The sequence below is a fragment of the Agromyces sp. NSFZ genome (assembly GCF_056156205.1).
Window position 1 is genome coordinate 1906508 of record NZ_CM149585.1, and the last position, 56995, is coordinate 1963502.

General features: G+C 70.8%; 54 protein-coding genes (2 of these 54 cut by a window edge). 42 read left to right on the top strand and 12 right to left on the bottom strand.

Annotation, left to right across the window (positions count from 1 at the left end; translation table 11 throughout):
- The 4 genes in view from crtI to idi are tightly spaced (at most 5 nt apart) and all read right to left on the bottom strand, a layout consistent with a single transcriptional unit that may run on beyond the window.
- Window positions 1–529, bottom strand: the start of a protein-coding gene (gene crtI / locus ACVFI9_RS09085) for a phytoene desaturase family protein (RefSeq protein WP_474765912.1). Its footprint begins 1073 nt before the window's first position; the window shows 529 of its 1602 coding nt (coding positions 1–529); its start codon is at window positions 527–529; its stop codon lies beyond the left edge, outside the window.
- A gap of 5 nt (window positions 530–534) precedes the next feature.
- Window positions 535–1440, bottom strand: a complete 906-nt coding sequence (locus tag ACVFI9_RS09090) for a phytoene/squalene synthase family protein (RefSeq protein WP_474765914.1) — start codon at window positions 1438–1440, stop codon at window positions 535–537.
- Window positions 1437–2483 (bottom strand): polyprenyl synthetase family protein, encoded by a 1047-nt coding sequence (locus ACVFI9_RS09095; RefSeq protein WP_474765915.1) that lies wholly within the window; start codon window positions 2481–2483, stop codon window positions 1437–1439. The genes ACVFI9_RS09090 and ACVFI9_RS09095 overlap by 4 nt, the downstream gene beginning before the upstream one ends.
- The gene (gene idi / locus ACVFI9_RS09100) at window positions 2476–3018 is read right to left on the bottom strand and encodes an isopentenyl-diphosphate Delta-isomerase (RefSeq protein WP_474765916.1); all 543 of its coding nucleotides are present in this window, start codon (window positions 3016–3018) and stop codon (window positions 2476–2478) included. Before idi ends, ACVFI9_RS09095 begins: the two co-directional genes overlap by 8 nt.
- Before the next feature lie 60 nt (window positions 3019–3078).
- On the opposite strand from idi, the gene ACVFI9_RS09105 reads away from it, so the two are divergent.
- The 6 genes from ACVFI9_RS09105 (at window position 3079) to ACVFI9_RS09130 (ending at window position 6639) form a co-directional block, all read left to right on the top strand.
- Window positions 3079–3600, top strand: a complete 522-nt coding sequence (locus ACVFI9_RS09105; protein WP_474765918.1) for a MarR family winged helix-turn-helix transcriptional regulator — start codon at window positions 3079–3081, stop codon at window positions 3598–3600.
- Window positions 3601–3625: 25 nt separating this feature from the next.
- Window positions 3626–4075, top strand: a complete 450-nt coding sequence (locus ACVFI9_RS09110; RefSeq protein ID WP_474765920.1) for an NUDIX domain-containing protein — start codon at window positions 3626–3628, stop codon at window positions 4073–4075.
- A 68-nt stretch (window positions 4076–4143) separates the two neighbouring features.
- Window positions 4144–4767 carry a CDP-alcohol phosphatidyltransferase family protein gene (locus ACVFI9_RS09115; protein ID WP_474765922.1) on the top strand — a complete coding sequence of 208 codons (624 nt, stop codon included), beginning with the start codon at window positions 4144–4146 and terminating at the stop codon, window positions 4765–4767.
- Window positions 4768–4853: 86 nt separating this feature from the next.
- Window positions 4854–5282, top strand: coding sequence for an FHA domain-containing protein (locus ACVFI9_RS09120; RefSeq protein WP_474766214.1), 429 nt, complete (start codon window positions 4854–4856; stop codon window positions 5280–5282).
- Window positions 5282–5974 (top strand): transcriptional regulator FtsR, encoded by a 693-nt coding sequence (ftsR, locus tag ACVFI9_RS09125; protein ID WP_474765924.1) that lies wholly within the window; start codon window positions 5282–5284, stop codon window positions 5972–5974. Before ACVFI9_RS09120 ends, ftsR begins: the two co-directional genes overlap by 1 nt.
- Before the next feature lie 110 nt (window positions 5975–6084).
- Window positions 6085–6639: a MerR family transcriptional regulator gene (locus ACVFI9_RS09130; protein ID WP_474765925.1), complete on the top strand. Its 555-nt coding sequence runs from the start codon at window positions 6085–6087 to the stop codon at window positions 6637–6639.
- Between the two features lie 151 nt (window positions 6640–6790).
- On the opposite strand, the gene ACVFI9_RS09135 is transcribed toward ACVFI9_RS09130, so the two are convergent.
- Complete coding sequence (locus ACVFI9_RS09135; RefSeq protein ID WP_474765927.1) at window positions 6791–7624, bottom strand: ParA family protein; 834 nt, start codon at window positions 7622–7624, stop codon at window positions 6791–6793.
- A 75-nt stretch (window positions 7625–7699) separates the two neighbouring features.
- Here ACVFI9_RS09135 and ACVFI9_RS09140 point away from each other — a divergent pair, with 75 nt between their 5' ends.
- From ACVFI9_RS09140 to def, 3 genes are read left to right on the top strand one after another with little or no spacing between them, the layout of a single operon-like run.
- Complete coding sequence (locus tag ACVFI9_RS09140) at window positions 7700–11104, top strand: pyruvate carboxylase (RefSeq protein WP_474765929.1); 3405 nt, start codon at window positions 7700–7702, stop codon at window positions 11102–11104.
- A gap of 36 nt (window positions 11105–11140) precedes the next feature.
- The gene (locus ACVFI9_RS09145; protein ID WP_474765930.1) at window positions 11141–12538 is read left to right on the top strand and encodes a MinD/ParA family ATP-binding protein; all 1398 of its coding nucleotides are present in this window, start codon (window positions 11141–11143) and stop codon (window positions 12536–12538) included.
- Between the two features lie 12 nt (window positions 12539–12550).
- Window positions 12551–13042, top strand: a complete 492-nt coding sequence (gene def / locus ACVFI9_RS09150) for a peptide deformylase (protein WP_474765931.1) — start codon at window positions 12551–12553, stop codon at window positions 13040–13042.
- A gap of 98 nt (window positions 13043–13140) precedes the next feature.
- On the opposite strand, the gene ACVFI9_RS09155 is transcribed toward def, so the two are convergent.
- Window positions 13141–14976, bottom strand: coding sequence for an AMP-dependent synthetase/ligase (locus ACVFI9_RS09155; RefSeq protein ID WP_474765933.1), 1836 nt, complete (start codon window positions 14974–14976; stop codon window positions 13141–13143).
- 146 nt (window positions 14977–15122) lie between these two features.
- Here ACVFI9_RS09155 and ACVFI9_RS09160 point away from each other — a divergent pair, with 146 nt between their 5' ends.
- The 3 genes from ACVFI9_RS09160 to ACVFI9_RS09170 all read left to right on the top strand — a co-directional run bounded on the left by ACVFI9_RS09160 (window position 15123) and on the right by ACVFI9_RS09170 (window position 18264).
- Window positions 15123–16073, top strand: coding sequence for an ROK family glucokinase (locus tag ACVFI9_RS09160; RefSeq protein ID WP_474765935.1), 951 nt, complete (start codon window positions 15123–15125; stop codon window positions 16071–16073).
- Between the two features lie 51 nt (window positions 16074–16124).
- Window positions 16125–16814 carry a lysophospholipid acyltransferase family protein gene (locus tag ACVFI9_RS09165; RefSeq protein ID WP_474765937.1) on the top strand — a complete coding sequence of 230 codons (690 nt, stop codon included), beginning with the start codon at window positions 16125–16127 and terminating at the stop codon, window positions 16812–16814.
- 79 nt (window positions 16815–16893) lie between these two features.
- Window positions 16894–18264: a class II 3-deoxy-7-phosphoheptulonate synthase gene (locus ACVFI9_RS09170; RefSeq protein WP_474765939.1), complete on the top strand. Its 1371-nt coding sequence runs from the start codon at window positions 16894–16896 to the stop codon at window positions 18262–18264.
- A gap of 57 nt (window positions 18265–18321) precedes the next feature.
- Here ACVFI9_RS09170 and pknB read toward each other — a convergent pair whose 3' ends face one another.
- Together pknB and ACVFI9_RS09180 are read right to left on the bottom strand one after the other, a co-directional pair.
- Complete coding sequence (gene pknB, locus ACVFI9_RS09175; protein WP_474766216.1) at window positions 18322–20217, bottom strand: Stk1 family PASTA domain-containing Ser/Thr kinase; 1896 nt, start codon at window positions 20215–20217, stop codon at window positions 18322–18324.
- A gap of 129 nt (window positions 20218–20346) precedes the next feature.
- Window positions 20347–21609: a LysM peptidoglycan-binding domain-containing protein gene (locus tag ACVFI9_RS09180; protein WP_474765941.1), complete on the bottom strand. Its 1263-nt coding sequence runs from the start codon at window positions 21607–21609 to the stop codon at window positions 20347–20349.
- Window positions 21610–21775: 166 nt separating this feature from the next.
- Here ACVFI9_RS09180 and ACVFI9_RS09185 point away from each other — a divergent pair, with 166 nt between their 5' ends.
- Window positions 21776–22114 (top strand): Rv2175c family DNA-binding protein, encoded by a 339-nt coding sequence (locus ACVFI9_RS09185; RefSeq protein WP_474765942.1) that lies wholly within the window; start codon window positions 21776–21778, stop codon window positions 22112–22114.
- 10 nt (window positions 22115–22124) lie between these two features.
- On the opposite strand, the gene ACVFI9_RS09190 is transcribed toward ACVFI9_RS09185, so the two are convergent.
- The gene (locus ACVFI9_RS09190; protein WP_474765944.1) at window positions 22125–23234 is read right to left on the bottom strand and encodes a polyprenyl synthetase family protein; all 1110 of its coding nucleotides are present in this window, start codon (window positions 23232–23234) and stop codon (window positions 22125–22127) included.
- A gap of 74 nt (window positions 23235–23308) precedes the next feature.
- Here ACVFI9_RS09190 and ACVFI9_RS09195 point away from each other — a divergent pair, with 74 nt between their 5' ends.
- From ACVFI9_RS09195 to hisD, 22 genes are all read left to right on the top strand, one after another.
- Entirely contained in the window at window positions 23309–23692 is a 384-nt protein-coding gene (locus ACVFI9_RS09195) for a DUF3040 domain-containing protein (protein WP_474765946.1), read from the top strand.
- Between the two features lie 323 nt (window positions 23693–24015).
- The gene (gene mraZ / locus ACVFI9_RS09200) at window positions 24016–24447 is read left to right on the top strand and encodes a division/cell wall cluster transcriptional repressor MraZ (protein WP_474765947.1); all 432 of its coding nucleotides are present in this window, start codon (window positions 24016–24018) and stop codon (window positions 24445–24447) included.
- Between the two features lie 99 nt (window positions 24448–24546).
- Window positions 24547–25500, top strand: a complete 954-nt coding sequence (gene rsmH, locus ACVFI9_RS09205) for a 16S rRNA (cytosine(1402)-N(4))-methyltransferase RsmH (protein WP_474765948.1) — start codon at window positions 24547–24549, stop codon at window positions 25498–25500.
- Window positions 25497–26090, top strand: a complete 594-nt coding sequence (ftsL, locus tag ACVFI9_RS09210) for a cell division protein FtsL (RefSeq protein ID WP_474765950.1) — start codon at window positions 25497–25499, stop codon at window positions 26088–26090. Before rsmH ends, ftsL begins: the two co-directional genes overlap by 4 nt.
- Window positions 26091–26103: 13 nt before the next feature.
- Complete coding sequence (locus tag ACVFI9_RS09215) at window positions 26104–27906, top strand: peptidoglycan D,D-transpeptidase FtsI family protein (protein ID WP_474765952.1); 1803 nt, start codon at window positions 26104–26106, stop codon at window positions 27904–27906.
- 12 nt (window positions 27907–27918) lie between these two features.
- A complete protein-coding gene (locus tag ACVFI9_RS09220) occupies window positions 27919–29466 on the top strand; it encodes a Mur ligase family protein (protein WP_474765954.1) in 1548 nt (515 codons plus the stop codon).
- Window positions 29463–30875 carry a UDP-N-acetylmuramoyl-tripeptide--D-alanyl-D-alanine ligase gene (locus ACVFI9_RS09225; RefSeq protein ID WP_474765956.1) on the top strand — a complete coding sequence of 471 codons (1413 nt, stop codon included), beginning with the start codon at window positions 29463–29465 and terminating at the stop codon, window positions 30873–30875. Before ACVFI9_RS09220 ends, ACVFI9_RS09225 begins: the two co-directional genes overlap by 4 nt.
- A 58-nt stretch (window positions 30876–30933) precedes the next feature.
- Window positions 30934–32031, top strand: coding sequence for a phospho-N-acetylmuramoyl-pentapeptide-transferase (mraY, locus tag ACVFI9_RS09230; protein WP_474765957.1), 1098 nt, complete (start codon window positions 30934–30936; stop codon window positions 32029–32031).
- Window positions 32016–33572 (top strand): UDP-N-acetylmuramoyl-L-alanine--D-glutamate ligase, encoded by a 1557-nt coding sequence (murD, locus tag ACVFI9_RS09235; protein WP_474765958.1) that lies wholly within the window; start codon window positions 32016–32018, stop codon window positions 33570–33572. Before mraY ends, murD begins: the two co-directional genes overlap by 16 nt.
- Window positions 33532–34797 (top strand): putative lipid II flippase FtsW, encoded by a 1266-nt coding sequence (gene ftsW, locus ACVFI9_RS09240; RefSeq protein ID WP_474765959.1) that lies wholly within the window; start codon window positions 33532–33534, stop codon window positions 34795–34797. The genes murD and ftsW overlap by 41 nt, the downstream gene beginning before the upstream one ends.
- Window positions 34794–35894: an undecaprenyldiphospho-muramoylpentapeptide beta-N-acetylglucosaminyltransferase gene (gene murG, locus ACVFI9_RS09245; protein WP_474765961.1), complete on the top strand. Its 1101-nt coding sequence runs from the start codon at window positions 34794–34796 to the stop codon at window positions 35892–35894. Before ftsW ends, murG begins: the two co-directional genes overlap by 4 nt.
- An 88-nt stretch (window positions 35895–35982) precedes the next feature.
- Window positions 35983–37386 carry a UDP-N-acetylmuramate--L-alanine ligase gene (gene murC / locus ACVFI9_RS09250; protein ID WP_474765963.1) on the top strand — a complete coding sequence of 468 codons (1404 nt, stop codon included), beginning with the start codon at window positions 35983–35985 and terminating at the stop codon, window positions 37384–37386.
- A gap of 13 nt (window positions 37387–37399) precedes the next feature.
- Complete coding sequence (locus ACVFI9_RS09255) at window positions 37400–38482, top strand: cell division protein FtsQ/DivIB (protein ID WP_474765965.1); 1083 nt, start codon at window positions 37400–37402, stop codon at window positions 38480–38482.
- A 160-nt stretch (window positions 38483–38642) separates the two neighbouring features.
- Window positions 38643–39839 (top strand): cell division protein FtsZ, encoded by a 1197-nt coding sequence (gene ftsZ, locus ACVFI9_RS09260; protein ID WP_474765966.1) that lies wholly within the window; start codon window positions 38643–38645, stop codon window positions 39837–39839.
- A 31-nt stretch (window positions 39840–39870) separates the two neighbouring features.
- Window positions 39871–40542, top strand: coding sequence for a YggS family pyridoxal phosphate-dependent enzyme (locus tag ACVFI9_RS09265; RefSeq protein WP_474765967.1), 672 nt, complete (start codon window positions 39871–39873; stop codon window positions 40540–40542).
- 33 nt (window positions 40543–40575) lie between these two features.
- A complete protein-coding gene (locus ACVFI9_RS09270; protein WP_474765968.1) occupies window positions 40576–41049 on the top strand; it encodes a cell division protein SepF in 474 nt (157 codons plus the stop codon).
- Between the two features lie 5 nt (window positions 41050–41054).
- Window positions 41055–41372, top strand: a complete 318-nt coding sequence (locus tag ACVFI9_RS09275; RefSeq protein WP_474765969.1) for a YggT family protein — start codon at window positions 41055–41057, stop codon at window positions 41370–41372.
- 114 nt (window positions 41373–41486) lie between these two features.
- On the top strand, window positions 41487–42164 hold the full coding sequence (locus ACVFI9_RS09280; protein ID WP_474765971.1) for a DivIVA domain-containing protein: 678 nt from the start codon (window positions 41487–41489) through the stop codon (window positions 42162–42164).
- Window positions 42154–42813 carry a signal peptidase II gene (lspA, locus tag ACVFI9_RS09285; protein WP_474765972.1) on the top strand — a complete coding sequence of 220 codons (660 nt, stop codon included), beginning with the start codon at window positions 42154–42156 and terminating at the stop codon, window positions 42811–42813. The genes ACVFI9_RS09280 and lspA overlap by 11 nt, the downstream gene beginning before the upstream one ends.
- Before the next feature lie 2 nt (window positions 42814–42815).
- Window positions 42816–43736 carry an RluA family pseudouridine synthase gene (locus tag ACVFI9_RS09290; RefSeq protein WP_474765974.1) on the top strand — a complete coding sequence of 307 codons (921 nt, stop codon included), beginning with the start codon at window positions 42816–42818 and terminating at the stop codon, window positions 43734–43736.
- Window positions 43737–43851: 115 nt separating this feature from the next.
- Window positions 43852–47322, top strand: a complete 3471-nt coding sequence (gene dnaE, locus ACVFI9_RS09295; protein WP_474766218.1) for a DNA polymerase III subunit alpha — start codon at window positions 43852–43854, stop codon at window positions 47320–47322.
- A gap of 62 nt (window positions 47323–47384) precedes the next feature.
- Window positions 47385–48692 carry a histidinol dehydrogenase gene (hisD, locus tag ACVFI9_RS09300; RefSeq protein ID WP_474765976.1) on the top strand — a complete coding sequence of 436 codons (1308 nt, stop codon included), beginning with the start codon at window positions 47385–47387 and terminating at the stop codon, window positions 48690–48692.
- A gap of 34 nt (window positions 48693–48726) precedes the next feature.
- Here the strand turns inward: hisD and ACVFI9_RS09305 are convergent, their stop codons facing one another.
- Entirely contained in the window at window positions 48727–49767 is a 1041-nt protein-coding gene (locus tag ACVFI9_RS09305) for a 1-acyl-sn-glycerol-3-phosphate acyltransferase (protein WP_474765977.1), read from the bottom strand.
- Window positions 49767–50606 (bottom strand): patatin-like phospholipase family protein, encoded by an 840-nt coding sequence (locus tag ACVFI9_RS09310; protein ID WP_474765978.1) that lies wholly within the window; start codon window positions 50604–50606, stop codon window positions 49767–49769. Before ACVFI9_RS09310 ends, ACVFI9_RS09305 begins: the two co-directional genes overlap by 1 nt.
- A 112-nt stretch (window positions 50607–50718) precedes the next feature.
- On the opposite strand from ACVFI9_RS09310, the gene nrdR reads away from it, so the two are divergent.
- Window positions 50719–51192, top strand: coding sequence for a transcriptional regulator NrdR (gene nrdR, locus ACVFI9_RS09315; RefSeq protein ID WP_159602337.1), 474 nt, complete (start codon window positions 50719–50721; stop codon window positions 51190–51192).
- 60 nt (window positions 51193–51252) lie between these two features.
- Entirely contained in the window at window positions 51253–52317 is a 1065-nt protein-coding gene (locus ACVFI9_RS09320; RefSeq protein ID WP_474765979.1) for a quinone-dependent dihydroorotate dehydrogenase, read from the top strand.
- Here ACVFI9_RS09320 and ACVFI9_RS09325 read toward each other — a convergent pair.
- Window positions 52290–53345 carry an App1 family protein gene (locus ACVFI9_RS09325; protein WP_474765981.1) on the bottom strand — a complete coding sequence of 352 codons (1056 nt, stop codon included), beginning with the start codon at window positions 53343–53345 and terminating at the stop codon, window positions 52290–52292. The genes ACVFI9_RS09320 and ACVFI9_RS09325 overlap by 28 nt on opposite strands.
- Before the next feature lie 111 nt (window positions 53346–53456).
- Here ACVFI9_RS09325 and ACVFI9_RS09330 point away from each other — a divergent pair, with 111 nt between their 5' ends.
- The 5 genes from ACVFI9_RS09330 to ACVFI9_RS09350 all read left to right on the top strand — a co-directional run.
- Window positions 53457–54119: a TetR/AcrR family transcriptional regulator gene (locus ACVFI9_RS09330; RefSeq protein ID WP_474765983.1), complete on the top strand. Its 663-nt coding sequence runs from the start codon at window positions 53457–53459 to the stop codon at window positions 54117–54119.
- Window positions 54120–54216: 97 nt separating this feature from the next.
- On the top strand, window positions 54217–55029 hold the full coding sequence (locus ACVFI9_RS09335) for an ABC transporter ATP-binding protein (RefSeq protein ID WP_474765984.1): 813 nt from the start codon (window positions 54217–54219) through the stop codon (window positions 55027–55029).
- Window positions 55026–55715, top strand: coding sequence for an ABC transporter permease (locus ACVFI9_RS09340; protein WP_474765986.1), 690 nt, complete (start codon window positions 55026–55028; stop codon window positions 55713–55715). The genes ACVFI9_RS09335 and ACVFI9_RS09340 overlap by 4 nt, the downstream gene beginning before the upstream one ends.
- Window positions 55712–56428 carry an ABC transporter permease gene (locus tag ACVFI9_RS09345; protein WP_474765987.1) on the top strand — a complete coding sequence of 239 codons (717 nt, stop codon included), beginning with the start codon at window positions 55712–55714 and terminating at the stop codon, window positions 56426–56428. The genes ACVFI9_RS09340 and ACVFI9_RS09345 overlap by 4 nt, the downstream gene beginning before the upstream one ends.
- Window positions 56429–56451: 23 nt before the next feature.
- Window positions 56452–56995 carry the 5' portion of an ABC transporter substrate-binding protein gene (locus ACVFI9_RS09350; RefSeq protein ID WP_474765989.1) on the top strand. 383 nt of this gene lie beyond the right edge of the window, so the window shows 544 of its 927 coding nt (coding positions 1–544); its start codon is at window positions 56452–56454; its stop codon lies beyond the right edge, outside the window.

Here is a 56995-nt window from a genome sequence, read left to right on the forward strand (position 1 = left end):
CGAACCGGTCGAGGGGCGTGGTCAGCAGTCGCGCGAGCCGGCCGGCGCTGCCGAGCACCTCGGGCGCCGCGAACGACCACGGGTCGTCGAAGTTCGTGTACAGGAACCGGCGTCGAGCGACGTCGTAGGTGGATGCCGCGGAGTCGAGGTAGCGTTCGAGCGCCGCGCCCGCACCGGGCTCGATCGACTCGAAGAGCGCAACGTTCTCGGCACGCGACGCGCGCAGGTCGATCGGCTCGTCGTACCCGTCGGCGTACACGCGGTAGCCGGGTTCGAGCGTGACGAGGTCCAATTCCGCGTCGGCGCTGCTGCCGAAGAGGCGGAAGAAGTGGTCGAACACCTCGGGCATGAGGTACCACGAGGGCCCGGTGTCGAACCGGAACCCGCGCCGTTCCCACGTGCCGGCGCGTCCGCCGAGCGTCGGCAGCGCCTCGAGCAGGGTGACCCGGTGGCCATCCCGCGCAAGGAGCGCTGCCGACGCCAGCCCGGCGATCCCCCCGCCGATGACGACGATGCGTTCCCCCGACATCGCCGTCATCGGGTCCCCCCGCCGGCCGTGATCGCGGATCGGACCGCGATCACGAGTTTCTCCCCGTCGGGCACGCGGATGCGCGTCGCGATGAGCCGCTCGGCCGGCGTCGCACGGCAGCGTGCGGCGAGCTTGGCGAACAGGCCGTGCGCGGCGGCCACGGCGGTGCGTGCTCGCCGTGGGAGTTCCCGGATGCTCCGACCGGCGATCTCGAGGTCGCGGTCGATGTCGTCGAGGATGCGCGCCTTGTCGGCCTCGGTGAACGCGTCGGGGTCGAGCCACGGGAAGTAGTTGCGGCCGAGCTCGTGCCAGTCCACGGCCAGGTCCCGCAGGAAGTTGATCTTCTGGAACGCGGCGCCGAGGTGCACGGCGCCCTCCTCGAGCCGGGCTCGCCGCGCGGCATCCGCCGGCTGGTCCATGAGGAACACCGCGAGGCACATGAGCCCGACGACCTCGGCCGAACCGTGAATGTACGGGCCGACCTCGTCGACCCGGAGGGGCGACGCGTCGAGGTCGCGATGCATCGACGCGAAGAACGGACGCGTGAGACGTTCGTCGATGCCGGCCTCGCGAGCCGTCTTCGCGAAGGCGTGCACGACGAGATTGGCCGAATAGCCGCGTCGCATCGCCGTCTCGGTCTCCGTCTCGAGACCGTCGAGCACGGAACGCAGCTCGCCGTCTCCGAGGCCGGCGGCCTGTGCGCTGCCGTCGACGATCTCGTCGGCGACGCGCACGAGCGCGTAGATCGAGCGGATGCGTCGGCGCGTCGCCGGGTCGAGGAGTCTGGCTGCTGCGCCGAACGAGGTGGAATACCGTCCGATCACCACGGCAGCGCTCGCCTCGGCGGCGGCGTCGTACCGAGCGAGCGCGGCGTCGCCGGCGTCGGGGCCCACCCGAACCGACGGGCTCATCGGGCACGCTCCGCCGCGCGCTGGGCGAGCTCGCCGAGCTCGGCCTTGAGCGCAGCAGGGAGGTCGGCCGTGTCGAGCTCGAGCCGGGCGAGGGTGGCGTGCTCGTCGGCGAGTCGCCGGGCCGCCTCGAGGGCACCGCACTCGCGGAGCGCGACGCGCATCAGATGGGCGGCACCGTCGTCGAGGTCGGGATCGCCGAGCCGCGCCGAGATGTCGGGCCACGCGTCGGTCGTCGCGGCGTGCGCGGTGAGCGCGGTCTGCTTGCCTTCGCGCAGATCGGAGGCGACCGACTTGCCGGTGACGGCCGGGTCGCCGAAGACGCCGAGGATGTCGTCGGCGATCTGGAAGGCGACGCCCACGAGTCGTCCGAACCGCCCGAGGGCACCGACCGCCGCGTGGTCGGCGCCGGCGAGCACCGCACCGGCGGCGAGCGGGCACTCGAACGAGTAGACCGCGGTCTTCTGCTCGAGGGTGGCGAGCACGCGGTCGAGCCGTGGCGGCTCGGCGCCGCCCGCGTGCACGACGTCGGCCAACTCACCCGCGGCGGAGACGAACACCGCCCGGTCGAGGATCTCGAGGAGCGCGGCACGCCGGTCGGCGTCGATCGCGAGGGTCGCGATCTCCCGATGCGCCCGGCTCAGCGCGAGGTCGCCCGCGAGGATGGCGGCGGCCTCGCCCCAGGTCGCGGTGACGCGGTCGTCGGCGCCGTGGTCGCGGGCACGTCCGGCGAAGCGGGCCGCGACGTTCGGCTCGCCACGTCGCATGGTGTCGCGATCGATGACGTCGTCGTGGATGAGGAAGGCGGTGTGCAGCAGCTCGAACGAGACCGCGACCCGCGTGGCCGCCTCACGGTCGGCGCCGCCGAGTCCGAAGTACGCGGCGTTCACGAGCTGCGGCCTGATGCGCTTGCCGCCGGCGCTCTGCTGCTCGAGCGAGTCCCACAGCGCGGCGTAGTGCGGGCCGAACTCGCCGGCGCGCACGCGGGCGTCGGCGAAGACGGCACGCAGCGCGTCGTCGATGGCGGTGTCGAGCACGTCAGTCACGGAACAGCTCCAACTGCCGGGCCTGCAGCACGAGCCATGGACTGAACGCCCACGGCGCGGCGTTCACCGCGCTGCCGAGTTCTGCCGGGTCGACCCACCGGTACTCGGCGACCTCCCGCGGGTTCGGGTCGGGCTCGTCGGCGGTACGTGCGACGTAGACGGGGCAGATCTCGTTCTCGACCGTGCCGTCGGCGTCGACGGCACGGTAGCGGAACAGCGGCAGCGCGAGCTCGACGTCGTGGAGCTCGAGGCCGAGCTCGAACTCCGCACGCCGTCGCACGGCCGCGAGCAGCGACTCGGCGGGCTTCGGATGGCCGCAGAACGAGTTCGTCCAGACGCCCGGCCAGGCCTGCTTGGTGAGGGCGCGGCGGGTCACGAGGATCTCGCCGAGCGCGTTCACGACGTGGCACGAGAAGGCGAGGTGCAGCGCGGTGTCGGGGCCGTGCGCGGCGCTCTTCGGGGCGCGCCCGATGGGCGTGCCGGACTCGTCGAGGAGCACGACCTCGTCTTCGACGGCCTCCATGGTCTGTGGCATCGCCCCTCCAGATGTCTCAAGTCGCTAACCGGGTTAGTGATTTGACGATAGCATCGGGGCATGCCCGAGGGAACAACCGAAAGTTCGAGAAGCGACGGGTACTGGTACGACCGTTCCGATCCCTCCTCGCTCGACGTCCTCGAGGCCGTGCGGCGCCATCGCGACGCCGAAGCCCTGATGCGGCGGCGCATGCGCGACGACATGGACATGGGCGACACCGACGTCGCCGCGCTCCGCTGGATCATCCGCGAGGAGCGCGCCGGCCGCTTCGCCACGAGCGCGGCGCTCGCCCGCGAGCTCGCCATCACCACGGCCGCGGCGACGAAGCTCGTGGGTCGGCTCGTGGCATCCGGATATCTCGCGCGTTCGCGGCATCCGACCGACCGTCGCCTCGTGCTGCTCACCCCGCTGCCCGGCGCGCACGAGCGACTGCGGCGAGCCCTCGGTCCGATGCACGACCGGATGCTCCAGCTCGCCGTCTCGCTCACGCCGACCGAGCGGGCCGCGGTCGTCGACTTCCTCGACCGCCTCGCCGAGATCGTCGTCGACACCGGCGACCGGGCGGGCAGCGGTCCGGCGTGACCTGCGCGTGCGTCATGCTGGAGTGATGAGCGGAACGAGCGGGGACGCGTGGGTCGAAGGGCCCGACGGCGCGCGGTACTGGGGCAGGTTCGGCGCCGCGGGACTGCTCGTGATCAGCCCCGCCGCCGAGGTCCTCCTGCAGCACCGCGCCGCCTGGAGCCACTTCGGCGGAACGTGGGGGATGCCCGGCGGAGCCCGGCACGAGCACGAGGACGCGGTGCAGGCCGCCGTACGCGAGGCCGCCGAGGAGGCGGGCGTGCCGGCCGGCCTCCTCGCCGTGCGCTTCACGTCCGTGCTCGACCTCGGGTACTGGTCCTACACCACGGTCGTCGCCGACGCGAGCGAGCGCTTCGTGCCCGTGGTGAGCGATCCCGAGAGCATCGAACTGCGCTGGGTGGCCTTCGACGACGTGCTCGAGCTGCCATTGCATCCCGGGTTCGCGGCGTCGTGGCCGGCACTCCGGTCGAGGATCTGATTCCGCGCGCCATCGACACACGACCGGGGGAGCCACGGCGGGATTCCCGGGGTGGATAGGATCGCATCGTGGCTGGGGAGAGCACGGGGGCGGTCGGTACGCGGGTCTGGACGATCCCGAACGTGCTCAGCATGCTCCGGCTCGCCCTGGTGCCGGTGTTCCTCGTGCTCATCGTGGTCGGCGCCTACGTCGCGGCCCTCGTCGTGCTCGTCGTCGCGAGCCTCTCGGATCTCCTCGACGGGTACCTCGCGAGGCGACTGAAGCAGGTGACCCGCCTCGGGCAGCTGCTCGATCCCGCGGCCGACCGGCTCTACATCTTCGCCGCGCTCGTGGGGCTCGCGGCCAATGGCCTGGTCCCGTGGTGGATCGTGATGGTGATCGTCGCCCGGGACGTCTTCCTCCTCGTCCTCGCGGTCGTGCTCGCGAACCACGGCTACGGGCCGCTCCCCGTGCACCTGCTGGGCAAGACCGCGACCTTCGCCCTGTTCTTCGGCGTGCCCGTGATCATGCTCGGCCTCGCCTTCCCGGCGACGCAGCCGGTGAGCGAACCGATCGGCTGGGCGATCACCCTGTGGGGCGCCTTCCTGTACTGGTGGGCGGGCGTGATCTATGCGATCGAGACGGCCCGTGTCATCCGGATCCCTCGTGCGGCGGACGACCCCCGATCCGATACGCTGGAGCCAGGAGGTTAGTCGTGGCGGATATGGACAACACCCGGCCCAACGGCGAAGACGAGGGCGAGCCCCAGTCGACGTCGGCACGCGCCGGAGGCGACGGCATGGGCGACACGACCATCGGATTCAGTCGCGAGGCCGCCGCGCAGTTGGCCGCCCTCGATGCCGACATCTCCGGTGAGGAGCAGGAGGCGATCAACGCCCTTCCCTCGGGCTCGGCGCTGCTCATCGTCCGACGCGGTCCGAACGCGGGCGCACGGTTCCTCCTCGACGCCGACGTCACGACGGTCGGCCGTCATCCCGACGCCGACATCTTCCTCGACGACGTCACGGTCTCGCGTCGTCACGCCGAGTTCCTCCGTCACGGCACGGCGTTCGAGGTGAAGGACCTCTCGTCGCTGAACGGCACGTACTTCGACGGCGTGCGCATCGACACCGCCCTCCTGAGCGACGGCGCAGAGGTGCAGATCGGCAAGTACCGGCTCACCTTCTACGCCTCCCGACGCGACCTGGCGCCGCTGGCGACCGGATAGTGCCCGGCACCGCCGTCTCCTCCCACGCGAGCGGCCAGGCCCAACTCCTCGGAATCGGCCAGGTGCTCGCGCTCCTCCAGCCCGAGTTCCCAGAGCTCACCCCCTCGAAGCTGCGCTTCCTCGAGGAGCAGCGGCTCGTCGCTCCCGCGCGCACCGCGGCGGGCTACCGCAAGTTCTCGCAGGCCGACGTCGACCGCATCACGGTGGTGCTCTCGATGCAGCGCGATCACTACCTGCCGCTCAAGGTCATCCGCGCGCATCTCGAGGCGATCGACGCGGGTGAGACGCCCGCGCTGCCCGGCGCCACCGACCCGGCGACGTTCCTCGCAGGCGCACGGCGGTTCCGTCGTGACGAGCTGGTGGCGGCCGCCGGTGCCACCCGCGCGCTCCTCGACGACGCGATCTCGGCGTCGCTCCTGCCCGCTGCAGAGCACTACGGCGAGGACGCCGTCGCGGTCCTGCGGTCGCTGGCAGCGCTCCGAGGCGTCGGCATCGAGGCGCGTCACCTCCGTGGCGTGCGTGCCGCGGCGGAACGCGAGGCGGCACTCGTCGAGCGCGCCATCGCTCCCTCGCGGCGGTCGGACGCGGCCGACAAGGCCCGTGCGGCCGAGCACGCGCTGGAGCTCGCCGGGCACCTCGAGACCGTGCGCGCCAGCCTCCTGCGCGCGGCGCTCGCACGCCTCGCGCGATGAACCGCGACACGCCGTGACGTTCGGCCCGATGTGTTTGGCGCAACCCCTCCGCGTGGGTAGCGTGGAACTCGCGCCGTCGGGGTGCTGGCGTGAGAGTGAGGGGCGATCGCATGAGTGAGCTCGAGCGCAGTGAACGGGCTCGGTACGACCTCGGCCTGCTCTTCACGGATGGCATGCCGGAGCACGACGACGGCACCGGGTATCGGGGAGCGGTCGCCGCCCGCGCGGCCGGCATCAGCTATCGGCAACTCGACTACTGGGCCCGCACGCAGCTCGTCGAGCCCACGGTCCGCGGGGCGGCCGGGTCGGGTTCGCAGCGCCTCTACGGGTTCCGCGACATCCTCGTCCTGAAGCTCGTCAAGCGCCTGCTCGACACGGGGATCTCGCTGCAGCAGATCCGCACGGCGGTCCTGCAGTTGCGCGAGGCCGGCATCGAGGACCTCGCGCAGACGACCCTCATGAGCGACGGGGCCAGCGTGTACCTGTGCACGTCCGACGACGAGGTCATCGATCTCGTGAACCGGGGCCAGGGCGTGTTCGGCATCGCCGTCGGCAAGGTGCTTCGCGAGGTCGAGTCGACCCTGGTCGAACTCGACACCGAGCCGGCTCACCCCATGGACGAGCTCGCCGCACGCCGCGGCGCGCGGTCGCGCAAGATCTCCTGACGCGACCCGTCGGTCGCCGAGCCTGTCGGTCGCTGAGCCTGTCGAAGCGACGGGTTCGCTGAGCCTGTCGAAGCGGTCCCTCCGACGAGCTCCTTCGACGAGCTCAGGGAGCGGAGTTCCCTTCGACGAGCTCAGGCAGCGCAGTGTGACGTCAGATGACGGGCGACTCGAGCTCGAACGGAGTCGCCGCGTACTCGCCGATGCGGGCGGTGCGCAGCACGCGGTCGAGCAGCTGGTCGAAGTGCCGTGACATCTCCTCGGCGCTCTCACCGGGCCACATGTGGAGCGGCTTCGCGGCGCCCTGCGCCTGCTGCAGCGAGGTGCGCTCGGGCAGTTGCGGCGAGAGCACGAGCGGGCCGAACATGTCGCGCAGCTCCTTGATGCGGAACTGGTGCTCGAGCGACTGCACGCGCGCCCGGTTCACGATGATGCCGAGCGGCTGCAGCCGAGGCGAGAGTCCCCGTCGGATCTCCTCGATGGCGCGGAGCGCGCGGTCGGCGGCCGCGACCGAGAACAGCCCGGGCTCGGTCACCACCGCGACGCGGTCGCTCGCCGCCCACGCGGTGCGCGTGAGGGCGTTCAGCGAGGGCGCGCAGTCGATGAGCACGAGCTCGTAGTCGGCCTCGACGTTGGCGAGCGCCTCCTCGAGCTTCCAGATGTCGCGGATCGACGGGTGCGGGCCGTCGAAGTTGATGGCTGACGGGCTGCCGATCATGACGTCGATGGTCGACTGGGGGTTCGATCTCGCCCAGCCGCTCGGGGCGATCGCCGAGCGGACGATCTTCTCCTTGGGCGACGCGAGGACGTCGGCCACGTTGAGATGACCGGCCATCTGGATATCCATGCCGGTCGAGACATCGGACTGCGGATCGAGGTCGACGACGAGGGTTCGGACGCCGCGGGCGAAGGCCGCAGACGCCAGCCCGAGCGTCACGGTCGTCTTGCCGACACCGCCCTTGAGGGAGCTGACGCTGAGTACGTGCACGAACAGATACGTTACCTTTACTACTCGGGCGATACCTAAATGTTCGCTGTGCGGAAACCCGTCTGAAAGGCCTGCATGTTCACGAAGATCCTGGTTGCCAATCGTGGGGAGATCGCCATTCGGGCGTTCCGTGCGGCCGTCGAGCTCGGTGCGAAGACTGTGGCGGTGTATCCGGTCGAGGATCGCAATTCGTTGCATCGCCTGAAGGCGGACGAGGCGTACCAGATCGGTGAGCCGGGGCATCCGGTGCGTGCGTATCTGGATGTGTCGGAGATCATCCGGGTCGCGAGGGAGTCGGGGGCGGACGCGATCTATCCGGGGTACGGGTTCCTGTCGGAGAACCCGGAGTTGGCGCAGGCTGCGGCCGAGGCGGGGATCACGTTCATCGGGCCGTCGAAGGGCGTGCTCGAGATGGCGGGCAACAAGGTCACGGCGAAGGAGTACGCGATCGCGGCGGGGGTGCCGGTGCTGAAGTCGACGCCGCCGTCGCGCGATGTCGACGCGCTCGTGGCGCAGGCCGACGAGATCGGCTTCCCGATCTTCGCGAAGGCGGTGGCCGGTGGTGGTGGTCGTGGGATGCGCCGGGTGAACTCGCGTGATGAGTTGCGTCCGGCGCTCGAGGAGGCGATGCGGGAGGCGGACAGCGCGTTCGGGGATCCGACGATGTTCCTGGAGCAGGCGGTGCTGCGGCCCCGGCATATCGAGGTGCAGGTGCTCGCGGATGCGTCGGGCGAGACGGTGCATCTGTTCGAGCGGGACTGCTCGGTGCAGCGCCGGCATCAGAAGGTGATCGAGATCGCGCCGGCGCCGAACCTGTCCGACGAGGTCCGTCAGCGGCTGTACCGGGACGCCGTGGCGTTCGCGCGTTCGATCGGGTATGTGAACGCGGGCACGGTGGAGTTCCTGGTCGACACGGCGGGCGAGCGGGCCGGTCAGCATGTGTTCATCGAGATGAACCCGCGGATCCAGGTCGAGCACACGGTGACCGAGGAGGTCACCGACGTCGACCTGGTACAGTCGCAGATCCGGATCGCAGCGGGGGAGTCCCTCGCCGACCTCGGGCTCCTGCAGGACGCGATCAAGCTTCGTGGTGCGGCGTTGCAGTGCCGCATCACGACGGAGGACCCGACGGCGGGGTTCCGTCCGGACACGGGCCGGATCACGACGTACCGGTCGCCGGGCGGCGCCGGGATCCGCCTCGATGGCGGCACGGTGAATCCGGGTGCGCAGATCAGCCCGCACTTCGACTCGATGCTCGCGAAGCTCACCTGCCGTGGCCGGGATTATCCGGCGGCGGTGGCGCGGGCGCGGCGGGCGCTGGCGGAGTTCCGGATCCGGGGGGTGTCGACGAACATCTCGTTCCTGCAGGCGGTGCTGGAGGACCCGGCGTTCATCGCGGGCGACCTTAGCACGTCGTTCATCGATGAGCGGCCGAGCCTGGTGCGGGGCCGGGTGTCGAAGGACCGGGGCACGAAGATCCTGAACTGGCTGGCGGATGTCACGGTGAACCAGCCGAACGGGCCGGCGCCGACGACGGTGCATCCGGTCGAGAAGCTGCCCGAGCTGGATCTGGCCGCGCCGGCGCCGGATGGGGCGCGGCAGCGGCTGCTGGAGTTGGGGCCGGCCGGGTTCGCGGCGGCGTTGCGGGCGCAGACGCCGCTCGCGGTGACCGAGACCACGTTCCGGGACGCGCACCAGTCGTTGCTCGCGACCCGGGTCCGGACCCGTGACCTGGTCGCGGTGGCGCCGTACGTGGCGCGGATGACGCCGGGCCTGCTCTCGGTCGAGGCGTGGGGCGGCGCGACGTACGACGTCGCGTTGCGGTTCCTCGGCGAGGACCCGTGGGAGCGGCTCGCGGCGTTGCGTGAGGTGCTGCCGAACATCAACATCCAGATGCTGCTGCGTGGCCGGAACACGGTCGGGTACACGCCGTACCCGACCGAGGTGACCGACGCGTTCGTGCGTGAGGCCGCCGCGACCGGGGTGGACATCTTCCGGATCTTCGACGCGTTGAACGACGTGTCGCAGATGCGTCCGGCGATCGATTCGGTGCTCGCGACCGGGCACACGGTCGCGGAGGTCGCGGTCTGCTACACCGGGGACCTGCTCGACCCGGCCGAGGACCTGTACACCCTGGACTACTACCTGCGGCTGGCGGAGCAGATCGTCCAGGCCGGGGCGCACATCATCGCGATCAAGGACATGGCGGGCCTGTTGCGTCCGGCCGCGGCGGAGAAGCTGGTCGGCGCGTTGCGGGACCGGTTCGACCTGCCGGTGCACCTGCACACCCACGACACCGCGGGCGGGCAGCTCGCGACCCTGCTCGCGGCCGCCCGTGCCGGGGTGGACGCGGTCGACGTCGCGAGCGCGCCGATGGCGGGCACGACCAGCCAGCCGTCGGCGTCGGCGCTGGTCGCGGCGCTCGCGCACACCGAACGCGACACCGGCATCGGGTTGCAGGCGGTCGCGGACCTGGAGCCGTACTGGGAGGCGGTGCGTCGCATCTACCGGCCGTTCGAGTCGGGCCTGCCCGGCCCGACCGGCCGGGTGTACCACCACGAGATCCCGGGCGGGCAGTTGTCGAACCTGCGTCAGCAGGCGATCGCGTTGGGGCTGGCGGACGATTTCGAGCTCATCGAGGACATGTACGCCGCCGCGAACCGGATCCTCGGCCGGGTGCCGAAGGTCACGCCGTCGTCGAAGGTGGTCGGCGACCTCGCCCTGCACCTGGCCGCGGTCAAGGCCGACCCGGCCGATTTCGCCGCGAACCCCGACAAGTACGACGTGCCCGACTCGGTGATCGGGTTCATGGCCGGCGAGCTCGGCGACCTGCCCGGCGGCTGGCCCGAACCGTTCCGCAGCAAGGTGCTCGCCGGCAAGGACATCCGGGTCGGGGTCACCGAGCTCAGCACCGAGCAGCGCGAGGCCCTCGAGGCGGACAGCGTGACCCGCCGGTCGACCCTGAACGCGTTGCTGTTCCCGGCGCCGACCCGTCAGTTCGAGCAGATCCGGGAACTGTTCGGCGACCTCTCCGCGGTGGACACCTGCGACTACCTGTACGGGCTCCGGCAGGGCTCCGAGCACGTCGTCGAGATCGACAAGGGCGTGCGCCTGTACGCCGGCCTGGAAGCGATCGGCGAGGCCGACGACAAGGGCATGCGCACCGTGATGACGATCCTGAACGGGCAGCTCCGGCCGGTGTTCGTCCGGGACCGCAGCATCGTGGTCGAGTCCCGCACGGCCGAGAAGGCGGATGCCTCCCAGCCCGGCCAGATCGCCGCACCGTTCTCGGGCGTGGTCACCCTGGCCGTCGAGGCCGGCGCCGAAGTGACCGCCGGACAGGCCGTCGCATCCATCGAGGCCATGAAGATGGAAGCCGCGATCACCTCCCCGATCACCGGCATCGTCGAACGCGTCGCGATCCCCAAGACCCAGCAGGTCGAAGCCGGCGACCTCCTCGTCGCAGTACGCCCACGATAGGCTGTCGTCGTAGTGCACTGATGGGAGGGGATATCGGTGTCTGACGACAGAGGTGGAGAAGAGACCAGGAGGCGCCGGGCGACCGGCGTTCACACCGCGCCGCTCGATCGTGATGCGCTGCAGGAGGCGAGTGCGGCGCACGCGGCGGATGCGCTCCCCGAGAGCCCGAGCGTCCGGGTCGACCTTCCACCTGTGCCGCCACCCGAGATGCCCGAGGACGAGGTGGCCGTGGCCATCGACGACGTGGCGGTGAATCCGGGAACCGTGGTGGGCTCCGCACAGGGCACCACCTCGGTCGAGGTCATCACGCCGGCGCTTGCCGGCCCCGGGTACCGCGGCGGATCCCGACGCGACCCCTCGCCGTACAGCGCCCTGCTCGCCGCCGACGCCTCGAAGCTGCGTCGCGAACGCGTGACCACCGACACCGGCAGTCACGTGGCCATCGTCGACGTGCCGGGGGAGACGGTGCCCGGCGCCGAGCTCGAGGTGCCCGAGACCTCCGAATCGCTCACCGCCGACCGGCTGATCGACCTGAATCGCACCACCCGGCCGGCCCCGCAGGGCGGGCTCAACCGCTTCCTGTACGAGGCGTCGCTGCACCTCGTGAACCTCGGAGACTCCGCGAAGGTGCGCGCTCACAAGGCGATGAGCGCGCGCATCCAGAAGCGGTTCGAGGGCGGTGCCCGATTCGTGCCCGTGCTCACTCGCAAGGGTGGCGTGGGCAAGACGACCATCACCGCGCTCCTCGGCATGGCCTTGGCCGACGCCCGCGACGACCGCATCATCGCGATCGACGCGAACCCCGACCGTGGCACCCTGGCCGAGCGCGTCGACCGCCAGACTCGCGAGACCGTGCGAGACGTGGTCACGAAGGCGTCGTCGATCGGCGGGTACACCGACTTCTCACGCTTCGTGTCCCGCGATGAGACGAGGCTCGACATCCTCGCCTCCGACACCGACCCCACGCTCTCCGAGGCGTTCGACGACAACGACTACAACGTCGTCGCCGGGCTCGCCGCGCGTTACTACTCGCTGGTCCTCACCGACTGCGGCACGGGCATCGTGCACTCCGTCATGCGCGCGACGCTGCAGCGCGCCGACGCGATCGTCATCGTGTCCGGCGGCAGCGTCGACGAAGCCCGCCTCGCGTCTGAGACGCTCACCTGGCTCGAGGCCAACGGATACGGCGAGCTCGTACGCAACGCCGTCGTCGCGATCAACCTGGCGACCCAGGGCACCCACCTCGTCAAGGTCGACGAGATCGAGGCGCACTTCCAGTCGCGTGTGCGCGAGATCGTGCGCATCCCGTACGACCCGCAGCTCGCGGCCGGATCCGTGGTGAACTGGCATGAGCTGCGTCCCGTGACCCAGCACGCGGCGCGAGAACTCGCCGCCCTCGTCGTGGAAGGCCTGCCCGCAGAGCGCGGGCACTGATTTGGAGTGCAATTGCCCGAACGTCCCATTCGCCTGTTCGGCGACCCCGTCCTGAAGACCGTCTCCGCCCCCGTCGAACAGATCGATGACGGCGTTCGTGCGCTCGTCGCGGACCTCCTCGACAGCGTCAGGCTGCCCGGGCGCGCGGGCGTGGCGGCCTCGCAGATCGGGGTGAACCTGCGCGCGTTCAGCTACAACGTCGACGGCGAGGTCGGGTACATCCTGAACCCCGAGCTCGTCGAGGTCTCGGGGGAGCCCGAGTTGCTCGACGAGGGCTGCCTCTCGGTGCCGGGGCTCTGGCACAAGACGAAGCGCTATCCGTTCGCACGGGTTCGCGGTATCGACCTCGACGGCAACGAGATCGAGCTGTCGGGCACGGGGCTCATGGCGCAGGCGTTGCAGCACGAGACCGATCACCTCGACGGGCTCCTCTATCTCGATCGGCTCGAGAAGGACGAGCGCCGGGCGGCGATGCGGGCGGTCCGCGAGTCCGACTGGTTCTGACGCGCGGGTGCCGCCGTTGCGCCACTTCGGCGCCCTCTGCACCAGCACCGCTGGCGCAGAGGCCGCGCACGTGGCGCAACGGCGGCGGCGGCTGCGACTCAGTGCACGATCGAGTGACCCTCGGTCGCCGGTGCGCCCGAGTACATCGCCTCGATCTCACCGGAGAAGTCCTCGAGGATCACGTTGCGCTTGATGCTGAGCTTCGGCGTGAGGTGACCGCTCGCCTCGGTGAGCTCGGTCGGGAGGATCGTGAACTTGCGGATCGACTCGGCGCGCGACACGGTCTCGTTCGCCGCGTCGATCGCGCGCTGCACCTCGGCGAGGACCGCCGGGTTCCTCGCCGCTTCGTCGACGCTCATGCCCGCGTCCTCGTCGTTGTTGTTGAGCCACACGGGGAGCATCTCGGGATCGAGCGTCACGAGCGCGGAGATGAACGGCTTCTTGTCGCCGACCACCACGACCTGCCCGACGAGCGGGTTCGCGCGGATGGGGTCCTCGAGGGCGGCCGGGGCGACGTTCTTGCCGCCGGCCGTGACGATGATCTCCTTCTTGCGGCCCGTGATCGAGAGGAAGCCGTCGCTGTCGAAAGAGCCGATGTCGCCGGTCTTGAACCACTCGCCGTCGAACGACTCGGCCGTGGCCTCGGGGTTCTTCCAGTACTCCTTGAAGACGTTGACACCCTTCACCTGGATCTCGCCGTCATCGGCGAGACGGACCCCGACGCCCGGGAGGGCCGGGCCGACGGTGCCGATCTTGGACTTCGTGACGAGGTTGACCGTGGCGGGCGCCGTGGTCTCGGTGAGGCCGTAGCCCTCGAGGATCGTGATGCCCAGCGAGTGGTAGAAGTGCCCGAGACGCGGGCCGAGCGGCGCCGAGCCCGACACGGCGTACTTGACGTTGCCGCCCATGGCCGTGCGCAGCTTGGCGTACACGAGTCGGTCGAAGAGCGCGAACTTCAGCTTCATGCCGAGCGGGATCTTGGCACCCGACTCCTTCGCGGCGGAGTGGGCGACGGCGGTCTCGGCGGCGGAGCGGAAGATCTTGCCCTTGCCGCCGGCTTCGGCCTTCTGCTCGGAGACGTTGTAGACCTTCTCGAACACGCGCGGCACCGCGAGGAGGAAGGTCGGCTTGAAGCTGCCGAGCGAGGGGAGGAGCTGCTTGGTGTCGGGCTGGTGGCCGACGCGCACGCCGGCGTGCACGCAGAGCACGGAGATGAACCGGGCGAACACGTGCGCAGTCGTGATGAACAGGAGCGTCGACGCGCCGTTCGGGTCGAGCACGACCTCCTTGAGCGCGACGGCCGCGTTGCGCGAGAGCTCGACGAAGTTGGCGTGGGTGAGGACGCAGCCCTTCGGCTTGCCGGTCGAGCCGGACGTGTAGATGAGCGTCGCGATGTCGGAGCCGACGGCGAGCGTGCGGCGGCGCTCGATCTCCTCGTCGGGCACGTCGGCGCCCGCGGCCACGAGCTTGTCGAGGTCGCCGAGGTCGATCTGCCACACGTTCCGGATGGCGGGCAGCTCGGGATGGACCTCGTCGAAGCGCGCGAAGTGGTCGGGCGTCTCCACGATCACGGCGATGGAGCCCGAGTCTCCGAGGTTCCACTTCACCTGGGCGGGCGAGCTCGTCTCGTAGATGGGCACGAGCACGGCGCCGGCGAACCAGGTTGCGAAGTCGATGAGCGTCCACTCGTAGCGCGTCTTGGCCATCAGGCCGATCTTGTCGCCCGGCTGGATGCCCGACGCGACGAGGCCCTTGGCGAGGGCGATGACCTGCTCGTGGAACTCGCGGGTGGTGACGGGCGACCAACCGCCGTCGGCCGTGGGAAGGGAGAACAGCACCGAGTCTGGCGTCTCCGCGACACGTTGCACCAGCAGATCGGTGGTGTTGGCCTCTGGGTCGGCGGGGACGAGGGCGGGTGTCTCGAATTCGATCACGGTAGCTCCTTCGGCAACCGGGGAGGGTCGCGCGGCTGAGCGCGTGCGAACCTCGGCGTTGGGGTCGATTACACTCTAGTCCGTTGCTCGCGCGGCCAGCAGGCCCCGAGACCGCCCGGTTCTCCCTCTCGAAAGGCAGCCTGCTGGTGCATGCGATCGGTATCGACATCGGCGGAACGAAGATCGCCGGCGCGGTCGTCGACGAACTCGGCGCCATCGTGCGAAGCGAGCGGGTGCCGACCCCCGCCGGCGACCCGGCGCGCCTCGAGGACGCCGTCGTCGAGATGATCCGATCGCTCTCGGCCGATGGGCCCGTCGCCGCGGTCGGGGTCGCCGCCGCCGGCTTCATCGACGCGGCGCAGTCCGTCGTGTACTACGCGCCGAACATCAACTGGCGCAACGAACCGTTCCGCGAGAAGCTCGAGGCCCGCGTCGGTGCGACGGTCGTCGTCGAGAACGACGCCAACGCCGCGGGCTGGGCGGAGTTCCGCTTCGGTGCGGGCCGCATGGTGAGCGACATGGTCATGCTCACGATCGGCACGGGCGTGGGCGGCGCCATCGTCGCGAGCGACCGGCTGTTCCGGGGTGGATTCGGGGCCGGCGCCGAGCTCGGGCACATGCGGCTGGTGCCGAACGGCATCGCCTGCGGCTGCGGGCAGCACGGATGCCTCGAGCAGTACGGTTCCGGCCGGGCGCTCATGCGCATGGCGGGCGAGATCGCCGACGCGGGCGGCATCGGGCTGGCGCTCGCGCGCGCCCGCGACGAGCACGGCGCGCTCGACGGCCGGATCGTCGGCGACCTCATCGCCGCCGAGGATCCGGGAGCCACTGCCGCCCTCCGCCAGCTCGGGCACTGGCTCGGCCAGGCCGCCGCCTCGCTGTCGGCGGTGCTCGACCCGCAGCGGTTCGTCTTCGGCGGCGGCGTCGCCATCGCCGGCGACCTGCTCCTCGAACCCGTGCGCGAGGCCTTCCTCGAACACCTTCCCGCTCGCGGGTACCACCCTGAACCCGACTTCGTGATCGCCGAGCTCGTGAACGACGCCGGCGTCGTCGGCGCCGCGGATCTCGCTCGCGTCTGGGTCGCTGAGCACGCCTGAGCGGCCCGGGGATAGGCTGAATCGTCGCTCGCGACGGAAGGGAGGCACGCGGTGTTCTACTGGATCATGAAGCACATCGTCGTCGGCCCGATCCTGCTGGCGATCTTCCGGCCCTGGGTCGTCGGCCTCGAGAACGTGCCCAAGGAGGGCGCGGTCGTGCTGGCCTCCAACCACCTCTCCTTCATCGACTCCATCTTCCTGCCGCTCGTCGTCGACCGCCGGGTGGTGTTCCTCGCGAAGAGCGAGTACTTCACCGGCAAGGGGCTCAAGGGCTGGGCCACGCGCGTCTTCTTCCAGGCCTCGGGCCAGCTGCCCATCGATCGCTCGGGCGGCAAGGCGTCGGAGGCTTCGCTGAACACCGGCCTCCGGGTGCTCGGCGAGGGCGGCGTGCTGGGCATCTACCCCGAGGGCACCCGGAGCCCCGACGCCCGCCTGTATCGCGGGCGCACCGGTGTCGCGCGCATGGTGCTCGAGGCCGGCGTGCCGGTCATCCCCGTCGCGATGATCGGCACCGAGCTCGTCATGCCGATCGGCACCCGCCTCCCGAAGGTGCGCCGCATCGGCATCATCATCGGCGAGCCGCTCGACTTCTCGCGCTTCCACGGGCTGGAAGGCGACCGATTCGTGTTGCGTTCCGTGACGGATGAGCTGGTCTACGAGCTCCGCGCCCTCAGCGGGCAGGAGTACGTCGACGTGTACGCCAGCTCCGTGCGAGAGCAGCGCGCGGCGCAATCGGGGTAGGCTCGAAACGGCGGCGTCGCGACGTGCGGTGCCGTTGCCCATTCATGGCGCATCGCGCCCGAACCTTCAGGACATTCCCGTGGTACAGCTCGTCGAGCCCGTCGTCTTCGCAGATCCCTCAGTGATCGACGGCCTCGACTATTGGCGCACGCTGCCGATCAAGCAGCAGCCCACGTGGCCCGACGCCGAAGCCGCGCACGCGGCATCCGCCGAGCTCGCCACGCTGCCGCCGCTCGTCTTCGCGGGCGAGGTCGACATGCTGCGCGAGCGGCTGGCCGCCGCGTCGCAGGGCAGGGCGTTCCTCCTGCAGGGCGGCGACTGCGCCGAGACCTTCGCGGGCGCGACGGCCGACCAGATCCGCAACCGCGTGAAGACCGTGCTGCAGATGGCCGTGGTGCTCACCTACGGCGCCTCGATGCCCGTCGTGAAGATGGGCCGCATGGCGGGCCAGTTCGCCAAGCCGCGCTCGAGCGACACCGAGACGCGCGGCGGCGTCACGCTGCCCGCGTACCGCGGCGACATCGTGAACGGCTACGACTTCACGCCCGAGTCGCGTGTCGCCGACCCGGCTCGCCTCATTCGCGGCTACCACATGGCCGCCTCGACGCTCAACCTCATCCGCGCGTTCACCCAGGGCGGCTTCGCCGACCTGCGTCAGGTGCACTCGTGGAACCAGGGCTTCTCGGCGAATCCGGCGAACGCTCGCTACGAGTCGCTGGCCCGCGAGATCGACCGCGCCATCAAGTTCATGGACGCCTGCGGCGCCGACTTCGAGGCGCTGCGGCACACCGAGTTCTACACGGGCCACGAGGGCCTGCTCATGGACTACGAGCGCCCGATGACGCGAATCGACTCGCGCACCGGCACGCCCTACGACACGTCCGCGCACTTCATCTGGATCGGCGAGCGCACCCGAGACCTCGATGGCGCGCACGTCGACTTCCTCTCGCGCGTGCGCAACCCCATCGGCGTGAAGCTCGGGCCCACGACGACGCCCGAGACCATGCTCGAGCTCGTCGAGAAGCTCGACCCGCACCGCGAGCCTGGCCGCCTCACGTTCATCACCCGCATGGGCGCGGGCAAGATCCGCGACGCGCTGCCGCCGCTGCTCGAGGCCATCAAGGCCAGCGACGCCAACCCGTTGTGGGTCACCGACCCCATGCACGGCAATGGCATCACGACCTCGACCGGGTACAAGACGCGTCGCTTCGACGACGTGGTCGACGAGGTCCGCGGCTTCTTCGAGGCGCACCGAGCGGCCGGTACCTACCCGGGCGGCATCCACGTGGAACTCACGGGCGACGACGTCACCGAGTGCCTCGGCGGCTCCGAGTACATCGACGAGATCACGCTCGAGACGCGCTACGAGTCGCTGTGCGACCCGCGCCTGAACCACATGCAGTCGCTCGAGCTCGCCTTCCTCGTGGCCGAGGAGCTCACCGCACGCTGAGCGGCGATCGGCGCGGGGCATCCGGCGACGGATGTCCCGCGCCCGCGTCCGGCCCGATCAGCCGAAGTTGACGGTGACCTCCGAGCCGCGCTTCAGCAGCTCGCCGGCGGCGGGGCTCTGCACGGAGGCCACGACCGCGCCTTCGAGGAATCCGGGCACGTTGCTCGTCACGCTGAACCCGAGCGCCTCGAGTTGCGCGCGCGCCTGCGCCACGGTCTGGCCGGTGATGACGTTCGGCACCTCGACGAGGTCGGGCCCCTTCGAGAGGGTCAGCACGACCGTGTCGCCCGGGCGCATGGGATCGTTCGCGTAGGTCGCGGTGACGACGTGGTCGACGGGCACCTCGTCGTGGAACTCCGCTTCGCCGAAGTCGACCACGAGCTTCACCGACTCGAGTGCGGCCTGCGCCTCGCCGACCGGCAGCCCCTCGACGGGCGGGATGGCACCCACCGAGATGACGAGCGTCACCGCGCCGAGCTCGGGGTATTCGGCGCCCGTCTCGATCGGGTTCCCGTCGCCACCCAGCACGGCGATCACGGTGCCCGCGGTGAAGTCGCCCGAGAACTGCTGCGCGTTCTCCTCGGCGACGGTGAAGTCCGCGAGGGCGTCGCGCGCCTCCGCCTCCGGCGAACCGATGACGTCGGGCATGGCGAGCATCCGCGGCCCCAGCGAGACGAACATGGTCACCGTCGAGCCGCGCTGCGCCTGCGACCCGCCCTCGGGATCGGTGCCCGACACCTGCCCCTGCGGCACCACCGGGTCGTTGCGTTCGCCCGGCACGACCTGGAAGCCGGCCTCCTCGAGCACGGTCGTGGCTTCGGCGGGCGCGAGGGTCGCGACGTCGGGCACGCTCACGAGTGCGCCCGGGCCCGCGCCGAAGAACCAGCCGGTGCCGGCGGCGAGCCCGGTGAGCAGGACCACGAGGGCGAAGATCCAGTAGCCACGCCGCTTGCGGCGCTCGGCCGTCGTCGTGAGCGCGGTCGCGTCGTCGTCGTCGGATGCCTCCGCCACCGCGGTCGGCGCGGCTGCACGGCCGCCCAGCACCGCGGTCTCGGCGGTGGCGGCACCCTCGGGCATGCCGGCATCGGCGATGACCGTCGTCGCCTGCGTCGCATACGGTTGCGAACGCGGCATCCGGATCGCCCCCTCGACCTCGCGGAGTCGCTCGAGCATCTCGCGGGCGTCGTGCGGCCGCCCGTCGGGGTCGCGCGCGGTCGCCCACAGCACGAGCTCGTCGAGCTCGTGCGGGACGCCCGGGCTCTTGGTGCTCGGCGCGGGCACCGACTCGTTGGCGTGCTGGTAGGCGATGGTCATGGGCGCCTCGCCCACGTAGGGCTGCTCGCCGGTGAGCATCTCGTACATCATGATGCCGACCGCGTACAGGTCGCTGCGCGCGTCGGCCACGCCGCGGGTGACGAGCTCGGGGGAGAGGTAGGCGATGGTGCCGAGCAGTGCCTGCCCGGTCGCGGTGTTGGCGCTCGCGGCTCGTGCGAGCCCGAAGTCGCCGAGCTTGATGCGGCCGTCGTCGGCGAGCAGCACGTTCTCGGGCTTCAGGTCGCGGTGCACGATGCCCGCCTGGTGCGCCGCCGCGAGACCCGCGAGCACGGCATCCATGATGTCGACCGTCTGCTCGGGAGTGAGCTTCTTGTAGTCCTTCAGGAGGTCGCGCAGCGTGATGCCCGGCAGATACTCCATGACGAGGTACGCCATGTCGGAGTCCTGGCCCTGGTCGAACACGTTGACCACGTTCGGGTGCGCCAGCCGGGCGGCCGAGCGGGCCTCCTGCACGAAGCGGGTCTTGAACGTGTTGTCGTCGGCGAGGTGGCCGTGCATGATCTTGATCGCGACGCGGCGCTCGAGGCGCAGATCGGTCGCGAGGTACACCGTGGCCATGCCGCCGCGGGCGATCCGCGAGCGCACCTGGTACCGGCCGTCGACCAGACGGCCGATCATCGGGTCGGCGGGCGGAGCGGTGGTCACCGTACGAGTGTACGAAGATGTGCATGCCGCATGAGGACTCGATGACGGTCAGTCGCCAGATTGCAACGGCTTCGTGATCGACGGATGCCCCGCGGGCGCCCGTCAGCCGAGTTCCGAGAGCCAGGCCCGTGCCGCAGTCTCCCACTTCGCGTAGTGGTCGGGGAACTCCGAGAGCTGCACCGCCTGCGCGGCCTGCGTGACGGTCATCGCCTCCCACCCGGGGAGGTCGAGCAGTCCCTTGGTGCGGCCCGGATTCGGGTTGGCGGCGCCGCCGTAGAACGCGGCTGTGGCGCGCACCGGGTCGAGCACCTCGTCGACCGTGCCCCAGCCCTGGCTCGGGCGCTGCTGGAACAGGCCCAGCGAGTCGCGGTCGCCGTGTCGCAGGTTCCGCAGTCCCGACTCCTGGGCTGCGGCGGCCAGGGCGACGACGATGCCCTGGTCGGGCACGCCGAGGGCGCGTCCCATCTCGATGATGATGCGTGCGTGGCCGCGCATCTCGTCGTCGAGGGGCACGTTGACGGATGCCTCGACGACGGGCTCCGGGCGCCGGATGATGAGCACCTGTCCGGGTTGGATGACGGTGGAGCCGCCGAGCTCGTTCAACCGGTCGAGATCCGCGACGGTGATGCCGTGGGCGGCGGCGATGTCGTACAGCGTGTCACCCTCCGCCACGGTGTGCGATTCGGGAGCGGCGGCCTGCGACGGGGCGGAGGCCGCGTCGGGAGCGGGCGCCGTGGTGGCCTCGCTCGGGGCGGCCGCGCCCGCGGCCGACGGCGGCAGCACGATGGACTCGCCGGGGAAGATGAGGCTTGACGTCCCGAGGCCGTTGGCGCTGAGGATGCTGCCCGCATCCAGGCCGTAGGCGGCCGCGATGCCGATGACCGTGTCGCCCTCGACCACGACGTGCTTGCGGATCTCGGGCTCGGCGGGCGGAACCGGGGTCGGAGCCGCGCCTCCGCCCGGGAGGGCGAGCCGCTGACCCGGGAAGATGAGGCTCGACCAGCTCAGGCCGTTGAGGGCGAGGACCTCGGCGGTCGCGAGACCGAACCGCTCGGCGATGCCGCTGACCGTGTCGCCGTCCACCACGAGGTACTCCACGGGCGGTGCGGTCGTCGCCACGGCTCGGGCGGTGCGCGCGCCCTCCGCCTGCAGACCCTTCGACTTCGACGGACGCTTGACGGTCTGCGGTGCCGCCTCGGCCGGCTGCACGATGCCGAGCGTGACGGCGACGGTGCTCACGACCGCGAGTGGAACCCCCAGGATGCCCCGGATGCCCCGGATGCCGCGACTCCGCCGGGCCGCGGAGCTCGCGTGGTCGGTGCGCCGCCCCTCGTCGGCGCCGGTCGACTCCGACTCGTTCGCCATGGTTCCCCCTCACGCCGAACTGGTTCTCCGACGTCGCGGCCACCGTCGCACAGCGGGTGAGGCGAGTCAACGACCTCGCCGCGAGTCCGCCGACTCCGCCCCGATCGGGGGGTCATCGCCCGGCGCGCCCTTCCCGGCGTCACTCGGCTTCTGGCAGGCTTGATCCGTGACCGACGCCGACCAGACCGACTGGCTGACCGTTCCCGACCTCGTCGAGCTGCTCGGGCAGACGCCGAGCCGCATCCGCCGCCTCATCGATGATCGGCACCTGCTGGCCAAGCGCATCGACGGCGTGCTCAAGGTGCCCGCCGTGTTCCTCCGCGACGACGCACCGTTGCCCGAGCTGCACGGCACCGCGATGGTCCTCGCCGATGCGGGCTTCACCGACGTCGAGGCGCTGGAATGGCTGCTCGCCGAGGAGGACAGCCTGGGCACGACGCCCATCGCCGCGCTGCGCGCCGGCCGCAAGTCCGAGGTGCGACGGGTCGCGCAGGCCCTCGCGTAGCCCTCGGGGCTCAGCTCGTGCGCCGGCTGACGGCCTTCGCCAGCGAACCGAGTTCCGCGCGGGCCTCCCGTGCGAGCGGCGCGTCGGCCAGGGCCGCGGTGGCCCGGGCGACGTTGTCGGCGATGATCCGCTCGATCTCGTCGACCGCCCCGCACTCGCTGATGGTGCGCTGCAGCATGCGCACCTGGTCGGCGCCGAGTTCGGGGTCGCCGAGGAGTTCGTCGAGCAGTCGGCGTTGACCGGCCGCGAGGCGCTCCCGGGCGATGGCGACGAGCATCGTGCGCTTGCCCTCGCGGAGGTCGTCGCCACTCGGCTTGCCGGTGACGTCGGGGTCGCCGTAGACGCCGAGCAGGTCGTCGCGCAACTGGTAGGCGATGCCGAGGGGCAGGCCGAAGTCGCGGAGGGCCTGCGCCTGCGCGGCGGAGGCGCCGGCGATGGCGCCGCCGATGGCGAGCGGCGACTCGACCGAGTACTTCGCCGCCTTGTAGACGATGACGCGTTCGGCGCGGGTGCGCTGTTCCGACTCCGGCTGCGTCAGCCAGGCGCGTTCCTCGAGGATGTCGAGGTACTGCCCGGCCATCACCTCGGTGCGCATTCGGATGAACTCGGCGCGCGCCGCGCGCGCGGCGGTGCGGTCGGAGAGCGCGGAGAGCCCGTCGTCGAGGAGCTCGTCGCTCCAGCCGAGGAGGAGGTCGCCGAGCAGGATCGCCGAGGCGCGACCGAAGTCGGCGCCGCTGCCGGCCCAGCCCGAGTCGCCGTGCAGGGTCTCGAACAGCCGGTGCGCGGCCGGGGCGCCGCGGCGGGTGTCGGAGTTGTCGATGATGTCGTCGTGCACGAGCGCAGCGGCGTGGAAGACCTCGAGCGCGGAGGCGGCGGAGACGACCGGGAAGAGGTCTCGCCCGCCGGTCTCGAAGGGATCGAAGCCGCGGGCGCCCACCGCCTCCCATCCCCAGTAGCAGAACAGCGCACGGAACCGCTTGCCCCCGCTGAGAAACCCCTCAGAGAAGGTGGTCAATGGGTCCAGATCGGAGCTGATGGAGCGGAGAATGGAAGTGCGTTCGGCGAGGAATTCCTCGATGCGCGCATGCACAAGATCGACGAGCCGGGAACCGTGAGCCACTCGCCTAGCCTAGCGACGCGGGGCGGGGCTAGAATGAAGGCGGATGCGTCGGTCCCGAGCCTGAGGGGAATGAGATGCCGCTTTCAGAGCAGGAGCAACGTCTTCTCGAGGAGATGGAGCGCAACCTCTATCGTAACGACGCCGATTTCGTCCATGCGGTCGGTGGGGTTCGCGGTCGTCGTCCCAACTACCGGGCGATCGTGCTCGGCGTGCTGCTCGCGGTGGCCGGCGTCGGCGCCCTGATCGCGGGCGTCGCCCTCCAGTTGCTGATCGTCGGCGTCATCGGCTTCGCGCTCATGTTCGTCGGCGTGCTCGTCGCCATCACCCCCTCGAAGCGCAGCGGCCTCGCTGCCGCACCTGCAGAACCGACGGCGCCGTCCAAGTCCCGGCGCTCGAGCGGCGGGTTCATGGACCGGCTGAACGACCGATGGGATCGCCGCCAGGAGGGCCGCGAGTAGCCCTCCACTTCCCACCACCCGCGACGGGTCGATCTTCGGATCGGCCCGTTTTCGTGTTATCCGGGCATGGCTGCGGGCTGAGATCTGCGCTCCACACCCCTCCACGGCGCCGGCCGGCGTGCGCGATCGCCCTCGAGCGGGAGCGGAGACGGAGGACTCACACCTCTGACCCTCCACCCTCCTCCACCACCGTTCCTCCGCGTGTTCACAGGGAACTCACACCCCCAGAACGGGGAAATCAGGCGGATGTCGTTGGTTCGGGGAGGGGAGTGGAGTAAAGTGGGGCTACCTGGATCCCTGGCCGGAGGAAAGGGGGTGGTGCGGTGTTCCTCGGGACCTACGAGCCGAAGCTCGACGAGAAGGGCCGCGTCATTCTTCCGGCGAAGTTCCGGGAGGAGCTGTCGAACGGGCTCGTGCTCACGCGCGGGCAGGAGCGCTGCATCTACGTGTTCAGCGTTCGCGAGTTCGAGAGCATGAGCGACAAGATCCGCCAAGCCCCGGTAACGAGCAAGCAGGCACGCGACTACATGCGCGTCTTCCTCTCGGGGGCTTCCGCGGAGACCCCCGACAAGCAGCATCGGGTCACCATCCCTGCCACGCTCCGCAGCTATGCGGGGCTCGACCGGGACCTCGCGGTCATCGGTGCGGGCGGCCGGGTGGAGATCTGGGATGCGGCGGCGTGGCAGACATACCTCGCCGAGCAGGAGGCGGCCTTCGCGGAGACGGCGGAGGAGGTGATCCCCGGGCTCTTCTAGCCCCGGGTTGCGACTCCCAGCCGTGCGCGCCTGATGCACTTCCCCGCACCAGGACGAACGGATGGGGATCGGAACCCGGGAACAGGAGTCGAAGGAATCATGGACATCGAACGCATCCACACCCCGGTCATGCTCGAGCGCACCATCGAGCTGCTCGCTCCCGCGCTCGAGGGCGACCGTGCCGTGCTCGTCGACGCGACCCTCGGCATGGGCGGCCACAGTCGCGCCTTCCTCGAGCGTTTCCCGAAGCTCACGGTCATCGGCCTCGATCGCGACACCGAGGCGCTGGCGATCGCCCGCGAGCGGCTCGCGCCCTTCGGTGATCGCGCCCGCTTCGTGCACACGGTCTACGACGGCATCGCCGACGCGGTCCGTTCCGAGGGGTACGACGAGGTGCAGGGCGTGCTCTTCGACCTGGGCGTCTCGTCGCTGCAGCTCGACCGCGCCGAGCGCGGGTTCGCCTACTCGAAGGATGCCCCGCTCGACATGCGCATGGATCCGACGCGCGGTCGCACCGCGGCCGACGTCATCGCCGAGTCGAGCGAGGAGGAGCTTCGGCGCCTGTTCTACGAGTACGGCGAGGAGAAGCTCGCACCCAGGTACGCCCGGGCGATCGTGCAGGCGCGGTCGAATGCCCCGATCACGCGGTCCGGCGAACTGGTCGAGATCATCACGAAGGCCACGCCCGTGGCCGTGCAGCGGCAGGGACATCCCGCCAAGCGCGTCTTCCAGGCCCTCCGCATCGAGGTGAACGAGGAGCTGTCGGTGCTCGAGCGCGCCATCCCGGCGGCGCTCGACCTCATCGCGGTGAACGGCCGCATGGTCGTGCTCGCCTACCAGTCGCTCGAGGACCGCATCGTGAAGCGCGCCCTCCAGGCCGCCGCGCGTTCGAGCGCGCCGGCGGGGCTCCCCATGGAGCTGCCCGAACACCGCCCGCAGTTCCGGCTCCTCGTGCGGGGCGCCGAGCTCGCGAGCGACGCCGAGCAGGCGGAGAACCCGCGTGCGAAGCCGGTGCGCCTGCGCGCCGTCGAACGAGTGAGGAGGCCGTCGTGACCGCACTGCCGGCCCAGTCCGTTCCCGCCCCACGTCGCGTCTCCGGTCCCGCCCGCCAGCGCCCGCTGCGCCCCGCGCCCGAGACGGCGGCCGTGCGCGGCCGGCCCCGCCTCGCCTACGCGATCATCGCGGTCGGCGCCGTGGCGGTCATCGTCGTCGCGCAACTGCTGCTCTCGATCGCCCTCGCGCAGGGCGCCTACGAGATCGACGCCTACCAGCTGCAGCGGGCCGAGCTGGCACGCGAGGAGCAGAAGCTGGCCGAGGACCTCGATCGTCTCGAGTCCCCGCAGTACCTCGCGATGAACGCCGAGGCACTCGGCATGGTGCCGAACGCCGAACCGGTGTACCTGCGGCTCTCCGACGGTGCGGTGCTCGGCGAGCCCACCGCCGCGAGCGCGGGCGCCGCGGCATCCGGGCCGCTCGTGCCGAATGCCCTGATCGACGGCGTGCCGCCCGTGACCGCGCAGCAGGCGGGGGAGACTCCGACCGGGGGGTCCGGCACCCAAGCGCCTGCAGGGGGCAGCGGCACGCAGGTCGCGCCGCCGCCACCGCCCGTGACCGACGGACTGCCGACGCCCGCCACGCACTGACCGAGAGGACGAGATGAACCGCATCAGCCGTCACCCGGCGCGACGCGTCCTCCTCGCGGCCATGGTCCTCGTCGCCTTCGTCGGCGTGTTCGTCGTGCGGCTCGTCGAGATCCAGGTCGTGCGGGCCGCCGAGCTCAGCGAGGAGGCGCAGGGGCGCCGCTCGACCACGGTCACGGAGTACGGTGCACGCGGCGACATCGTCGATGCGACGGGCACGGTGCTCGCCGACAGCGTGATGCGCTACGACATCGCCCTGTCACCGAAGAACGCCGGACCGATCGATCGCGAGGTCCCCGATCCGGCCGATCCGTCGAAGACCGTGACGGCGGAGGTGCCGCTCGCGCAGCTCACCGCCGAGCTCGGCGCCGTGGTCGGACTCACCGGCGAGCAGGTGCACGGCATCATCGACGCGGCACTCGCGGAGAACCCCCTCGACGACCATGAGTACGTCGCGAAGCTCGTCGACACGGCCACCTACGAACGCATCAAGGAACTCGACATCCCGTGGGTGGTGCCGTGGGAGCACCCGAGCCGCACGTACCCGAACGGCGCGGTCGCCGGCAACCTCATCGGCTTCGTCCAGGCCGACGACGGGACCCCCCTCGCGGGCGTCGAGCTCTCGGAGAACGAGTGCGTCGCCGGGGAGGACGGCGAGTACTCCTACCAGCACAGCCTCTCGGACTGGGTCGAGATCCCGGGTACGAAGGTCGTGCACTCGGAAGCCCGCACGGGCGGCACCCTGCAGCTCACGATCGACGCCGACCTGCAGTGGATGGTGCAGCGCATCGCCGAGGCGCAGGTGCAGGCCGTGGGCGCCGACTGGGCGACCGTCACGGTCATGGAGGCAAAGACCGGCCGGCTGCTCGCGGTCGCCGACGTGCCCACCGTCGACCCCAACGACCCCACGGCGACCGCCGACGGCAACCGCGGGTCGCGGGCCTTCACGGGGCCGTTCGAGCCCGGCTCGACGTTCAAGGCGCTGACCGCGGCATCCGTCATCGACGCCGGCAAGGCCGACGCGCTGAGCCAGATCGTGGCGGGCTACCGATACCTGCCGCCGAACGGCGCGAACATCAACGACAGCTTCTTCCACGAGGACACCCGGTACACGCTGACGGGCGTGCTCATCGACTCGTCGAACACGGGCATGTCGATGTTCGGCGAACGTCTCACCGACGAGGAGCGGTACGAGTACATGCGGGACTTCGGGCTCGGCGAGGAGACCGAGGTGGGCTTCGCGGGCGAGGAGCCCGGCGACCTGCACGGCGGCCCCGACGCCTGGGACAACCAGACGAAGTACGCGACCATGTTCGGACAGGGGCTCACCACCACCGCGGTGCAGATCGCGAGCGCCTACCAGACGATCGCGAACGACGGCGTGCGCATGCCCGTGCGGCTCGTCGACGGCTGCATCGGCGAGGACGGCGAGCTCATCGCCCCCGAGGCGACCGGAACCCGCGTGATCTCCGACACCGCGGCGAACCAGACGAGCCAGATGCTCGAGCGCGTGTACCTCGAGGGATGGCTCGCCGACGAGTGGGAGATCCCCGGCTACCGGGTGGCCGCGAAGACCGGGACCGCGCAGGTTCCCGACGGCAACGGCGGCTACCTCACGGGGTACCTGGTGTCGGTGTCGGGCTTCGCCCCGGCCGACGATCCGCAGTTCGTCGTTTCGGTCAGCATCATGAATCCCGTTAAGATGAACTCGTCCGCCGCATCCGCTCCCGTCTTCCAACAGGTGATGAGCCAGGTGCTGAAGAAGTATCGGACCGTTCCATCCGGCGCCCCGGCGCCCGAGTTGCCAGCCACCTGGTAGAAAGTTGGGGTCGTGACCGGATCGCCGCAAACGGCCCTCCGCCCGAAGCATCCGAACCCCCGCTCGTTGCACGGCCTCGCCGAGACGTTCGAGTTCGAGGTGCACGGCGACGTCGACGCGCTCGAGGTCACCGGCGTCGTGCTCTCGTCGAAGGCCGTGCACCCCGGCGACCTCTACGTGGGCGTGCCGGGCCGCAACACGCATGGCGCGCAGTACGCCGTCGCCGCGCGCGACGCGGGTGCCGTGGCGATCCTCACCGACCACGCCGGCGCCGAGCTCGCGGCCGGCGCCGAGCTGCCGATCCTCGTGACCCCCGACGCGCGCGCGGCGCTCGGCGCCGTGGCCGCGTGGATCCACCGCACCGACGACAACCCCGCGACGCTGTTCGGGGTCACCGGCACCAACGGCAAGACGAGTGTCGTGTACCTGCTCTACGGCATCCTCCGCCAGCTCGGGGTCGTGGCGGGGCTCACCTCGACGGCCGAGCGGCGCATCGGCGACGAGGCCGTCACCAGTTCGCTCACGACGCCGGAGGCCAGCGAGCTGCACGCCCTCCTCGCCCGCATGCGCGAGGTCGACGTTCGCGCGGTCGGCATCGAGGTGTCGGCGCAGGCCCTCTCGCGGCACCGGGTCGACGGCATCGTCTTCGACGTCGTCGGCTTCACGAACCTCAGCCACGACCACCTCGACGACTACACGTCGATGGACGAGTACTTCGTCGCCAAGCGCGACCTGTTCCAGCCCGACCGCTCCCGGCGCGGCGTCGTCACCGTCGACTCGGAATGGGGGCGCCGCCTCGTGGCCGAGTCGCGCATTCCCGTGACCACGTTGACCAGCCGCTCCGACGTCGAGGCCGACTGGCGGCTGAGCGTCGGCGAGGAATCGGCGACGCACACGTCGTTCGTGCTCGAAGGACCCGAAGGGCGCCGGCTCGAGACGCGGGTGCCGCTCCTCGGCTGGTACATGGCCGCCAACGCCGCACTCGCGATCGTGATGCTCGTCGAGGCCGGCCACGACTTCGGGCGCATCGCGGAGGTGCTCGACCGCGACGGCGGCATCGACGCCTACATCCCCGGGCGCGCCGAGCGCATCTCCGGCGACGCCGGCCCGCTCGTCTACATCGACTACGGGCACAGCCCCGACGCGTTCCTGCAGACCCTCGGCGCCATCCGCCGGGTCACCGACGGCCGGCTCATCATGCTGTTCGGCGCCGACGGCGACCGCGACACCACCAAGCGCGCCGAGATGGGCGCCATCGCGGCACGCGGAGCCGACATCGTGGTGATCACCGACTTCCACCCGAGGTTCGAGGACCCTGCCGCGATCCGAGCGGCGCTCATCGCGGGGGCCGAGGCGGCGGTTCCCGACCGGGAGATCCACGAGGTCCCCGACCCGCGCGAGGCGTTCCGCACCGCGCTCGCACTGGCGCGCGAGGGCGACGCCATCCTGTACGCCGGCCCCGGACACGAGGAGTACCACGAGGTGAAGGGCGTCAAGATCCCCTACTCGGCCAGAGACGATGCCAGGCAGGCCCTGCGCGAGGCGGGCTGGCCGGCATGATCGCCCTGACCCTCGCCGAGATCGCCTCGGCGGTCGGCGGCGCGCTGCGCCTCGACGGCACGGATGCCACGCCCACGACGATCGTCGACGGCGCCGTCACCACCGACTCCCGCGAGGTGGGCACCGGTGACGTCTTCTTCGCCAAGCGCGGCGAGTTCGACGACGGCCACAACTTCGCCCCTGTCGCAGCCGACCAGGGCGCGGCGCTCATCGTGGTGGAGCATCCGCTCGACCTGGCGGTACCGCAGATCGTCGTCGACGACTCCGTCGACGCGCTCGGCGCCCTCGCGACCGAGGTGGTCGGCCGGGTGCGCGCACACGGACGGCTGCGCGTCGTCGGCGTCACGGGCTCCAACGGAAAGACCACCACGAAGAACCTCCTGCGGGCCGTGCTCGAACGCGTCGGCCCGACGGTCGCGGCACGCAAGTCGTTCAACAACGAGGTCGGCGCGCCGATCACGATGCTCGAACTCACCCACGACACCCAGTACCTCGTGGCCGAGATGGGTGCGAGCGCCGTCGGCGAGATCGCACGGCTCGTGCGCATGGCCCGACCCGATGTGGGCATCGTGCTCAAGGTCGGACTCGCGCACGCCGGCGAGTTCGGCGGCATCGAGCAGACCGTGCGGGCCAAGAGCGAGATGGTCACCGACCTGCTCGACACGGATGTCGCGGTGCTCAACGCCGACGATCCGCGTGTCGCGTCGATGGCGGCCCTCACGAAGGCCCGCGTCGTGTGGTTCGGCCTCGGCGGACACGTCGACGTGCGCGCCACCCACCTCGCCGTGCACGCTCGCGGAACCGACTTCACCGTGACGATCCCGGGCGGCGAGACCGCCCGCGTGCATTTCGGCGTGCTGGGCGAGCACCACGTCATGAACGCGCTCGCCGCCATCGCGGCGTCGGTGGAGCTCGGCGTGCCGCTGCCCGCGATCGTCGAGGCCCTCGAGTCGATGACGCTCGCCGAGCGCTGGCGCATGCAGGTCATGGGCGGCCGCGACGGCATCACGGTCATCAACGACGCATACAACGCGAGTCCCGACTCGATGTCGGCCGCCCTGAAGACCCTCGCCCAGGTCCAGGCGCCCGGAACGCGCACGATCGCCGTGCTCGGCGAGATGAGCGAGCTGGGCGAGTTCTCGGGCGAGGAGCACGACCGCATCGGACTGCTCGCGGTGCGCCTCGGCATCTCGCAGCTCATCGTGGTGGGCGAGGGCGCGCGCCGCCTGCACATCTCGGCCGTCAACGAGGGATCGTGGGACGGCGAATCCGCCTACGTCGAGACCGCAGACGAGGCATTCGACCTCGTCACCGCCACTGCGCGCCCCGGTGACACGGTGCTCGTGAAATCGTCGAACTCGGCGGGTCTGCGTCACCTCGGCGACCGACTGGGAGAATGGTTCGCATGAGCGGCGGGGCAGCACTGATGATCGGCCTGCTCGGTCACCGATTGGGAGAATGGTTCGCGTGAGAGCACTGCTGACCGCCGGGGCGTTGTCGCTCGCCTTCACGCTCTTCCTGACCCCGCTGTTCATCCGGCTGTTCCGCCGCATCGGCTGGGGCCAGTTCATCCGCGACGACGGCCCGAAGACGCACCACGTCAAGCGCGGCACGCCCACGATGGGCGGCATCGTCTTCATCCTCGGCGCCCTGTTCGGGTACTTCGTGGCCACGCTCGTGGTGAGCAACGAGCCGCCGACCGCCTCCGGCCTGCTCGTGCTGTTCATGATGGTGGGCCTCGGCCTGGTGGGCTTCATCGACGACTTCCTGAAGACCCGGAAGAAGCAGAGCCTCGGCCTGGGCGGTTGGGCGAAGGTCGCCGGGCAGGTCGTGGTGGCGGCGGCGTTCGCGCTGCTCGCGCTGCAGTTCCCGAACGACGAGAGCGTGACCCCGGCGAGCACGAGCATCTCGTTCATCCGCGACCTGCCGCTCGACTTCATGGTCTTCGGCACCGTCGTGGGCATCGCGCTCTACGTCATCTGGATCGGCCTGCTCACGGTGGGCGCCTCGAACGCGGTGAACGTGACCGACGGGCTCGACGGGCTGGCCGGCGGTGCGTCGATCCTCGCCATCGGATCGTTCGTCGTCATCGGCTTCTGGCAGTTCAACCAGTCCTGCTTCAGCGACAACCTCAACCCGGACGACGTCTACCGCTGCTACGAGGTGCGCGACCCGCTCGACCTGGCCATCGTGGCCACGGCGATCGTCGGCGGTCTCATCGGCTTCCTCTGGTGGAACACGAACCCCGCCCATATCTACATGGGCGACACGGGCTCGCTCGCGCTCGGCGGCGCGCTGGCCGCGCTCGGGATCGTCAGCCACACCGAGCTGCTGCTCATCCTGATCGGCGGGTTGTTCGTGATCGAGACCGGCTCGGTGATCGTGCAGCGCGCGTACTTCAAGCTCACCCGCGGCAAGCGCATCTTCCTGATGAGCCCGATCCACCACCACTTCGAGCTGAAGGGCTGGGCCGAGGTCACGATCGTCGTGCGCTTCTGGATCATCGCAGGGCTGCTCGTGGCGGCCGGCGTCGGCAGCTTCTACTTCGAGTGGCTGCAGCGGTGACCGAGGCGGATGCCGCGGGCGCACGCGCCCGGCTCGACACGCTCACCAGCTGGAACGCCGACTGGAAGGGACTCCGCGTCGCGGTGCTCGGCGTGGGCGTGACGGGCTTCGCGGTGGCCGACACCCTGACCGAGCTCGGCGCCGAGGTGCTCGTCGTCGCCCCCGAGGTCGACGACGACCGCGCGCGGATCCTCGAGGTCATCGGGGCACAGCTGCTGCGGCATCCGCTCGACGCCGTGCCAGTCGACCTCGTGACGTTCGCGCCCGAGCTCGTCGTGGCGTCGCCCGGATTCCACCCCGACCACCCCGTGCTCGAGTGGGCCGGTGGCGCCGGCGTCGCCGTGTGGGGCGACATCGAGCTGGCCTGGCGCGTGCGCGACAAGGTGAACGCCGCCGAATGGATCCTCGTCACCGGCACGAACGGCAAGACCACCACCGTGCAGCTCGCGGCGACCTTCCTCGCCGCGAACGGGCTGCGCGCGGCGCCGTGCGGCAACATCGGCGTGCCCGTGCTCGATGCGGTGCGCGACCCCGGCGGCTTCGACGTGCTCGTGGTCGAGCTCTCGAGCTACCAGCTGCACCACCTGCCGACGTCGGGCCCGGGGGCCCTGCACCCGTGGGCGAGCGTCTGCCTCAACGTCGCCGACGACCACCTCGACTGGCACGGCTCGCCAGAGGCGTACCGCGCGGCGAAGGCGACGGTCTACGCGAACACCAAGGTCGCGTGCGTGTACAACCGCGCCGACGAGGCGACCATGCACATGGTCGAGGAGGCCGAGGTCGAGGAGGGCGCACGCGCCATCGGCTTCGGCCTCGACGTGCCGGGCCCGAGCGACTTCGGGGTCGTCGAGGGCATCCTGTGCGACCGGGCGTTCCTCGACGAGCGTCGCACGGCCGCGCTCGAGATCACCACGGTCGCCGAGCTCGAGCCGCGCGGTCTCGGGGCGCCGCACGTCGTGGCGAACATCCTCGCGGCATCCGCGCTCGCGCGCTCCTACGGGGTGCCCGTCGGCATCATCCACGACGCGCTCGGCACCTTCCGGCTCGACGCGCACCGCATCGAGCAGGTCGCCGACGCCGGCGGCATCCGCTGGATCGACGACTCCAAGGCCACCAACCCGCACGCGGCCGAGGCCTCGCTGCGGGCCTTCCCGCGAATCGTGTGGATCGTCGGCGGGCTGCTCAAGGGCGTCGACGCCGATGCCCTCGTGGCCGCGCACGTCGCCAGGCTGCGAGCCGCGATCGTGATCGGCGTCGACCGCGCGGCCCTGATCGCGGCGTTCCGGCGACACGCGCCGGAGCTGCCACTGTTCGAGGTCGTGACGGATGACACTGAGACGGTGATGCCCGAAGCGGTCGCCCTGGCCGCGGCTGCGGCCGAACCGGGGGACACCGTGCTCCTCGCACCGGCGGCGGCGTCGATGGACCAGTTCGCCGACTACGCCGACCGCGGCCGGCGTTTCCACGAGGCGGTCAGAGCGAGGCTGGGAGGTGAGGCGGATGGCGACTCCGCCCCGCACGACCCGAGCCCCGAAGGCTGAGCCGGCGGGCGTCTCCGCCGCCCGCATCCGGCTCGGCCGGGTCTTCCGCGTCGAGTCGAAGGACTACTTCCTGCTGCTCGGCACGACGCTCTTCCTCGTCGTGTTCGGCCTCGTGATGGTGCTCTCGTCATCGTCGGTCGAGTCCAACCTCGAGGAGGGCGGGTTCTTCGTGCAGGCGACCCGCCAGGGCATGTACGCGCTGTTCGGCATCCCGATCATGCTCATCGCGAGCCGTATGCCCGAGGCGTTCTGGATGCGGCTCGCGTGGCCGGCGCTCAGCGTCTCGTGCGCCCTGCAGGTGCTCGTCGTCGCGACCGACCTCGGTGTCACGGTCGGCGGCAACACGAACTGGCTCGCCATCGGCGGGGTGCAGTTCCAGCCGTCGGAGCTCATCAAGGTCGCACTCGTCATCTGGCTCGGCCTCATCGTCACCAAGAAGCAGGCCCAGCTCGGCGACTTCACGCACGGCATCGTGCCGATCCTGCTCGTCGGCGGCGGCGCCATCGCGCTCGTGCTGCTCGGCGGGGACCTCGGCACCGTCATGATCATGGGCGCGATGCTCCTGGGCGCCCTGTTCCTCATCGGCGTGCGCATCCGGCTGCTGCTGCCGCCGGTGCTCCTCGGCATCGCGGTGTTCGTCATCGTCGCCGTATCGAGCGACAGCCGGATGCGCCGCATCACGGCGTTCCTGCAGGAGAACTGCACGACCATCGACGAGGCCGACTGCTGGCAGATCCAGCACGGCCGGTTCGCGCTCGCCAACGGGGGCGTCTTCGGCGTCGGGCTCGGCAACTCCACCGCGAAGTGGTCGTGGCTGCCGGCCGCCGACAACGACTTCATCTTCGCGATCATCGGCGAGGAGCTCGGGCTCATCGGCGCCGTGGTGGTCATCGGGCTCTTCGTGATGCTCGCGGTCGCGTTCGCGCGCGTCCTGCGGTCGGCGCGCACGCCGTTCGCGAAGACGGTCACGGCTGCCGTGCTGGTGTGGGTCGTCGGCCAGGCGTGTGTCAATATCGGTGTCGTGCTCGGAGTCTTCCCCGTCCTCGGCGTGCCGCTGCCCCTCGTCTCGGCGGGCGGCACGGCGCTGCTCACCACACTGCTCGCGATCGGCGTCGTGCTCTCGGTGGCGCGCGACCCCGAGGCGGCGACGCGGGCCGCCGCTCGCGCCGAGGCGCGCGCCGCCGCGCGAGCGTCCTCGCGTTCCGCAGGGCGGCCGACCCGATGACGACGTACCTCCTGGCCGGCGGCGGCACCGCCGGCCACGTGAACCCGCTGCTCGCCGTGGCCGACCGGCTCCGCGAGCGCGACCCGTCGTGCGAGGTGCTCGTGCTGGGCACGGCCGAGGGCCTCGAGGCCCGACTCGTGCCGGCCCGCGGCTACGAGCTCCTCACGATCGCGAAGGTGCCGTTCCCGCGGCGACCGAACCGTGCGGCTCTGGCGTTCCCCATGCGGTTCCGACGGTCGATCGACGACGTCGCCCGCATCCTCCGCGAGCGCGGAGTCGACGTCGTGGTCGGCTTCGGCGGCTACGTGTCGACGCCCGCGTACCTGGCCGCGCGGTCGGCGCGGGTGCCGGTCGCCATCCACGAGGCGAACGCGAAGCCCGGCCTCGCCAATCGCCTCGGCGCCCGCTGGGCCGCGCGGGTCGGCGTGGCGTTCAGCGGCACCCCGCTTCGGAACGCCGAACTGGTCGGCATGCCCCTCCGCCGGGAGATCGAGATGCTCGACCGCGCGGCCCTCCGCAGCGAGGCCGCGAGCCTCTTCGGCCTCGACGCGGGTCGGCGAGTGCTGCTCGCCACGGGCGGTTCGCTCGGCGCCCGGCGCATCAACCGCACGATGGTCGCCAGCGCTGCGGCCATCACGGCCGCGGGCTGGCAGGTGCTGCATGTCGCCGGGGGCAACGCCGATGTCGCCGACCCCGCTGTCGAGGGGTACCGCATGATCGCGTACGCCGACCGCATGGACCTCGCCCTCGCCCTCGCCGACGTCGCCGTGTCACGCGCCGGCGCCGCCACCGTGAGCGAGCTCGCGGCGCTCGGCATCCCCGCCGTGTACGTGCCGTACCCCGTCGGCAACGGCGAGCAGCGCTTCAACGCTGCCGACGTCGTGGGTGCGGGCGGCGGCATCCTCGTCGACGACGCCGAGTTCGTGCCGCACTGGGTCGAGGCGCAGCTCCTGCCGCTCCTCGGCGACCCGGCGCGTGTCGATCGCATGGCCGAGGCCGCGGCATCCGTCGGCCGGCGCGACGGCACCGACCGCATGGTCGCGCTCATCGACGCGGCGCTCGGCGGGGGTGCCGGCGAGCGCGCGCGCAACGCGTAACGTGGAGTGAGCGGATGCCGCGGCATCCGCCACTTCGAAACGCCGACCCAGCCCACCGAACCGCACTCGAGGAAGAAGCCGCCGCACCGTGACCATCAAGCCCGACCCGAACGCCAGGATCCCCGCCGAGCTCGGCAACGTGCACTTCGTCGGCATCGGCGGATCCGGCATGAGCGGCATCGCGCGGCTGTTCCTCGGCGACGGACACCGGGTCACGGGCTCCGACGTGCGCGACTCCGACAACATCGCCGCCCTGCGGGCGCTCGGTGCCGAGATCGCGATCGGGCACGATGCTGCGAACCTCCGCGACGACGTCGACACCGTCGTGGTGACGGGCGCGCTCTGGCAGGACAACCCCGAATACCGGCTCGCGCTCGAGTGGGGCCTCCCGGTGCTGCACCGGTCGCAGGCCCTCGCAGCCCTCATCGGCGGGCGGCGTCTCGTGTCGGTCGCGGGCGCGCACGGCAAGACCACGTCGACGGGCATGATCATCACGGGCCTGCTCGCCCTCGGCGAGGACCCGAGCTTCGTGAACGGCGGCGTCATCGAGGAGCTCGGCACGAGCGCGGCAGCCGGGCAGGGCGAGCTCTTCGTCGTCGAGGCCGACGAGTCCGACGGCTCGTTCCTCTTCTACGACACGTCGGTCGCGCTCGTGACGAACGTCGACCCCGACCATCTCGACCACTACGGCTCGCTCGAGGCGTTCGAGCAGGCGTTCGTCGATTTCGCCGAACGCGCGCGCGAACTCGTCGTCATCTCGTCCGACGATGCGGGCGCGAAGCGCGTCACCGCACGGCTCTCGCACGAGCGGGTGATGACCTTCGGCGAGGCTCCGGATGCCACGGTGCGCGTGCATTCCATCGAGACCGACGGTCCCGTCGCCTTCGCCGTCGAGTACGAGGGCGTCGAGTACCGCGCGACGCTCCGGGTGCCCGGGCGGCACAACGCGATCAACGCGGCCGGGGCGTTCGCGGTGCTCGTCGGACTCGGGTTCGACCCCGAGGCATCCCTCGCCGGCATCGCCCGGTTCGCGGGCACCGGCCGGCGCTTCGAGCTGCACGGCACCGTCGGCGGCGTGAGCGTCTACGACGACTATGCGCACCACCCGACGGAGGTCGCCGCCGCCCTCGCGGCCGCACGCACCGTCGTCGGCGACGGGCGCATCATCGCCGTGCACCAGCCCCACCTCTACAGCCGCACCCGGCTGTTCGCCAAGGAGTTCGCCGAGGTGCTCGAGCGGTACGCCGACGAGACCGTCGTGCTCGACGTGTACGGCGCCCGCGAGGACCCGGAACCCGGCGTGACGGGTGCCCTGGTGAGCGAGCGCTTCAGCGACCCCTCGCACGTGGCCTTCATCGCCGATTGGCAGGAGGCCGCCGACCACACCGCACGCATCGCGCACGAGGGCGACTTCGTCGTCACGCTCGGCTGCGGCGACGTCTACCGGATCGTGCCGCAGCTGCTCGGATCGCTCGAGAAGGCGCGCGGATGAGGGCGCGCCGGGCGTGAAGCGGCCCCAGGGCTTCGACCGTCCGACGCCGCCGGCGTCGCGGGCGTCGGAGTCCGAAGCGCCGCCGGCCGCGGCGCGCGCGTCGAGCCCCGTGTCGACGACGGCGTCCGCGTCGGGCGCTCGGGCGTCGCGTCGCGCGACAGCGCCGGCGTCGAAGCCGTCGCCGTCATCGTCGCCCGCGGCGACTGCCGACCACGTGGCCACCGAGCCGATTCCCGTGCTCCCGGCATCCGTCGAGCCCGAGCGCGTCGACCGGCCGCGTGACGAACCGCGTGACGAATCGCGTGAGGCTTCGCGCGATGCCCCGGGCGACGCGCGTGCGGCCAGGCGCGCGCTGGCCGCCGCGGCGCGGGAGCGTCGCCGCTACGAGAAGCAGGAGGTGCGGCGCTTCACCAAGCGCTCGCGGCGTCGGCGCATCACGTGGGCCGTGGCCGTCGGCTCGATCCTCGCACTCGTGGCCGTGGTCGCCGCAGCGGCGTACTCACCGCTCATGGCGCTCCGCGAGGTGCGCATCGAGGGTGCGCAGCGCATTCCGGCAGCGGAGGTGCAGGCGGCCTTCGACGGAGTGCTGGGCACCCCGCTGCCGCTCATCGAGGCGCGTGAGGTGCACGCGGCGCTCTCCGGGTTCCCGCTCATCGAGACCTATGCGACCGAGACGATCCCGCCCGGCACGCTCGTGGTGCGCATCGTCGAGCGCACGCCGGTGGGGGTCATCGACACGGGCTCGGGACTCGAACTCGTCGACGCTGCGGGCGTGGTGATCGAGCGTCCCGACGAGCGACCGGCCGGGCAGCCGCTCATCGAGGTCGAGGGCGGCGTGGCCGACGAGGGGTTCCGCGCGGTCGCCGGGGTGGTGCGCAGCCTGCCGCCCGAGGTGCGTGCGCAACTGGCCAGGGCGAGCGCCGACACCGCCGACGACGTGCGCCTCGAGCTCGAGGGCGGCGCGAGCGTGGTGTGGGGGAGTGCCGAGGAGTCGGCCTTCAAGGCCACCGTGCTCGCGGCGCTGATGCGCGGCGCGCCGCCCGACACGGTGGACGTCTACGACGTGTCGGCGCCCTCCAGCCCCGTCACCCGTTGAGCGGCGATTCCGAAACCGCGAGCGGATCGCGACACGCGGGCCCGTCTTGCCGCGCGGGGGCGCGCTGGGCACCTACCTTCGAAACAGGAATTGCATACTCAGCAAAACTTTAACCTTCGACTAGAGGTTCAAGGTTCAGAGTTCGCACGGAAGGCCGGTCATGTCGACAAACCAGAACTACCTCGCCGTCATCAAGGTCGTCGGCATCGGCGGCGGCGGTGTGAACGCCGTCAACCGGATGATCGAACTCGGCCTCCGCGGTGTCGAGTTCATCGCCATCAACACCGACGCGCAGGCGCTGCTGATGAGCGACGCCGACGTCAAGCTCGACGTCGGGCGCGACCTCACCCGCGGCCTCGGCGCCGGCGCCGATCCCGAGGTCGGCCGGCGCGCCGCGGAAGACCACGCCGAGGAGATCGAGGAGGCCCTCGCGGGCGCCGACATGGTGTTCGTCACGGCCGGGGAGGGCGGCGGCACCGGCACGGGCGGCGCACCCGTGGTGGCTCGCATCGCGAAGTCCATCGGCGCGCTCACCATCGGTGTCGTCACCAAGCCGTTCGGCTTCGAGGGCAAGCGCCGCCAGACCCAGGCCGAGCAGGGCGTGGCCCGCCTGAAGGAGGAGGTCGACACCCTCATCGTCGTGCCGAACGACCGACTGCTCGAGATCAGCGATCGCGGGATCTCGATGCTCGAGGCGTTCGCCACGGCCGACCAGGTGCTGCTCGCCGGTGTGCAGGGCATCACCGACCTCATCACGACGCCCGGCCTCATCAACCTCGACTTCGCCGACGTGAAGTCGGTCATGCAGGGCGCCGGCTCCGCCCTCATGGGCATCGGATCGTCCCGTGGCGCCGACCGCGCGATCAAGGCCGCCGAGCTCGCCGTGGCGAGCCCGCTGCTCGAGGCGTCGATCGACGGTGCGCACGGCGTGCTGCTGTCGATCCAGGGCGGCTCGAACCTCGGCATCTTCGAGATCAACGACGCCGCCCGCCTCGTGCAGGAGGCCGTGCATCCCGAGGCCAACATCATCTTCGGCGCCGTCATCGACGACACCCTCGGCGACGAGGTGCGGGTCACGGTCATCGCCGCGGGCTTCGACGGCGGCGAGCCCAATGCCAAGCCGCAGCCCGTCGAGGCGAGGCGCACGAACTTCGTTCCGGCGGCGGTCGGCGCGAGCGTCGGCGGGGCGGCCCTCGGCGGCGAGACGGCCGACGTCATCGGCGAGATCGACATCGACGAACTCGTCGAGACCGCGAACTGGGGCGAGGCGCCGACGGCCGCTGCCGACCAGATCGTCTCGGACCCCGCCTTCGACGAAGCCGACGACGACCTCGACATCCCCGACTTCCTGAAATGAGCGGCTGCGAATCCGACGTCACGGAGCATCCGTGAGCGCCCTCGCCGACCGCCTGGCGGCCGTGCAGGGGAGCATCGCGGATGCCGCGCGCGACGCCGGTCGCAGCCCCGCGGAGATCACGACCATCGTCGTGACGAAGTTCCAGCCGGTGTCGCTCATCGAGGAACTCGCGTCGCTCGGCGTGCGCGATGTCGGCGAGAACCGCCACCAGGAGGCGAAGGCGAAGGCCGAGGCACTTGCCGACCTCCACCTGCGCTGGCACTTCGTGGGCCAGCTCCAGTCGAAGAAGGCGCGGCAGGTGCGCGCGTACGCGTCCGTCATCCATTCGGTCGACCGGATGTCGCTCGTCGACGCACTCCGTTCCGACGAGGCATCCGTCGACTGCTTCGTGCAGGTCGACCTCTCCGACGATCCCGGTCGCGGCGGGGTCGCTCCCGAGGGACTCGACGAGCTCGTCGAGCACGTGCTCGCGACCCCCGGGCTGCGCCTGCGCGGGCTCATGGCCGTCGCGCCGCTCGGCGAACCGCCGCGTCCCGCGTTCGCGAGGATGCGGCTGCTGTCGGAGCGCATCCGGCGACTCGCACCCGATGCGGCCGACTTGTCCATGGGGATGTCGCACGATTTTCGCGAGGCGATTCTGGAGGGCGCGACACACCTGCGCATCGGAACGGCAATCACGGGGAATCGGCCGGACGCCGGTTAGCCTCGAACAGACGGAACACAGACGGAGGCAGCGATGTCGAACCCGCTCAAGAAGACCATGGTCTACCTCGGACTCGCCGATGAGGAGCTCGAGCCGGAGCCGCAGCCGGCGCCCGCGCCCGCCGCGCCCATCGTGCACGCCGCGACCCCCGCCCCCAAGACCGGAGCGGCCGTGACGCCGCTGCGACGGCACCATGTCCAACCGACCACACCGCAGGCGGAGATGAACGAGATCCTCACCGTGCACCCGCGTCAGTACCGTGACGCCCAGGTGATCGCCGAGTCCTTCCGCGAGGGCGTCCCCGTGATCATCAATCTCTCGCAGATGTCCGACGGCGACGCGCGTCGCCTCATCGACTTCGCGAGCGGACTCTCCCAGGGTCTGTATGGCAAGATCGAGCGCGTGACCAGCAAGGTGTTCCTGCTCTCGCCCGCCCACGTGGTCGTCTCCGGCGAAGCCGGCGAGGCCGAAGGCGACGTCGACGCGTCGTTCTTCACGCACGCGTAGCCGCCGTGGGCGCTCTCGTCGTCGTCTGGAACATCCTCTACACGCTGCTCCTCATCTACTTCTTCGTGATGTGGGCTCGTTTCGTGCTGGATCTCGTGCGCACGTTCAACCGCTCGTGGCGCCCGCGGGGGCCGTGGCTCGTGATCGTCGAGGCCGTGTACACGGTGACGGATCCGCTCGTGCGCTTCTTCCGGCGGCTCGTGCCGCCGATACGCATCGGCCAGGTCGCACTCGATCTCGGGTGGAGCCTGGCCATGCTGACGGTCATCATCGCGATGACCGTCGTGTCGTGGTTGGCGGACCTCGCACGGGTGAGTGGCTGACCATCTGCTGCGAGGGTGGACGCGTGCGTCATCGGCACTGCGGCCTCCACGAGGTCTTTGCTACCGTTAGCTGAACGTGATCGAACAGTTCGACAGATTTGAGGGTGGGAAGCCATGGCGCTAACTCCGGAAGATGTGGTCAACAAGCGCTTCCAGGCGACGAAGTTCCGGGAGGGTTACGACCAGGACGAGGTCGATGACTTCCTCGACGAGGTGGTCGTCGAGCTGCGCCGGCTGAACCAGGAGAACGAGGAACTGCGCCAGCGGCTCGCCGCGGCCGAAGCCCGTGCTGCGGAGGCCGGCAAGTCCGCCCCCGCCGCGCCGGCCCCTGCCGCGGTCTACGCCGAGCCCGCCGCACCGCCGCCCACGGTGGCCGTCCCCACGCAGGCGCCCGCCGCGCCGCAGTCGGAGCTCGACGAGCAGACCTCGACCACCAACCTGCTGCAGCTGGCCCGCCGCCTCCACGAGGAGCACGTGCGCGAGGGCATCGAGAAGCGCGACGCGCTCATCGCCGAGGGTCACGCGACCGCCGCGCGGGTGGTGGCCGAGGCCGAGGCGAAGCAGCGCGCGCAGATGAACATCCTCGACCAGGAGCGCCTCGCGCTCGAGAAGCGCGTCGATGAGCTGCGCGTCTTCGAGCGGGAGTACCGCCAGAAGCTGAAGAGCTACATCGAGGGCCAGCTCCGCGAGCTCGACACCGCCGCGCCCGTGCAGGTCTCGGGCAGCCAGGGCTTCTCGTCGCCGGTGAACGAGCAGACTCCGGCCCCGACCTTCCAGGGCTTTGGCGGCTGAGCGGGCCGCGAAGGTCGGCACCGCTACTGCACTCCTCATCCTGCTGGCCGCCGCCCTCGTGGTGTACGGCATCGACCAGCTGAGCAAGTACCTCGTCGTCACGAACCTCACCGAGGGTGAGGTCGTGCCGGTGCTCGGCAACGTGCTGCAGTGGCAGTTCGTGCGGAACCCTGGCGCCGCGTTCTCGCTGGCGAGCGGCATGACGTGGATCTTCACGATCCTCGCCGCGGGCGTGATCACGTTCATCGCGTGGTTCGCCAGGCGCATCCGCTCGATCGCCTGGGCGATGGTGTTCGGACTGCTGCTCGGCGGCGTGCTCGGCAATCTCACCGACCGGCTCCTTCGCGAGCCGAGCTTCGGCCTGGGCCACGTCATCGACTTCATCTCGACGCCGTGGCTCATCCCGGCGATCTACAACATCGCCGACATCGCCATCCTCTCGAGCATGGCGCTCTTCATGCTGTTGACGATCCGCGGCGTGGGACTCGACGGGACCCGTGAGTCGAAGCGGGCGGATGCCGCGGCCGAGGCCGGACCCGAGGCGGATCCCGAGGCGCCCGGCGAGACGACGAGCGACCGCCCCGACGGCGATGCCGCCGGCGACGGGCGCACGCCGCTGGCGGGCACGCAACTCGCCGCCGAGTCCTGAGCATGGAGCGCCGTTCATTCCCCGTGCCCGACGGGCTCGACGGGGTGCGCGTCGACCAGGGTCTCGCGAAGCTCCTGGGCTTCTCGCGCACCCAGGCGGCCGACATCGCCGCGGCCGGCGGAGCCGTGCTCGACGGCGCCGTCGTCGACAAGTCCGACCGGCTCCGCGGCGGCGCCTGGCTCGAGGTGAGCTGGGAACCGCCGCGCACCCTCGAGGTCGAGGCGATCCCGGTTCCCGACCTCGGCATCGTCTTCGACGACGACGACCTCGTGGTCGTCGACAAGCCGGCGGGCGTGGCGGCCCATCCGTCGCTCGGCTGGGAGGGACCCACCGTCGTCGGCGCTCTCGCCGCAGCGGGGTACCGCATCTCGACGTCCGGTGCGCCAGAGCGGCAGGGTGTCGTGCACCGGCTCGACCAGGGCACGAGCGGGCTCATGGTGGTCGCGAAGTCCGAACGCGCGTACTCCGACCTGAAGCGCCAGTTCCACGACCGCGAGGTCGAGAAGGTGTACCACACCGTCGTGCAGGGGCATCCCGACCCGCTGGCCGGCACGATCGACGCGCCCGTGGGCCGGCACCCGCGTTCGGAGTGGAAGTTCGCCGTGGTGGCGGGCGGCAAGCACGCGGTCACCCATTACGAGACCATCGAGGCGTTCCCGTACGCGTCGCTGCTCGAGGTGCACCTCGAGACCGGCCGCACGCATCAGATCCGCGTGCACATGGCGGCGCAGCGGCATCCGTGCGCCGGCGACGCCATGTACGGCGCGGATCCGACGTTGTCGGCGAGGCTCGGCCTCGAGCGGCAGTGGCTGCACGCGTACCGGCTGTCATTCGCCCACCCTGGATCCGGCGCTTGGACGACCTTCGAATCGGACTACCCGGCCGACCTCGCGCACGCGCTCGAGGTGCTGCGGCAGGATTGAACGTGGGTGGTCGACCCTAGACTGGGAGGCCCCCACCCAGCTCGCAGCAACACCGAAGAGGAGCCCAGTGGCCGCCGATTCCTTCGTCCACCTGCATGTGCACAGCGAGTACTCGATGCTCGACGGTGCCGCCAGGGTCGGGGAGCTCATCCAGAAGGCGAACGACGAGGGCATGCCGGCCGTCGCGGTCACCGACCACGGCAACGTGTTCGGCGCCTACGACTTCTGGAAGCAGGCGACGGATGCCGGCATCAAGCCGATCATCGGCACCGAGGCGTACCTCACGCCGGGCACCCACCGCAGCGACAAGACGCGCGTGCGCTGGGGCAGCGGCGGCGGCGACGACGTGTCGGGCTCGGGTGCGTACACGCACATGACCCTGCTCTCCGAGACGACCGAGGGCATGCACAACCTGTTCCGGCTGTCGAGCCTCGCCTCGATCGAGGGCTACTACTTCAAGCCCCGCATGGACCGCGAGCTGCTGCAGACCTACTCGAAGGGGCTGATCGCGACCACGGGATGCCCCTCGGGCGAGGTGCAGACCAGGCTCCGGCTCGGCCAGTACGACGAGGCGCTGAAGGCGGCATCCGACTACCGCGACATCTTCGGCAAGGAGAACTTCTTCGCCGAGATCATGGACCACGGGCTCGGCATCGAGCGGCGCATCATGGACGACCTGCTGCGGCTCGCGAACCAGCTCGACCTGCCGCTCGTCGCGACCAACGACCTGCACTACACGCACGCGCACGACGCGAAGAGCCACGCGGCGCTCCTCTGCGTGCAGTCGGGGTCGACGCTCGACGACCCCAACCGGTTCAAGTTCGACGCCGACGACTTCTACCTGAAGACCGCGGCCGAGATGCGCCACGTCTTCCGCGACCACCCCGAGGCGTGCGACAACACCCTGCTCATCGCCGAGCGCGCCGACGTGCAGTTCAACACCAGCGCGAACTACATGCCGCGCTTCCCCGTGCCCGAGGGCGAGAGCGAGGAGAGCTGGTTCGTGAAGGAGGTCGAGCGGGGCCTGCACGTTCGCTACCCGAACGGCATCCCCGACGACGTGCGGCTCCAGGCCGACTACGAGGTCGGCGTCATCACCCAGATGGGGTTCCCCGGCTACTTCCTCGTGGTCGCCGACTTCATCAACTGGTCGAAGAACAACGGCATCCGCGTCGGCCCCGGTCGTGGATCGGGCGCCGGGTCGATGGCCGCCTACGCCATGCGCATCACCGACCTCGACCCCCTGCAGCACGGGCTCATCTTCGAGCGGTTCCTGAACCCCGATCGCGTGTCGATGCCCGACTTCGACGTGGACTTCGACGAGCGCCGCCGTGGCGAGGTGATCCGCTACGTCACCGACAAGTACGGCGACGAGCGCGTCGCGCAGATCGTGACGTACGGCACCATCAAGGCGAAGCAGGCGCTGAAGGACTCGTCACGCGTCCTCGGCTTCCCGTTCGGCATGGGGGAGAAGCTCACCAAGGCGATGCCGCCCACGATCATGGGCAAGGACATCCCCCTCTCGGGCATCGTCGACCCGCAGCATCCGCGCTACAAGGAGGCCGGCGACATCCGGGCCCTCATCGAGACCGACGCCGAGGCCAAGACGGTCTTCGAGACGGCCCTCGGACTCGAGAACCTGAAGCGGCAGTGGGGCGTCCACGCCGCCGGCGTCATCATGTCGAGCGACCCGCTGATCGACATCATCCCGATCATGAAGCGGGAGCAGGACGGCCAGATCGTCACGCAGTTCGACTACCCGGCGTGCGAGGCGCTCGGCCTCATCAAGATGGACTTCCTGGGGCTGCGGAACCTCACCATCATCGACGATGCGCTCGACAACATCGAGGCCAACCGCGGATTCCGGCCCGTGCTCGAAGACCTCGCGCTCGACGACCCCGAGGCCTATGCGCTGCTCTCGCGCGGCGACACCCTGGGCGTGTTCCAGCTCGACGGCGGCCCCATGCGCTCGCTCCTGCGGCAGATGAAGCCCGACAACTTCGAGGACATCTCGGCCGTCATCGCGCTGTACCGCCCCGGCCCCATGGGCGCGAACTCGCACATCAACTACGCGCTGCGCAAGAACGGCCTGCAGCCGATCACGCCCATCCATCCCGAGCTCGAGGAGCCGCTGAAGGACATCCTCGACACGAGCTACGGCCTCATCATCTACCAGGAGCAGGTGATGGCGATCGCGCAGAAGGTCGCCGGGTTCTCGCTCGGCCAGGCCGACATCCTGCGTCGTGCCATGGGCAAGAAGAAGAAGTCCGAGCTCGACAAGCAGTACGAGGGATTCTCGGCCGGCATGACGTCCAACGGCTTCTCGGATGCCGCGATCAAGACCCTCTGGGACATCCTGCTGCCGTTCTCCGACTACGCCTTCAACAAAGCGCATTCGGCCGCCTACGGCGTCCTCAGCTACTGGACCGCGTACCTGAAGGCGCACTTCCCGGCCGAGTACATGGCGGCGCTCCTCACGAGCGTCGGCGACGCCCGCGACAAGCTCGCGCTCTACCTCAACGAGTGCCGCCGCATGGGCATCAAGGTGCTGCCACCCGACGTGAACGAGTCGATCGGCTTCTTCGCGGCCGTCGGCGACGACATCCGCTTCGGGCTCGGCGCGGTGCGCAACGTGGGCTTCAACGTCGTCGACGCGATCCGGGCGGCCCGCGAGGCGAAGGGCCGGTTCGAGTCGTTCCACGACTTCCTGAAGAAGGTGCCGGTCCAGGTCGCGAACAAGCGCACCGTCGAGTCGCTCGTGAAGGCGGGCGCGTTCGACTCGCTCGGCCACACCCGTCGAGCGCTCGTCGAGATCCACGAGGGCGCGGTCGAGTCGGCCGTCAAGGAGAAGCGCGCCGAGGAGGTCGGCGACATCGGGTTCGACTTCGACAGCCTCTTCGAAGACCACGAGCGCGAGGCGGCGCCCTCGCTCGTGCCCGACCGTCCCGAATGGGCGAAGCGCGACAAGCTCGCCTTCGAGCGCGAGATGCTCGGGCTCTACGTGTCCGACCACCCGCTCGCCGGGCTCGAGGCGCCGCTCGCGAAGCACGCCTCGACGACCATCACCGAGCTCGTCAGCTCGGACGCCACGCAAGACGGCGACACGGTGACCATTGCGGGGCTCGTCACGAGCGTGCAGCATCGCGTCGCCCGCCAGAGCGGCAACCAGTACGGCATGATCCAGGTCGAGGACTTCTCGGGCGAGATCACCGTCATGTTCATGGGCAAGGCGTACCAGGAGTTCGCTCCGGGACTGAAGGCCGACTCCATCGCCGTCGTCAGGGGGCGGGTGAGCCTGCGCGACGACGGCATGAACCTGCACGCCTACAGCGTGTTCACGCCCGAGCTCGGTCAGGGCGACGAATCCGGACCGGTCGTCATCTCACTGCCCGACGTGCGGGCCACCACCGACACCATCTCGGCGCTCGGCGACGTGCTCATCCGGCACCGGGGCGACACCGAGGTGCGACTGAAGCTCGTGAAGGGTCGTACGGCGCGGGTCTTCGAGCTGCCGTATCCCGTGCGGGTCACGGCGGACCTCTACGGGGAGCTCAAGAGCCTGCTCGGACCGAACTGCCTCGTGTAGCCGACTGCGGCCGGCCCCTTCGACAGGTTCAGGGACCGTCGCGCCGGTAGGCTGGGAGGGTCATGCTGCGTACCATCGATCTCCGCGGAACCCGCCCATCAGCCACCGAACTGCTCGCCCTCGTTCCGCGTGCCGCGACCGACGTCACGGCCGCCCTCGACGGTGCCCGCGCCCTCATCGACGACGTGCGCAAGCGCGGCGAGGCGGCGCTGCTCGACCAGGCCGAGCGGTTCGACCGCGTGCGACCGGCGGCGGTGCGGGTACCGGCCGAGGAGCTCGCTGCGGCGCTCGAGGCGCTCGCGCCCGACATCCGCTCGGCCATCGAGGCGACCATCGACCGCGTGCGGTCCGCGAGCCGCGCGCAGGTGCCGGCGCCGCAGCGCACCGTGCTCGCGAACGGCGCCGTCGTCGAGCAGCGCTGGCAGCCGGTCGCCCGGGTCGGCCTCTACGTGCCCGGCGGCAAGGCCGTGTACCCCTCGAGCGTCGTCATGAACGTGGTGCCGGCCCAGGTCGCAGGCGTGCGTTCGATCGCGCTCGCGTCGCCCGCGCAGGAGGCGTTCGGCGGGCGCGTGCACCCCATCGTGGCGGGTGCCGCGGCGCTCCTCGGCATCACCGAGGTGTACGCCATGGGCGGGGCGGGCGCCATCGGCGCGTTCGCCTACGGCGTGCCCGGCATCGGGCTGGAGCCCGTGCAGCGGGTCACCGGACCCGGCAACGTGTTCGTCGCGGCCGCGAAGCGGCTCGTGCAGGGCGTCACGGGCATCGACGCCGAGGCAGGTCCCACCGACATCCTCGTCATCGCCGACGACTCGGCCGACCCCGACTTCGTGGCCGCCGACCTCGTGAGCCAGGCCGAGCACGACGAGCTCGCGGCATCGGTGCTCGTTACCGATTCGCCCGAGTTCGCCGCCCGCGTGCTCGAGCGACTCGAGGCCCGCGTCGCCGCCACGAAGCACTCCGCGCGCGTGCGCACGGCCGTCGAAGGGCAGCAGTCGGCCCTCGTGCTCGTCGACGATCTCGATCAGGCGACCGACTTCGCCAACGCGTTCGGGCCCGAGCACCTCGAGATCCAGGTGCGCGACAACGACGCGGCGCTCGCGCGCATCGAGAACGCCGGCGCGATCTTCATCGGCGACTACTCGCCGGTGAGCCTCGGCGACTACGCCGCCGGGTCCAACCACGTGCTGCCGACAGGCGGCCAGGCTCGCTACGCGGCCGGGCTCTCCGCGGCGACGTTCCTGCGCCCGCAGCAGGTCGTGCGCTACGAGGCCGACGCCCTGCGCGAGGTCGCGCCCGCGATCGCGTCGCTCTCGACCGCTGAGGACCTTCCCGCCCACGGCGAGGCCGTGGCGGCGCGCTTCGCACACTGAGGCCGCCGGGTCGGCGCCGTCGGTCGCGGCGTCGTCAGCGCTGCTCGGCAGCCTGGGGCCGGTGCGCTTCGACCCACGCGTCGATCCGCTCCCACTCGTTCATGAGCCAGTCGTTCCGCGCGTCGGCGTCGGCCGGGATCTCCTGGCGCGACACGCTCCAGAACCGCATGATGATCGTCCGGTCGGTGGGCAGTTCGCGCCACACGTCGGTGACCGTGCGGATGCGGTCGAGACCCGTGTGGGCGACGAGGAACACGTCCGCGTCGGGCGCAGCGTCCAAGGCGGCGAAGAAGCCGCCCGGTCGCGGTGCCATGACGTTCTTCAGCCGCGCCGCTCGGTCGGCCGCCGCGTTCAGGCCGGCCGCGCGCAGCCGCTCGATGGCGCGCGAGCGACGTTTCTCGGTGAAGTTGCCGCCTTCGGGGAAGATCACGAGTGCGTCCCGCGGTCCCATGTCGCTCGCGAGTTCCCGGACGCGCTCCTGGAGCCCGGCATCCGACGGCCGCTGCCGCCCCGAGGTCGACGGTGGTGCGATGAACCGGTTCGGCAGCCGGTTGAGGACGACGTCGATGGCCGGATCCCACTGCAGGGTGTCCTTCAGCACGATGCGGGGCGAGCGGTCGAACCAGTCGAAGACCGCATGGATGAGGACGAACGAGTTCCCGGGGCCGGCGTGGCGGCTGGCGATGAGCCTGGGCCGGTCGTTGTCGTGGAATCCCTGGGCGGTGTGCACCTCGATCTCGATGCGCAGCAGCCAGTGCGCACTCCGGAACAGGACGCGGAGCATCTTCGCGACGAAGCGGTAGTGCGCCCGCTGGAAGCCGGGGGCGTGGATGCGCCGACCGAATCCGGAGGCGATCCAGAGCCCGAACAGCATCACCAGCCCCGCGGCATCCCACACCAGGTAGAGGTTCACCATCAGGAGCAGCCGCGGCGTACGCAGGCGCCGCTCGACGAGGATCGACACGAGTGCGGCGATGCCCAGCCACACGGGAAGCACTGCCGTGACGACGATCGCCGCGATCACCACGAGCGGTGCGAGGACGACCCGGCGCACCCAGGTCGGCGGAACCCGCATCAGGTGCGCATCCCGCCGTGCACACCTCTCGCGGACTCCCGCTCGAGGTATGCGGCGGCGGCGCGATGGGCGCTCTCCATGCGACGACGGATGGCGTCGGGCGACAGGTTGCGAGCGATCCGGTTCTCACGCTCGGACGTGGTCCCGGTCGGCAGCACGTGCAGGCGCGTGCCCGCCGGCAGCGAGGCCGAGTCGCGCGCGAACCGATGTCGGCGCGAGATCTCGAACGCGACGCGCGCGTTGTCCCACTGGTTGCGCGGAGCCGAGAGCGGGAACTCGATCCGGCCCACCTGCATGACGTAGATGTCGCTCGCACCCGCCGCGGCGGCCTCGCTGATCGGAATCGAGTTCACGATGCCGCCGTCGACGAAATGCTCGCCGCCGATCTCGACGGCCGGGAAGACACCGGGCAGGGCGGAGGAGGCGAGGACGGCGGGAATCAGCGGGCCGTCGGAGAACCAGTGCTCCGCGGCCCGTTCGATGCTCGCCGCACAGCATCGGAACTCGATCTCGAGGTCGGCGAAGGTCCGCGCGGCGGGCAGTCCCGCCTCGAGCAGCCGGACCAGCGGGCCGGTCGACATCACGTGGGCCCGTCCGGGCCGGAGACCCATGCCGGTCTTGAGCACACGGGCGTCCCGTGAGGTCCACGCGTGCTCGAGACGATCGACGCTTCCGTCGACACCGGCGGCGACGATCGCGCCGTTGACCGCGCCGATCGACGTGCCCACGACGAGGTCGGGCCGGATGCCGCGCTCGAGCACCGCTCGCAGCATCCCGACCTGCACGGCGCCCAGCACGCCGCCGCCGCCGAGCACGAACGCCACCCTCGCCGAGGCCATGGCGCCATTGTCGCACCGGGCGGCCGCGGGACGGCGCGAACCCGCGGGAAGGTCTGCGCCCGCGGCGAACGCCGCAGGTGCCGGGCGGTGCGCCGCTAGGCTGGGAGGCACCATGTACTGCCCCTTCTGCCGTCACCCGGATTCCCGCGTCATCGACTCGCGCACGAGCGACGACGGCCTCTCGATCCGGCGGCGCCGGCAGTGCCCCGAGTGCGGTCGGCGGTTCTCCACGACCGAGACGGCGAGCCTCGCGGTCATCAAGCGTTCGGGCGTGATCGAGCCGTTCAGCCGCGAGAAGGTCGTGCTCGGGGTGAAGAAGGCCTGCCAGGGGCGTCCGGTGACCGACTCCGACCTCGCGGTGCTGGCGCAGAAGGTCGAGGAGACCATCCGGTCGACGGGTGCCTCGCAGATCGAGGCGAACGACATCGGCCTCGCGATCCTGCCGCCCCTGCGTGAGCTCGACGAGGTCGCGTACCTCCGATTCGCGAGCGTCTACCAGGCGTTCGAGTCGCTCGACGACTTCGAGTCGGCCATCGGGCAGTTGCGCGCCGAGCACGGCCGGCTCCCCGCACGTCCCGTCGAGTGAGCCGAACGGCCAGTGAGCCGAACGGCCGCCGTGCGGCCCTCCGATAGCCTGAGTGTCGGCATGTATCGACTTCTCTTCTCCCTCGTCCTCAGCCGCCTCGACCCCGAGGACGCGCACCATCTCGCGTTCCGGTTCATCCGGTTGCTGCCGACGCTCGGGTTCGGCCGGCTCGTCGAGCGCTTCACGGCACCCGACGGGTCGCTCGCCGTCGAGGCGCTCGGGCTCCGCTTCCCTTCGCCGTTCGGCGTCGCGGCGGGCTTCGACAAGGACGGCCTCGCCGTGCGCGGACTCGGCCAGCTGGGCTTCGGCCACGTCGAGGTGGGCACGATCACCGCCGTCGCGCAACCGGGCAACGAGCGCCCGCGCCTGTTCCGCCTCGTTGCCGACCGCGCGCTCATCAACCGCATGGGGTTCAACAACGGCGGGGCGGATGCCGCGGCCGGGCGTCTCTCGAGGCTCGCACGGCTGCCCCACCGTCCGGTGCTCGGCGTGAACATCGGCAAGAGCCGGGTCACGCTCGTCGAGGACGCCGTGGGGGACTACGAGCGGAGCGCACGACTCCTCTCCCCGTACGCCGACTACCTCGTCGTCAACGTGAGCTCCCCGAACACGCCGGGGCTGCGCGGCCTGCAGGAGCTCGACGCGCTCGCGCCGCTGCTCGAGTCGGTGCGTGCGGCCGCGGGCACGACGCCGCTCCTCGTGAAGATCGCACCCGACCTCGCCGACGAGGAGGTGCTGCGCATCTGCGACCTCGTGGTGCGGCTCGGCCTCGACGGCATCATCGCCACGAACACCACGATCTCCCGCGAAGGGCTCCGCACCGCGGCATCCGTGGTTGAGGGCATCGGGGCCGGCGGCCTCTCGGGGGCCCCGCTCGCCGCGCGCTCCCTCGAGGTGCTCCGGCTCATCCGGGGCCGGGTGCCCGCGGCGCTCTGCGTGATCTCGGTGGGCGGCGTCGACACCGCCGACGACGTGCAGGAGCGCCTCGACGCGGGTGCGACGCTCGTGCAGGGCTACACGGCGTTCATCTACCGGGGCCCGCTGTGGGCCCGCCGTGTGAACCGCGGGCTCGAGCGCATCCGGCGTTCACGCGCGGGTCAGAGCACGCCGACGTCGGTCAGCTGATCGGCGAGGTTCGACCCATCGCTGGCTGACACCCACGGCACGTTCGCGCCGTGTTGCTCGGCCTTCGTGCGACCGCCCGCGAGGACCGCTTCACCGGTCGAGAGCCGGCGAATGGCGACCGCCGCGACCCGCTCGGGGTGCTCGGCGGCGAACCTGGCGTACAGCTCCTCGTCGTGCTGACCGTCGTCGCCGACGAGGAGCCAGCGGATGTCGGGGAACTCGCTCGCGATGCGGCGGAGGTTCTCCTCCTTGTGCTCGCGTCCGCTGCGGAACCAGCGGTCGTGCGTCGGCCCCCAGTCGGTGAGGAGGAGGGGGCCGGCGGGGTAGAGGTTCCGGGAGAGGAACCGGGTGAGCGTCGGCGCGACGTTCCACGCACCCGTGGAGAGGTAGATCACGGGGGCGCCGGGGTGCGCGCGCATGAGTCGCTCGTAGAGCACGGCCATGCCCGGCGTGGGGATGCGGGCGTGCTCGTCGAGCACGAACGTGTTCCAGAACGCCACGAACGGTCGCGGCAGCGCGGTCACCATCACGGTGTCGTCGACGTCGGAGATGAGGCCGAAGCGGACATCTGGGCCCACGATCCAGACCGGCGCCTCCACGGACTCTGCGCCTTCGGTGCGCAGCGACACCTGGTGCCAGCCGGGCTCGAGGGCGACGGGGACCCTGGTGTCCACGACGCCGCCGCGATCCGCGAGCACCTCGATGCGCTGGTCGCCGATCTCGATGATCACGGGCACGTCGCCGACCGGCACGCTCGTGAAGCTGCGCCAGCCGCGGATGCCCTGCTCGCGCCGCCGCCGACGGCGCTTCGACGCGTCGGCGGGCAGCGGGCGGGTGAGCAGCACGCGGCAGAAGACGCGCACCCACTCGGTGGACCCGTAGCCGGTGTACGGCACCACCGTCGGGATGTGCCCGCGTCGCCGGGCCCATCGTTCGCGGATGTCGTGCAGCCAGTCCTCGAAGCGCGCGGCTCGGTGCCGGACCTGCCGCTCGCGGGATCCGGCCGGGGTCGGGGAGCTCACCGGCATCCCCTCAGTCTGTCATGCGGGCTGGTGCACTCGCGAAACGCCAGACGGGCCGGTGGTCGGTCGTCGGCGGCTGCGCCGGGTAGAGTGGACCCCGCAATCGAGGGAGGTTCCGTGCCGAAAGTCGACCTGATCCTTGGGGCCGATCCGAGCCGCAAGCGAGCGGTACGCACGGAGCCGACCCAGCGGCGCAGCACGCAGCGACTCGACGCGTTGCTCGACGCCGCGGCCGAGATCGTCGACGAGACGGGCTTCGAGCGCCTGACGACGCAGATGGTCGCCGAGCGGGCCGGTGCGTCCATCGGCACCGTGTACCGGTACTTCCCCGACCGGGTCGCCGTGGTGCAGGCGCTCCGCGAGCGCTCGATCCGGCGCTACCGCGAGCGGGTCGCCGACGAGATGGCACGAGTCGAGATCGAGACCTGGTGGGACGTCGTCGACGTCGCGCTCGATGCGTGCGCGGCGCTCTACCGCGACGAGCCCGGGTTCACCGTGGTGCACGCCGGCCGCCGCGAGACGGCCGATGGCGACGTGGAGCCCGAGTTCGCCCACCGCATGGCGCGGCTCATCGAGGCCGAGTTCGAGGTCGACGGCGACGCCGCCGAACTGCGGTTCCGGCTCGGCGTGGCGATCGAACTCGGCGACGCCCTGATCAACCGGGCGTTCCAGCGAGACGCCGCGGGCGACGTGCGATACCTCGCCGAGGCCAAGCGCCTCGTGCGCGACTACCTCGCCGAGCACCTCGGCGACGTGCGGGCCGCGAGCACCGCCGCCTGACGCGGCCTCCGCCCATCGCGTTGACCGCGCTGCGGGAATGGTGCTCAACTGGGACGAGTTGGTTCAGGTGACCCCCCGACCGGATTGAGGCGGCCAGATGATCGAGTTCCGCGGCGTCACCAAGCAGTTCCCCGACGGCACCGTCGCGGTCGAGGGCGTGGACATCGTGATGCCCGCGCACACGACCACGGTGCTCGTCGGCTCGTCGGGCTCCGGCAAGACGACGCTCCTGCGCATGGTCAACCGCATGATCGATCCGACCGCCGGACAGGTCCTGATCGACGGCACGGATGTCGCGACGGTCGACCCCGTGGCGCTGCGACGCGGCATCGGCTACGTGATGCAGAACTCGGGGCTGCTGCCGCATCGCAAGGTCGTCGACAACGTCGCCACGGTGCCGCTCCTGCGCGGCGTGAGCAAGCGGGAGGCCCGCGCGCACGCCCTCGAACTCCTCGATACGGTCGGCCTCGACCGCTCGCTCGCCGACAAATACCCGGCGCAGCTCTCGGGGGGGCAGCAGCAGCGGGTCGGCGTGGCACGGGGGCTGGCGGTCGATCCGAACATCCTGCTGATGGACGAGCCCTTCGGGGCGGTCGATCCCATCGTGCGGGCCGAACTCCAGCAGGAGCTGCTGCGGTTGCAGGGGGAGCTCGGCAAGACGGTCGTCTTCGTGACGCACGACATCGACGAGGCGTTCCTCCTCGGTGACCAGGTGGTGATCATGCAGCAGGGCGGCCGGATCTCCCAGGCGGCCTCACCGGCCGAGATCCTCGCGAACCCGGCCGACGAGTTCGTGGCGGACTTCGTCGGCGCGAGACGCGGCAAGCGGGCCCTGCACATCACCGAGATCGACGGACGGCGGCTCGTCGTCGACGCCGAGGGCCGCCCCGCCGGCGTGCTGGCCTCGTGAACTGGCTCTGGTCGAACCTCGACCGGGTCGGCGAGCTGATGCTGGTGCACCTGGGATTGTCGGTGCCCGCGATCATACTGAGCTTCGTGGTGTCGGTCCCGATCGGATGGCTCGCCCACCGGTACCGGTGGTCGCGCGGCGTGCTGCTGTCGCTGTGCGCGCTGCTCTACGCCATCCCCTCGCTCGCGCTCTTCATCGCGCTGCCCGCCGTGACCGGGCTGAGCCTGCGCTCACCGCTCAATCTCGTGATCGCACTGACCCTCTACGGCGTCGCGGTGATCGTGCGCACGGCCGCCGACGCGTTCGACGCGGTCGAGCGCGACGTCCTGCAGTCCGCGACCGCGGTCGGGTATTCGGCCGCCGGGCGGTTCTGGGCCGTGCAGCTCCCGCTCGCGGGCCCGGTGCTCCTCTCGGGCCTCCGCGTCGTCATCGTGAGCACCGTGAGCCTCGCCACCGTCGGCGCGGTGATCGGGGTGCAGAGCCTCGGCAGCCTCTTCACCGACGGGTTCCAGCGCGGCATCCAGGTCGAGATCATCACGGGCATCGTCGCCACCATCGTGCTGGCCCTCGTGCTCGACTGGCTCACCGTGGCGCTCGGTCGCCTCCTCATGCCATGGTCCCGCGCCGATGCGAAGACCGCGCGCGCTGCCTCGCAGGGCGTCGTCACACCGGCGGATGCCGCATGAACCTGCTCCTCGACGCGCTCGCCTGGCTCGCCGACCCGGTCAACTGGACCGGGGCCGGGAGCATCCCGCAGCGACTCGTCGAGCACCTGTGGGTCTCGCTCGTCGTGCTCGTCATCGCGGCGGCGATCGCACTGCCTGTGGGTGGCGCGGTCGGCCACACCGGCCGAGGCCGCGAACTGGCCGTGCGGGTCTCGGGCGGCCTCCGCGCGCTTCCGACGCTCGGCGTGCTCACCCTCTTCGGCCTCTGGATCGGCATCGGTCTCGGGGCGCCGATCCTGGCGCTCGTGATCCTCGCGATCCCGCCGCTCCTCGCCGGGGCGTACGCGGGATTCGAATCCGTCGACCGCCGCACCATCGACGCGGCCCGCGCGATGGGCATGCGCGAGGGGCAGATCGTCGGCAAGGTCGAACTGCCGCTGGGCATGCCGATCATCGTCGGCGGGATCCGCTCGGCAACGCTGCAGATCATCGCGACCGCGACCCTCGCCGCGTACATCGCCGACGAGGGACTCGGCCGCTTCATCTTCGAGGGCCTGAAGACCCGCGACTACGGCCAGATGCTCGGCGGCGCGATCCTCGTGATCCTGCTCGCGCTGGTCGTCGACGGCGCCTTCGCGCTCGCGCAGCGCCTCGTCGTGCCCGCGGGCGTGCGGGCCACTCGCACCACCGAACTCCGCTCACGGCCGACCCGGTCGCGGGCGGCCGTGGGGTAACCCATCATCGAAGGGAATCAGGAATGATCACAGCAGGAAAAGGCCGGCTCGTTGCCCTGGCAGCGGTCGCGGTCGGGGCGACAGTGGCCCTGGCAGGGTGTGCTTCGGGTGATCCGCTGGACAACGGATCGGGTGACGGCGAGGGCTCCACCGAGACCCTCGTCATCGGCTCGCAGGACTACTACTCCAACGAGATCGTCGCCGAGATCTACGCCCAGGCCTTGGAGGAGAACGGCTACACGGTCGAGCGCGACTTCCGCATCGGCCAGCGCGAGGTCTACATGCCCGAGATCGAGGACGGCGCGATCGATGTCTTCCCCGAGTACACGGGCAACCTCCTCCAGTACTACGTGCCCGACACCGAGGCCACGACGAGTGACGACGTGTACGCCGAGCTCGAGACGTCGCTGCCCGAGGGTCTGCGCGTGCTCGACCAGTCGCCCGCGACCGACCAGGACTCGTACAACGTGACGAAGACGTTCTCCGAGGAGAACGGCGTCACGAGCCTGGCCGACCTCAAGGACGTCTCGACGCCGCTCACGCTGGGGGGCAACTCCGAGCTCGCCA

Excerpts from the sequence above, each read along its gene's own strand:
- murG (WP_474765961.1), top strand. The coding sequence starts at position 34,794 with ATGACGACGTACCTCCTGGCCGGCGGCGGCACCGCCGGCCACGTGAAC.
- ACVFI9_RS09225 (WP_474765956.1), top strand. The coding sequence starts at position 29,463 with ATGATCGCCCTGACCCTCGCCGAGATCGCCTCGGCGGTCGGCGGCGCG.
- pknB (WP_474766216.1), bottom strand. The coding sequence starts at position 20,217 with ATGATCGGCCGTCTGGTCGACGGCCGGTACCAGGTGCGCTCGCGGATC.
- hisD (WP_474765976.1), top strand. The coding sequence starts at position 47,385 with ATGCTGCGTACCATCGATCTCCGCGGAACCCGCCCATCAGCCACCGAA.
- ftsZ (WP_474765966.1), top strand. The coding sequence starts at position 38,643 with ATGTCGACAAACCAGAACTACCTCGCCGTCATCAAGGTCGTCGGCATC.
- ACVFI9_RS09130 (WP_474765925.1), top strand. The coding sequence starts at position 6,085 with ATGAGTGAGCTCGAGCGCAGTGAACGGGCTCGGTACGACCTCGGCCTG.
- nrdR (WP_159602337.1), top strand. The coding sequence starts at position 50,719 with ATGTACTGCCCCTTCTGCCGTCACCCGGATTCCCGCGTCATCGACTCG.
- ftsW (WP_474765959.1), top strand. The coding sequence starts at position 33,532 with ATGGCGACTCCGCCCCGCACGACCCGAGCCCCGAAGGCTGAGCCGGCG.
- ACVFI9_RS09335 (WP_474765984.1), top strand. The coding sequence starts at position 54,217 with ATGATCGAGTTCCGCGGCGTCACCAAGCAGTTCCCCGACGGCACCGTC.
- ACVFI9_RS09195 (WP_474765946.1), top strand. The coding sequence starts at position 23,309 with ATGCCGCTTTCAGAGCAGGAGCAACGTCTTCTCGAGGAGATGGAGCGC.
- ACVFI9_RS09215 (WP_474765952.1), top strand. The coding sequence starts at position 26,104 with ATGAACCGCATCAGCCGTCACCCGGCGCGACGCGTCCTCCTCGCGGCC.
- ACVFI9_RS09105 (WP_474765918.1), top strand. The coding sequence starts at position 3,079 with ATGCCCGAGGGAACAACCGAAAGTTCGAGAAGCGACGGGTACTGGTAC.
- rsmH (WP_474765948.1), top strand. The coding sequence starts at position 24,547 with ATGGACATCGAACGCATCCACACCCCGGTCATGCTCGAGCGCACCATC.
- ACVFI9_RS09325 (WP_474765981.1), bottom strand. The coding sequence starts at position 53,345 with ATGCCGGTGAGCTCCCCGACCCCGGCCGGATCCCGCGAGCGGCAGGTC.
- ACVFI9_RS09345 (WP_474765987.1), top strand. The coding sequence starts at position 55,712 with ATGAACCTGCTCCTCGACGCGCTCGCCTGGCTCGCCGACCCGGTCAAC.
- dnaE (WP_474766218.1), top strand. The coding sequence starts at position 43,852 with ATGCTCGACGGTGCCGCCAGGGTCGGGGAGCTCATCCAGAAGGCGAAC.
- ACVFI9_RS09290 (WP_474765974.1), top strand. The coding sequence starts at position 42,816 with ATGGAGCGCCGTTCATTCCCCGTGCCCGACGGGCTCGACGGGGTGCGC.
- ACVFI9_RS09305 (WP_474765977.1), bottom strand. The coding sequence starts at position 49,767 with ATGCGGGTTCCGCCGACCTGGGTGCGCCGGGTCGTCCTCGCACCGCTC.
- ACVFI9_RS09320 (WP_474765979.1), top strand. The coding sequence starts at position 51,253 with ATGTATCGACTTCTCTTCTCCCTCGTCCTCAGCCGCCTCGACCCCGAG.
- ACVFI9_RS09180 (WP_474765941.1), bottom strand. The coding sequence starts at position 21,609 with ATGGCGAACGAGTCGGAGTCGACCGGCGCCGACGAGGGGCGGCGCACC.
- ACVFI9_RS09120 (WP_474766214.1), top strand. The coding sequence starts at position 4,854 with ATGGGCGACACGACCATCGGATTCAGTCGCGAGGCCGCCGCGCAGTTG.
- ACVFI9_RS09090 (WP_474765914.1), bottom strand. The coding sequence starts at position 1,440 with ATGAGCCCGTCGGTTCGGGTGGGCCCCGACGCCGGCGACGCCGCGCTC.
- ACVFI9_RS09270 (WP_474765968.1), top strand. The coding sequence starts at position 40,576 with ATGTCGAACCCGCTCAAGAAGACCATGGTCTACCTCGGACTCGCCGAT.
- ACVFI9_RS09140 (WP_474765929.1), top strand. The coding sequence starts at position 7,700 with ATGTTCACGAAGATCCTGGTTGCCAATCGTGGGGAGATCGCCATTCGG.
- ACVFI9_RS09110 (WP_474765920.1), top strand. The coding sequence starts at position 3,626 with ATGAGCGGAACGAGCGGGGACGCGTGGGTCGAAGGGCCCGACGGCGCG.
- ACVFI9_RS09310 (WP_474765978.1), bottom strand. The coding sequence starts at position 50,606 with ATGGCCTCGGCGAGGGTGGCGTTCGTGCTCGGCGGCGGCGGCGTGCTG.
- ACVFI9_RS09280 (WP_474765971.1), top strand. The coding sequence starts at position 41,487 with ATGGCGCTAACTCCGGAAGATGTGGTCAACAAGCGCTTCCAGGCGACG.
- idi (WP_474765916.1), bottom strand. The coding sequence starts at position 3,018 with ATGCCACAGACCATGGAGGCCGTCGAAGACGAGGTCGTGCTCCTCGAC.